The 54,795-nt window shown below is 69.5% G+C and carries 54 protein-coding genes (1 of these 54 only partly in view); 27 read left to right on the forward strand and 27 right to left on the reverse strand.

Annotated elements, in window-relative coordinates:
- Positions 1-336 precede the first annotated feature (336 nt).
- The 4 genes from DTQ71_RS18110 to DTQ71_RS18125 all read left to right on the forward strand — a co-directional run bounded on the left by DTQ71_RS18110 (position 337) and on the right by DTQ71_RS18125 (position 4,595).
- Positions 337-1,731: a class I adenylate-forming enzyme family protein gene (locus DTQ71_RS18110; protein ID WP_109565719.1), complete on the forward strand. Its 1,395-nt coding sequence runs from the start codon at positions 337-339 to the stop codon at positions 1,729-1,731.
- Positions 1,732-1,813: 82 nt separating this feature from the next.
- Positions 1,814-2,461: a DsbA family oxidoreductase gene (locus DTQ71_RS18115; RefSeq protein WP_109565720.1), complete on the forward strand. Its 648-nt coding sequence runs from the start codon at positions 1,814-1,816 to the stop codon at positions 2,459-2,461.
- A complete protein-coding gene (locus tag DTQ71_RS18120; protein WP_109565721.1) occupies positions 2,458-3,384 on the forward strand; it encodes a GIY-YIG nuclease family protein in 927 nt (308 codons plus the stop codon). Before DTQ71_RS18115 ends, DTQ71_RS18120 begins: the two co-directional genes overlap by 4 nt.
- Entirely contained in the window at positions 3,381-4,595 is a 1,215-nt protein-coding gene (locus DTQ71_RS18125) for a multidrug effflux MFS transporter (RefSeq protein ID WP_109565722.1), read from the forward strand. Before DTQ71_RS18120 ends, DTQ71_RS18125 begins: the two co-directional genes overlap by 4 nt.
- A gap of 3 nt (positions 4,596-4,598) precedes the next feature.
- Here DTQ71_RS18125 and DTQ71_RS18130 read toward each other — a convergent pair whose 3' ends face one another.
- Complete coding sequence (locus DTQ71_RS18130) at positions 4,599-5,009, reverse strand: low molecular weight protein-tyrosine-phosphatase (protein WP_109565723.1); 411 nt, start codon at positions 5,007-5,009, stop codon at positions 4,599-4,601.
- Between the two features lie 46 nt (positions 5,010-5,055).
- Here DTQ71_RS18130 and DTQ71_RS18135 point away from each other — a divergent pair, with 46 nt between their 5' ends.
- Together DTQ71_RS18135 and DTQ71_RS23610 are read left to right on the forward strand one after the other, a co-directional pair.
- Positions 5,056-5,733 carry an NAD-dependent deacylase gene (locus DTQ71_RS18135; RefSeq protein ID WP_109565821.1) on the forward strand — a complete coding sequence of 226 codons (678 nt, stop codon included), beginning with the start codon at positions 5,056-5,058 and terminating at the stop codon, positions 5,731-5,733.
- A gap of 65 nt (positions 5,734-5,798) precedes the next feature.
- Positions 5,799-5,948, forward strand: a complete 150-nt coding sequence (locus DTQ71_RS23610) for a hypothetical protein (RefSeq protein WP_170125492.1) — start codon at positions 5,799-5,801, stop codon at positions 5,946-5,948.
- Positions 5,949-6,054: 106 nt separating this feature from the next.
- Here the strand turns inward: DTQ71_RS23610 and rpmB are convergent, their stop codons facing one another.
- The 3 genes from rpmB to hemB form a co-directional block, all read right to left on the reverse strand.
- Entirely contained in the window at positions 6,055-6,357 is a 303-nt protein-coding gene (gene rpmB, locus DTQ71_RS18140) for a 50S ribosomal protein L28 (protein ID WP_109565724.1), read from the reverse strand.
- Positions 6,358-6,468: 111 nt separating this feature from the next.
- Positions 6,469-7,449 carry a methylmalonyl Co-A mutase-associated GTPase MeaB gene (gene meaB / locus DTQ71_RS18145; protein WP_109565822.1) on the reverse strand — a complete coding sequence of 327 codons (981 nt, stop codon included), beginning with the start codon at positions 7,447-7,449 and terminating at the stop codon, positions 6,469-6,471.
- A 121-nt stretch (positions 7,450-7,570) separates the two neighbouring features.
- Entirely contained in the window at positions 7,571-8,581 is a 1,011-nt protein-coding gene (hemB, locus tag DTQ71_RS18150; RefSeq protein WP_109565725.1) for a porphobilinogen synthase, read from the reverse strand.
- A 134-nt stretch (positions 8,582-8,715) separates the two neighbouring features.
- Here hemB and DTQ71_RS18155 point away from each other — a divergent pair, with 134 nt between their 5' ends.
- From DTQ71_RS18155 to mfd, 3 genes are all read left to right on the forward strand, one after another.
- Positions 8,716-9,234 carry a component of SufBCD complex gene (locus DTQ71_RS18155; protein ID WP_109565823.1) on the forward strand — a complete coding sequence of 173 codons (519 nt, stop codon included), beginning with the start codon at positions 8,716-8,718 and terminating at the stop codon, positions 9,232-9,234.
- Between the two features lie 91 nt (positions 9,235-9,325).
- Positions 9,326-10,018 (forward strand): VPLPA-CTERM sorting domain-containing protein, encoded by a 693-nt coding sequence (locus tag DTQ71_RS18160; RefSeq protein ID WP_109565726.1) that lies wholly within the window; start codon positions 9,326-9,328, stop codon positions 10,016-10,018.
- A 65-nt stretch (positions 10,019-10,083) separates the two neighbouring features.
- Positions 10,084-13,581, forward strand: a complete 3,498-nt coding sequence (gene mfd, locus DTQ71_RS18165) for a transcription-repair coupling factor (RefSeq protein WP_109565727.1) — start codon at positions 10,084-10,086, stop codon at positions 13,579-13,581.
- 124 nt (positions 13,582-13,705) lie between these two features.
- On the opposite strand, the gene DTQ71_RS18170 is transcribed toward mfd, so the two are convergent.
- Both DTQ71_RS18170 and ribB read right to left on the reverse strand, forming a co-directional pair.
- Positions 13,706-14,209: a 6,7-dimethyl-8-ribityllumazine synthase gene (locus DTQ71_RS18170; RefSeq protein WP_109565728.1), complete on the reverse strand. Its 504-nt coding sequence runs from the start codon at positions 14,207-14,209 to the stop codon at positions 13,706-13,708.
- Between the two features lie 5 nt (positions 14,210-14,214).
- Positions 14,215-15,330, reverse strand: coding sequence for a 3,4-dihydroxy-2-butanone-4-phosphate synthase (ribB, locus tag DTQ71_RS18175; protein ID WP_109565729.1), 1,116 nt, complete (start codon positions 15,328-15,330; stop codon positions 14,215-14,217).
- Positions 15,331-15,402: 72 nt separating this feature from the next.
- On the opposite strand from ribB, the gene DTQ71_RS18180 reads away from it, so the two are divergent.
- On the forward strand, positions 15,403-15,807 hold the full coding sequence (locus DTQ71_RS18180) for an NUDIX hydrolase (RefSeq protein ID WP_109565730.1): 405 nt from the start codon (positions 15,403-15,405) through the stop codon (positions 15,805-15,807).
- 33 nt (positions 15,808-15,840) lie between these two features.
- Here the strand turns inward: DTQ71_RS18180 and DTQ71_RS23615 are convergent, their stop codons facing one another.
- The 4 genes from DTQ71_RS23615 to DTQ71_RS18195 form a co-directional block, all read right to left on the reverse strand.
- Positions 15,841-15,981: a hypothetical protein gene (locus DTQ71_RS23615; protein ID WP_170125493.1), complete on the reverse strand. Its 141-nt coding sequence runs from the start codon at positions 15,979-15,981 to the stop codon at positions 15,841-15,843.
- Entirely contained in the window at positions 15,982-16,431 is a 450-nt protein-coding gene (locus DTQ71_RS18185) for a hypothetical protein (RefSeq protein WP_109565731.1), read from the reverse strand.
- Between the two features lie 83 nt (positions 16,432-16,514).
- Positions 16,515-17,051 (reverse strand): hypothetical protein, encoded by a 537-nt coding sequence (locus DTQ71_RS18190; protein WP_109565732.1) that lies wholly within the window; start codon positions 17,049-17,051, stop codon positions 16,515-16,517.
- A gap of 305 nt (positions 17,052-17,356) precedes the next feature.
- On the reverse strand, positions 17,357-18,295 hold the full coding sequence (locus DTQ71_RS18195; protein WP_109565824.1) for an aspartate carbamoyltransferase catalytic subunit: 939 nt from the start codon (positions 18,293-18,295) through the stop codon (positions 17,357-17,359).
- Between the two features lie 64 nt (positions 18,296-18,359).
- Here DTQ71_RS18195 and DTQ71_RS18200 point away from each other — a divergent pair, with 64 nt between their 5' ends.
- The 6 genes from DTQ71_RS18200 to DTQ71_RS18225 all read left to right on the forward strand — a co-directional run bounded on the left by DTQ71_RS18200 (position 18,360) and on the right by DTQ71_RS18225 (position 26,579).
- Positions 18,360-19,277 carry a polysaccharide deacetylase family protein gene (locus DTQ71_RS18200; RefSeq protein ID WP_281271250.1) on the forward strand — a complete coding sequence of 306 codons (918 nt, stop codon included), beginning with the start codon at positions 18,360-18,362 and terminating at the stop codon, positions 19,275-19,277.
- Positions 19,278-19,309: 32 nt separating this feature from the next.
- Complete coding sequence (locus tag DTQ71_RS18205; protein WP_109565825.1) at positions 19,310-20,092, forward strand: uracil-DNA glycosylase; 783 nt, start codon at positions 19,310-19,312, stop codon at positions 20,090-20,092.
- Positions 20,093-20,230: 138 nt separating this feature from the next.
- The gene (gene yghU, locus DTQ71_RS18210) at positions 20,231-21,049 is read left to right on the forward strand and encodes a glutathione-dependent disulfide-bond oxidoreductase (RefSeq protein ID WP_109565734.1); all 819 of its coding nucleotides are present in this window, start codon (positions 20,231-20,233) and stop codon (positions 21,047-21,049) included.
- 97 nt (positions 21,050-21,146) lie between these two features.
- Positions 21,147-21,677, forward strand: a complete 531-nt coding sequence (moaB, locus tag DTQ71_RS18215) for a molybdenum cofactor biosynthesis protein B (protein WP_407066415.1) — start codon at positions 21,147-21,149, stop codon at positions 21,675-21,677.
- Between the two features lie 73 nt (positions 21,678-21,750).
- Complete coding sequence (locus tag DTQ71_RS18220; RefSeq protein ID WP_109565736.1) at positions 21,751-23,208, forward strand: efflux RND transporter periplasmic adaptor subunit; 1,458 nt, start codon at positions 21,751-21,753, stop codon at positions 23,206-23,208.
- Positions 23,208-26,579 carry an efflux RND transporter permease subunit gene (locus tag DTQ71_RS18225; RefSeq protein WP_109565737.1) on the forward strand — a complete coding sequence of 1,124 codons (3,372 nt, stop codon included), beginning with the start codon at positions 23,208-23,210 and terminating at the stop codon, positions 26,577-26,579. Before DTQ71_RS18220 ends, DTQ71_RS18225 begins: the two co-directional genes overlap by 1 nt.
- Positions 26,580-26,645: 66 nt before the next feature.
- Here the strand turns inward: DTQ71_RS18225 and DTQ71_RS18230 are convergent, their stop codons facing one another.
- On the reverse strand, positions 26,646-27,152 hold the full coding sequence (locus DTQ71_RS18230; RefSeq protein ID WP_407066416.1) for a type III secretion system chaperone family protein: 507 nt from the start codon (positions 27,150-27,152) through the stop codon (positions 26,646-26,648).
- A 206-nt stretch (positions 27,153-27,358) separates the two neighbouring features.
- Here DTQ71_RS18230 and DTQ71_RS18235 point away from each other — a divergent pair, with 206 nt between their 5' ends.
- From DTQ71_RS18235 to DTQ71_RS18245, 3 genes are read left to right on the forward strand one after another with little or no spacing between them, the layout of a single operon-like run.
- On the forward strand, positions 27,359-27,994 hold the full coding sequence (locus tag DTQ71_RS18235; RefSeq protein ID WP_109565738.1) for a DUF3047 domain-containing protein: 636 nt from the start codon (positions 27,359-27,361) through the stop codon (positions 27,992-27,994).
- Between the two features lie 46 nt (positions 27,995-28,040).
- On the forward strand, positions 28,041-28,799 hold the full coding sequence (locus DTQ71_RS18240) for an SDR family NAD(P)-dependent oxidoreductase (RefSeq protein ID WP_109565739.1): 759 nt from the start codon (positions 28,041-28,043) through the stop codon (positions 28,797-28,799).
- On the forward strand, positions 28,796-29,461 hold the full coding sequence (locus DTQ71_RS18245; RefSeq protein ID WP_245947644.1) for a GNAT family N-acetyltransferase: 666 nt from the start codon (positions 28,796-28,798) through the stop codon (positions 29,459-29,461). Before DTQ71_RS18240 ends, DTQ71_RS18245 begins: the two co-directional genes overlap by 4 nt.
- Before the next feature lie 14 nt (positions 29,462-29,475).
- On the opposite strand, the gene DTQ71_RS18250 is transcribed toward DTQ71_RS18245, so the two are convergent.
- Entirely contained in the window at positions 29,476-30,174 is a 699-nt protein-coding gene (locus tag DTQ71_RS18250) for a response regulator (RefSeq protein ID WP_109565740.1), read from the reverse strand.
- Between the two features lie 133 nt (positions 30,175-30,307).
- On the opposite strand from DTQ71_RS18250, the gene mce reads away from it, so the two are divergent.
- A complete protein-coding gene (gene mce / locus DTQ71_RS18255) occupies positions 30,308-30,712 on the forward strand; it encodes a methylmalonyl-CoA epimerase (protein ID WP_109565741.1) in 405 nt (134 codons plus the stop codon).
- The gene (locus DTQ71_RS18260; protein WP_109565742.1) at positions 30,712-30,993 is read left to right on the forward strand and encodes a DUF1467 family protein; all 282 of its coding nucleotides are present in this window, start codon (positions 30,712-30,714) and stop codon (positions 30,991-30,993) included. Before mce ends, DTQ71_RS18260 begins: the two co-directional genes overlap by 1 nt.
- A 10-nt stretch (positions 30,994-31,003) precedes the next feature.
- Here the strand turns inward: DTQ71_RS18260 and DTQ71_RS18265 are convergent, their stop codons facing one another.
- From DTQ71_RS18265 to tldD, 5 genes are all read right to left on the reverse strand, one after another.
- Entirely contained in the window at positions 31,004-31,690 is a 687-nt protein-coding gene (locus DTQ71_RS18265) for an EI24 domain-containing protein (protein ID WP_109565828.1), read from the reverse strand.
- Positions 31,687-32,280, reverse strand: a complete 594-nt coding sequence (locus DTQ71_RS18270; RefSeq protein WP_109565743.1) for a nitroreductase family protein — start codon at positions 32,278-32,280, stop codon at positions 31,687-31,689. Before DTQ71_RS18270 ends, DTQ71_RS18265 begins: the two co-directional genes overlap by 4 nt.
- Before the next feature lie 259 nt (positions 32,281-32,539).
- Positions 32,540-35,278: a type I DNA topoisomerase gene (gene topA / locus DTQ71_RS18275; RefSeq protein WP_109565744.1), complete on the reverse strand. Its 2,739-nt coding sequence runs from the start codon at positions 35,276-35,278 to the stop codon at positions 32,540-32,542.
- A gap of 387 nt (positions 35,279-35,665) precedes the next feature.
- Positions 35,666-36,844, reverse strand: a complete 1,179-nt coding sequence (gene dprA, locus DTQ71_RS18280; protein WP_109565745.1) for a DNA-processing protein DprA — start codon at positions 36,842-36,844, stop codon at positions 35,666-35,668.
- 434 nt (positions 36,845-37,278) lie between these two features.
- The gene (tldD, locus tag DTQ71_RS18285; RefSeq protein WP_109565746.1) at positions 37,279-38,700 is read right to left on the reverse strand and encodes a metalloprotease TldD; all 1,422 of its coding nucleotides are present in this window, start codon (positions 38,698-38,700) and stop codon (positions 37,279-37,281) included.
- A 675-nt stretch (positions 38,701-39,375) separates the two neighbouring features.
- On the opposite strand from tldD, the gene DTQ71_RS18290 reads away from it, so the two are divergent.
- Both DTQ71_RS18290 and DTQ71_RS18295 read left to right on the forward strand, forming a co-directional pair.
- Positions 39,376-40,248 (forward strand): cation:proton antiporter, encoded by an 873-nt coding sequence (locus tag DTQ71_RS18290; protein ID WP_109565747.1) that lies wholly within the window; start codon positions 39,376-39,378, stop codon positions 40,246-40,248.
- Positions 40,187-40,702, forward strand: a complete 516-nt coding sequence (locus tag DTQ71_RS18295) for a hypothetical protein (protein WP_109565748.1) — start codon at positions 40,187-40,189, stop codon at positions 40,700-40,702. The genes DTQ71_RS18290 and DTQ71_RS18295 overlap by 62 nt, the downstream gene beginning before the upstream one ends.
- Before the next feature lie 25 nt (positions 40,703-40,727).
- Here DTQ71_RS18295 and DTQ71_RS18300 read toward each other — a convergent pair whose 3' ends face one another.
- The 3 genes from DTQ71_RS18300 to DTQ71_RS18310 form a co-directional block, all read right to left on the reverse strand.
- Positions 40,728-41,078 (reverse strand): hypothetical protein, encoded by a 351-nt coding sequence (locus tag DTQ71_RS18300; protein WP_245947645.1) that lies wholly within the window; start codon positions 41,076-41,078, stop codon positions 40,728-40,730.
- A gap of 73 nt (positions 41,079-41,151) precedes the next feature.
- Complete coding sequence (locus tag DTQ71_RS18305; RefSeq protein ID WP_109565749.1) at positions 41,152-41,688, reverse strand: hypothetical protein; 537 nt, start codon at positions 41,686-41,688, stop codon at positions 41,152-41,154.
- A 74-nt stretch (positions 41,689-41,762) separates the two neighbouring features.
- Entirely contained in the window at positions 41,763-43,082 is a 1,320-nt protein-coding gene (locus tag DTQ71_RS18310; protein WP_245947646.1) for a DEAD/DEAH box helicase, read from the reverse strand.
- Between the two features lie 268 nt (positions 43,083-43,350).
- On the opposite strand from DTQ71_RS18310, the gene DTQ71_RS18315 reads away from it, so the two are divergent.
- Positions 43,351-44,643: an alpha/beta hydrolase family protein gene (locus tag DTQ71_RS18315; RefSeq protein ID WP_109565750.1), complete on the forward strand. Its 1,293-nt coding sequence runs from the start codon at positions 43,351-43,353 to the stop codon at positions 44,641-44,643.
- 22 nt (positions 44,644-44,665) lie between these two features.
- Here DTQ71_RS18315 and DTQ71_RS24670 read toward each other — a convergent pair whose 3' ends face one another.
- From DTQ71_RS24670 to lgt, 4 genes are all read right to left on the reverse strand, one after another.
- Positions 44,666-44,788 carry a hypothetical protein gene (locus DTQ71_RS24670; protein WP_281271251.1) on the reverse strand — a complete coding sequence of 41 codons (123 nt, stop codon included), beginning with the start codon at positions 44,786-44,788 and terminating at the stop codon, positions 44,666-44,668.
- A 229-nt stretch (positions 44,789-45,017) separates the two neighbouring features.
- Complete coding sequence (pgeF, locus tag DTQ71_RS18320) at positions 45,018-45,764, reverse strand: peptidoglycan editing factor PgeF (RefSeq protein WP_109565751.1); 747 nt, start codon at positions 45,762-45,764, stop codon at positions 45,018-45,020.
- A complete protein-coding gene (locus DTQ71_RS18325) occupies positions 45,761-46,798 on the reverse strand; it encodes a class I SAM-dependent methyltransferase (protein ID WP_109565752.1) in 1,038 nt (345 codons plus the stop codon). The genes pgeF and DTQ71_RS18325 overlap by 4 nt, the downstream gene beginning before the upstream one ends.
- Complete coding sequence (gene lgt / locus DTQ71_RS18330) at positions 46,795-47,691, reverse strand: prolipoprotein diacylglyceryl transferase (RefSeq protein WP_109565753.1); 897 nt, start codon at positions 47,689-47,691, stop codon at positions 46,795-46,797. Before lgt ends, DTQ71_RS18325 begins: the two co-directional genes overlap by 4 nt.
- A 103-nt stretch (positions 47,692-47,794) precedes the next feature.
- Here lgt and DTQ71_RS18335 point away from each other — a divergent pair, with 103 nt between their 5' ends.
- From DTQ71_RS18335 to DTQ71_RS18345, 3 genes are all read left to right on the forward strand, one after another.
- Positions 47,795-48,052: an accessory factor UbiK family protein gene (locus DTQ71_RS18335; protein ID WP_109565831.1), complete on the forward strand. Its 258-nt coding sequence runs from the start codon at positions 47,795-47,797 to the stop codon at positions 48,050-48,052.
- Between the two features lie 191 nt (positions 48,053-48,243).
- Complete coding sequence (locus DTQ71_RS18340; RefSeq protein WP_109565754.1) at positions 48,244-50,685, forward strand: GcvT family protein; 2,442 nt, start codon at positions 48,244-48,246, stop codon at positions 50,683-50,685.
- A complete protein-coding gene (locus tag DTQ71_RS18345; protein WP_109565755.1) occupies positions 50,682-53,126 on the forward strand; it encodes a GcvT family protein in 2,445 nt (814 codons plus the stop codon). The genes DTQ71_RS18340 and DTQ71_RS18345 overlap by 4 nt, the downstream gene beginning before the upstream one ends.
- Positions 53,127-53,260: 134 nt before the next feature.
- Here the strand turns inward: DTQ71_RS18345 and DTQ71_RS18350 are convergent, their stop codons facing one another.
- The 3 genes in view from DTQ71_RS18350 to DTQ71_RS18360 are tightly spaced (at most 1 nt apart) and all read right to left on the reverse strand, a layout consistent with a single transcriptional unit that may run on beyond the window.
- Positions 53,261-54,283 carry a threonine aldolase family protein gene (locus DTQ71_RS18350; RefSeq protein ID WP_342768140.1) on the reverse strand — a complete coding sequence of 341 codons (1,023 nt, stop codon included), beginning with the start codon at positions 54,281-54,283 and terminating at the stop codon, positions 53,261-53,263.
- 1 nt (position 54,284) lies between these two features.
- Entirely contained in the window at positions 54,285-54,764 is a 480-nt protein-coding gene (locus DTQ71_RS18355; RefSeq protein ID WP_109565756.1) for a YcgN family cysteine cluster protein, read from the reverse strand.
- Positions 54,757-54,795 carry the 3' end of a bifunctional riboflavin kinase/FAD synthetase gene (locus DTQ71_RS18360; RefSeq protein ID WP_109565757.1) on the reverse strand. It continues 882 nt past the right edge of the window, so the window shows 39 of its 921 coding nt (coding positions 883-921); its start codon lies beyond the right edge, outside the window; the stop codon is at positions 54,757-54,759. Before DTQ71_RS18360 ends, DTQ71_RS18355 begins: the two co-directional genes overlap by 8 nt.

Below are 54,795 nucleotides of genomic sequence, written 5' to 3' on the forward strand. Positions count from 1 at the left end.
GCGGTCTTCGCCCACTTCAACGCCGACTTCGAGACCCAGGACGACATTCGCGGCCAGGTCGGCGCGACGCTGATCTCGGGCACGCCGGCCTACGGCGCCGACATCCACGCCCAGATCCGCGCGGAAGGCCTCGAAGACGAGTGATCCGCTAAACGCCTGCGCGGGCTTGCCCCCCGCCCGCGCGGGACACGCGGCGCGCGCCCGGTTTTTCTCTCTCTCTCTCTCTCTCTCCCCGGCAGCGCCCCGCGCATGCGTCCCCGTCCAGGCCACCGGCCCGGGCGGGGGCGCTCTGCTTGAGGGCTTTGCCCGAGCGGTGCCGGGCGGTAGCCCGTGGCCATGAGCTTCAATCTCGCCGCCTATGTCCTCTCGCCGGGCCGAGACCGACCGGATCATCCGGCCTTGATCGTCCCCGGTCGGGCCCGACTCCGCCATGCGGACCTGCTGCGCGCCGTCGCGGCGCGCGCGGGCGGGCTGCGCAAGCGGGGGCTCGCCCCTGGGGCCCGCATCCTGTTGCGGCTCGGCAATGAGCCAGATTTCCCCATCACTTTCCTTGCGGCCAGCGCCGCGGGGCTCGTTCCCGTGCCGACCTCCGCCCAACTGACCGCGCCGGAAATCGGCGCGTTGGCGGAGCGGATCGACGCCGCTTTGGCCGTCGCGGGCCCGGGCATCGCGCTCCCCGAGGGGGTGCCGGCCGTCGATGCGATGGCGCTCGATGACAGGCCGCTGCCGATGGAGGACTGGGCGGACGGGTCGCCCGATCGCTTGGGCTATATCGTCTTTACCTCCGGTTCGGGCGGTGCGCCCAAGGCGGTGGCTCATGCCCATCGCGCGGTTTCGGCTCGGGTTTCGATGCATGCGGGCTGGTACGGGTTGCGTCCGTCGGACCGGGTGATGCATGCCGGGGCGTTCAACTGGACGTATACGCTGGGCACGGGGCTGCTGGACCCTTGGACGGTTGGCGCCACCGCGGTGATCCCCGCGCCGGGCACCGAGGCTCAGGCGCTGCCGGGGCTGGTCGCGGCCGAGGGCGCGACGATCTTCGCCGCCGCGCCCGGCATCTACCGCCGGATGCTGCGCGCCGACTGGCCCGCGACGCCTGGCCTGCGCCACGGCCTGTCGGCGGGAGAGCGGTTGCCGCCCGCCCTGCGCGATCTCTGGCGGTCGCGCACCGGGACGGATCTGCACGAGGCCTATGGCCTGTCGGAATGTTCGACCTTCGTCAGCGGCTCCCCGGCGCGGCCCGCGCCCGAGGGAACCACCGGCCATATCCAGCCAGGCCGGTCGGTGCGGGTCGAGGGCGACCGGCTGATCGTGGGCGCGGACGATCCGGGCCTGATGCTGGGCTATTGGGAGGACGGCGCGCCGGAGCCGGTCCCGCCCGAGGGATTCGATACCGGCGACCGGGTCACCCAGAGGGCGGACGGAGCCATCGTGCATGAGGGACGGCGCGACGATCTGCTCAACCCCGGCGGGCATCGCGTCTCCCCGCAGGAGGTCGAGGCGGCGCTGGCCGACCTGCCGGTGGAGGAGATCGCGGTGGGCTGCGTCACGTTGGAGAGCGGCGCGACCGTCCTCGCCGCTTACTATGTCGGCGCGCCGCTGGACGAGGCCGTCGCATCCGCCCACGCTGCCGCCCGTCTGGCCCGGTACAAGCAGCCGCGGCTCTGGCTGCGGCGGGCGGCGCTTCCGCGAAATGCCAATGGAAAGCTGATCCGGCGCGACCTCGCCTGACGGAAACGCAGGGGCGGGCCTGCATGGGCGCACCTTTCCCGCGCGCGCCCAGGGGCATAGGGAAGAGGAAAGGAGCCCTTCCATGATCCAGCTCGATATCCTTTCGGACCCGATCTGCCCCTGGTGCCATATCGGCCGCGCCCATCTGTTCCGCGCTCTGGAAAGCCGGCCGGAGCATCCCTTCGCGCTGCAATGGCATCCGTTCCAACTGAACCCCGACATGCCGCCGGAGGGCATGGATCGCACCGCTTATCTGGAGGCCAAGTTCGGCGGGGCCGAGGGGGCCGCGCAGGCCTACGCCCCCGTGCGCGAGGCCGCCGCCGCCGCGGGGCTGGCCATCGACTTCGACGGGATTGCGCGCACGCCCAACACGCTCGACGCCCATCGCCTGATCCATTGGGCCGGGCTGGAGGGACGCCAGACGCCCGTGGTGACCGCGCTGTTCGAGGCCTATTTCGAGAAGGGCCAGGATATCGGGGACAGGGCAGTGCTGACCCGGATCGGGGCCGAGAAGGGGCTCGATGCGGGAATGCTGGAGCGGCTTTTCGCCTCGGACGCCGATGCCGAGGACATCCGCGCCCGCGACGCGCAGGCGCGCGCGCAAGGTGTGACCGGCGTGCCGACCTTCGTGATCGCGGGCCGTCACGTCCTGCCGGGCGCGCAGCCGCCCGAGATCTGGACCCAGGTCATCGACGAGATCGTCGAACAGCTCCGACGAGCGGAGGCATGACTACGGACGAGGCGTTCGGACGCACGATCCAGCTCTTCCTCGTCGATGGGAAGCCGACCGGCCTTCGCAAAGCGACGATCCACGGCTGGACCGGAGTTGTCTTCGTCGCCAGCCAATCGACCTTCGCGAAGCTCACCAGCCGTGACGAGGTGGACCGCACGGGCGTTTATGTCCTGACCGGACCCGACGCCGACAGGCAGGGCGGCACGCGCGTCTATATCGGCTCCGCGAATTCGGTGCGCGAGCGGATCAGGCAAAGCGCCGAGAAGCGCGATTTCTGGGAAAACGCCATCGCCGTGACGACCAGCGATGACGACCTGTCCAAGGGGCATGCCGAGTATCTGGAGGCGCGCCTCATCGAACTGACGGCGCGCGCGGGGCGCGTCGCTCTGGATAACGGCACCCAGCCGGACATCGGTCGGCGCAGGCTGCCCGAGGCCGACATCGCCAACATGGAGCAGTTCCTCTCCAACCTTCGCATCGTGCTTCCCGTGATCGGGCTGGACATGCTCAAGCCGCAGCCCCGCGCCGTCACGCAGACCGTCGCGCCGGCGGAGGAACGGACGACCGGCGATGTCCAGTTCGAAATCCGCCACAAGAGCGGGGTCCAGGCGACCGCCGTGGAACAGGATGGCGAGTTCGTCGTGCTGGAGGGATCCGAGGCGCTGACGGGAACGGGGTTCGTGCAGCAGGGCTACGGTGTGCTGAAAGACAAGCTGATCGCTGACGGCGTTCTGGTCCCGCATGGCGAAGGCAAGCTCCTCTTCGCCAAGCCCTATCCATTCAGCAGCCCGCCGGCCGCGGGGGCGGTGGTTCTCGACCGCAACAGCAACGGGCGGATCGAGTGGAAGGTGAAAGGTCACAAGCAGACCTACCACGACTGGCAGCAGGCGGAGGCCGCCCGGCGGGAGACCTCCGCATGAGCCCACCCACCCGCGCCCTCTCCCAGACGGAGTTCGTGGCCCTGACGGCGATGCTGATCGCCACCATCGCCTTCTCCATCGATTCCATGCTGCCCGCGCTGCCCGAGATCGGTCGGGAGCTTTCTCCCGATGCGCCCAATATCGCGCAGTTGGTCATCGTCAGCTTCGTCTTCGGAATGGGGGTCGGGACGCTCTTTGCCGGGCCGCTTTCGGATGCGTTCGGGCGCAAGCGGCTGATCCTGGCGGGCGCGGGGCTTTATTGCGTGGCGGCCATCGCGGCCGCCTTCGCGCAGTCGCTGGAGGCGCTGCTGGTCGCGCGGGTGGTGCAGGGGATCGGCGCGAGCGGGCCGCGGGTGGCGGCCCAGGCCATGGTCCGAGATCTCTACGAGGGGCGGGCGCAGGCGCGGGTCGCCTCCTTCATCATGATGACCTTCACCCTGGTCCCGGCCATGGCCCCGCTGATCGGGTCGTTCATCATCGCGGGCTTCGGGTGGCGCGGCGTGTTCGTGTCGTTCCTCTTCTTTGCCGGCATCTCCAGTTTGTGGCTGACCATCCGCCAACCAGAGACTTTGCCGCCGGAGCGCCGCCGCCCGCTGGATTTGCCGCGCCTGCGCGCGGCCTGCCGAGAGGTTCTGGGGATCCCGAATGTGCGCCGGGCGATCCTGGTGCAGACCCTGGTCTTCGGAGTGCTCTTCGGCACGATCAGCTCTATCCAGCCGGTCTATGCCGAGGCGTTCGGCCGGGCCGAGAGCTTTCCCTTCTGGTTCGCCCTCATCTCGATCCTTTCGGCGGGGGCCAGCTTTCTCAACGCGCACCTCGTGGGGCGGCTGGGCATGATCTGGCTGATCCGGCGGGCACTGGTGGCCCATCTGGCGGTGTCGGCGCTGCTTCTCGCCGGGTGGCCCGTCTTGTCCGAAGCGCTGCGCTTTCCGGTCTTTCTGCTCTGGCAGGTGGGCGCGTTTTCGCTGGCGGGCCTGACGATCGGGAACGTGCAGGCCATCGCGATGCAGCCGTTGGGCCATGTCGCGGGGATGGCCTCTTCGGTGATCGCGTCGGTCTCGACGATCGGGGCGGTGGCGCTGGCCGCGCCGATCGGGTTGACCTTCGACGGCACGCCCATTCCGTTGGTGGGCGGGGCGGCGTTCTGTGCGGCGACGGCGTTCTGGCTGGCCCTGTGTCTGGAGGAGGACCCGGTCGCCGCCGCGGCCTGAGCGTCAGCCGAGCCGCGCCACACCGGCCTCGACCAAGTCCAGGCAGCCCTGGAAATCCCGCGTGTAATAGGGGTCCGGCACATCCCTCGCGCCTAGGCCCGCCGCCTCCAGAAAGAGCTCGGCGGCATCGCCCCCGGCCATCGCCCGCAGGTCGCGCAGCACGGCGCGGTCCATCGCCAGAACTCTGTCGAAGCGGGTGAAATCCTCCGGCCGGACCTGTCGCGCGCGTTGTGCCGTGAGGTCCAAGCCGCGCGCCCGCGCCGCCGCGATCATCGGCCCATAGGGTGGGTCGCCCACATGCCAGCCGCCAGTGCCCGCGCTATCGATCTCCCAATCGGGAAAGCACGCCCGGGCGGCGCCCTCGGCGGCGGCGGAGCGGCAGATATTGCCAAGGCAGACGAACAGGATCCGCATGGCCGTACCCTAGCCAACCCGCGTCCCGCGCGCCATGCTGCTGCGCATGAACATCGTTATCTTATCGGGCGCCGGGCTCAGCGCGGAGCAGGGGCTGGGAACGTTTCGCGACACGGATGGGCTCTGGACGCGCTATCCGCTGGAGAAGGTCGCCACGCCCGAAGGTTTCGCCGCCGATCCCGCCCTCGTCCACGACTTCTACAACGCGCGCCGCGCCAATATGCGCGCCGCCGCGCCCGGTCCCGCCCATGAGGCGCTGGCCCGGCTCTCGCGCCGCGAGGGCGTGACGCTGGTCACGCAGAATGTGGACGACCTTTTGGAACGGGCGGGCGCGGCGCGTGTCATCCATATGCACGGGGAGCTCTCGCGCGCGCTCTGCCATGCCTGCGGGGCGCGGTGGGATGCGCCCGACGTCATGGCGCCCGACGATCCGTGCCCGGCCTGCGCCCGGTCCGCGACCCGGCCCGATGTGGTGTGGTTCGGCGAGATTCCATACCACATGGAAGAGATCGAGGCGGCGCTGGTCGCGGCGGATCTCTTCGTCAGCATCGGCACGTCGGGGACCGTTTACCCGGCCGCGGGCTTCGTGGAGCTGGCCCGAATGGCGGGGGCCGATTCGTTGGAGCTTAATTTGGAGGCATCCGGCGGCCGGTTCGACGAGGTGCGCGAGGGGCCAGCAAGCCGGATCGTGCCGGCCTGGGTTGCGCAAATCGACGGGGAATGACAGCTTTCCGGCTGAACGGCTGACCCAACCCCAATCCTCGTCTGCCAACAGAAAGGACAAATTCCATGGCCACGCCCCTCATCCTCATTCTGCTTCTCGGTCTGCTGGCCCTGTCTGTCTACATGCTGATGCAGGCGACTGCCGCGGCGGAGAAGCTGGCGCCTGCCCCGAGCGAGGCCGAGGCCAGCCCCTCCGAGGGCGACGCGAGCAGCTGACCCCAAAAGCGGCAGCTGACCCCAAAAGCGAAAGGCCCCCGCGAAAGCGAGGGCCTTTTAGCTTGGTGACGGATGGGGCTGGCGGTGCGCGCGCTGCCCCGACCGATCAGGCCTCCAGGGCGGCGGCGGTGTCCGTCGACTTCTGGATGTCACGCTTGATCTTGAGCGCCTTGGGCGACAGGTCCGAGTCCTTGGCCTTGGCAAGGAAAGCGTCCAGACCGCCACGGTGATCGACGGTGCGCAGCGCGGCCGCGGAGATGCGCAGCTTGAACGCCCGGCCCAGCGCCTCGGATTGCAGCGTCGTGTCGTTCAGGTTCGGCAGAAACCGGCGCTTGGTCTTGTTATTGGCGTGGCTGACATTGTTGCCCGACATCGGGCCTTTTCCGGTGAGCTCGCAGACGCGCGACATGGGGCACCTATGTGGATCAGGGTTCTAGAAAAGGGAGCGGAGCCGTAAACGGCCCCGCGGTCGCGCCCGTCTAAGGGGCCGGGGCCAAGCCGTCAAGCGCATAGGCGGGTCCTAGCCCGCCTTCATCGTTTCGAGCATCTCCGCGGCCGCCGCTTCCGGGGCGCGCTCTCCGGCGGCGACGGCCTCCGCCAGCTCGGTCATCCGCGCGCGGACCTGCGGGTCGCGCTCAAGCCGGGCGAGCAGCCCTTCGCGCACCTGTTCGGCGAACCAATGAGAGGCTTGCGCGGCGCGGTTGGCCTCCCAGTGGCCGCTCTCCCGCCGCCAGGCCGTGAGGGTCTGCATTTCCTCCCAGGCGCGGTCGAGCCCCTCGCCGGTAACCGCCGAGACGGGCAGGGCCTTGGGAAAGCCCTGCGGATCCTGCGGCCGCTTGCGCAACAGGCGCAGCGCACCGGCATAGTCGGCCACGGTCCGGGTGGCGGCGGATTTCAGCTCGCCATCGGCCTTGTTGACCAGAATCAGGTCCGCGATCTCCATGATCCCGCGCTTGACGCCTTGCAACTCGTCCCCTCCGGCCGGCGCCAGGAGCAGCGTGAAGAGATCGCACATCCCCGCGACCATCGTCTCGGACTGGCCCACGCCCACCGTCTCGATCAGCACCACATCGACGCCGGAGGCCTCGCAGAGGCTGACCGCCTCGCGCGTGCGCCGGGCCACGCCGCCCAGATGGGCGGCGGACGGGGAAGGGCGGATGAAGGCGCGCGGATCCCGGCTCAGCCGTTCCATCCGCGTCTTGTCACCCAGGATCGATCCGCCGGTGCGGGTAGAGCTGGGGTCGACGGCCAGCACGGCCACGCGCTTGCCTTCCCCCGTCAGCTTGAGGCCGAAAGCCTCGATGAAGGTCGATTTGCCGACGCCGGGCGTGCCCGACAAGCCGATGCGCAGCGCCTCGCGCCCCGCGCTGCGGAGCGCATCGAGCAGAGCGGCGGCGCGCGCGCGGTGATCGGCGCGCGTGCTCTCGACAAGGGTGATCGCGCGGGACAGGGCGCGGCGGTCGCCAGCCAGCAGCGGCGCGAGGAGCGGATCGTCGGTCATGGGGCGGGGCATGCCGGAGGCGCCAGGGCCAGGCAAGCCGCTGGCAGGGGCGGGGAGATCCCCGCCCTACGGCGCATCGGACGCTGCGTAGGGCGGGGATTCCCCCGCCGCTGCCCTCGCCTCATTCCCAGCCCGCCCGGATCAGCGCCGCCGCTTCGGGCGCGAAATAGGTCAGCACTCCGTCGCACCCGGCTCGGCGGAAGGCCATCAGGCTCTCCATCATCGCCTTCTCGCCGTCGATCCAGCCATTGCCGGCTGCGGCCCGGATCATCGCGTATTCCCCCGAGACCTGATAGGCGTAGGTCGGCACGGCATAGGCGTCTTTCACCCGGCGGCAGATGTCGAGATAGGGCATGCCCGGCTTGACCATCACCATGTCGGCGCCTTCGCGAATGTCCCGGGCCACGGCGCGCAGGGCCTCGTCGGCGTTGAGCGGGTCGAGCTGGTAGGTCTTCTTGTCGCCCTTGAGCGCTCCAGACGCCCCTACCGCGTCCCGGAACGGCCCGTAGAAGGCCGACGCGTATTTCGCTGCGTAGGACATGATCGTGACCTGACCGTGCCCGGCCTCCTCCAAAGCGGCGCGCATCGCGCCGATGCGGCCGTCCATCATGTCCGAGGGGCCCAGGATATCGGCCCCGGCCTCAGCCTGGGCCAGGGCCATCTTCACCAGCGCTTCGACCGATTCGTCGTTCAGGATGATCCCGTCGCGCACGTAGCCGTCATGGCCATCGGGGTTGTAGGGATCGAGCGCGATATCGGTCATCACCGCGATGTCGGGCACCGCGCGCTTGATGCCGCGAATGGCGCGGTTGGTCAGGTTCTCGGGGTTCCAGGCCTCGGCGCAGTCCGGTGTCTTCACGCTGTCGTCGGTATAGGGAAAGAGGCAGATCGCCCGGATCCCGGCCGCATGGGCCTCGGCTGCGGCCTCGACGGTCAGGTCGACCGAGCGGCGGATGACGCCGGGCATCGACGCGACCTCCTGCGTGACGCCCTCGCCGTCGCAGAGAAAGACGGGCCAGATCAGGTCGTCGGTCGAGAGCCGCTCTTCGCGCGCGAGGGCGCGGAGCGCGGGCGTGCGGCGCATCCGGCGCGGGCGGGAGAGGGGAAAGGCGGGAGGGGTCTGGTTCGTCATGATGCACCTGTGCGACACCCCGGATGGGTCGCATGGGCGCGGGCCGCGTTCAAGCGCCCCCGCCCTTGCGCCCGGCGGGGCGGCAGGCGACACCGGAATTCGAAGAAGACACGAGGCGACAGAGCCCCTTGGACATCACCATCCTCGACACCGCGCTGGAGGTCATCGACTTCCGCTCGTTCTCGAACCTTTGGTTCTGGATCGCGCTGGCGGCTCTGTGGTCGACGGCGTCTCACTGGGTGGTGGGCGTCCCGTTCGATCTTGTGCGCCGCGCCGCCCGGGGCAATGCTCAGGCGCTGGAGGACATGGTCGTGTTGGCCAACATCCAGGCGCGGCGCCTTTTGTTCATCGCGGATGCGACAGGGCTGCTGACCACGGCGCTGACCTTTTTCGTGGTCACGACGCTGGCGCTGCTGGCCTTCCTCTATTGGATCGAATTTGCCCAGGCGCTGCTTTTGCTGTTCCTGCCGATGATGATCGTGGGCTGGCTGACGCTGCGGACGGCGCGCAAGATCGAAGGGCTCGATCCGGTCGATCTGGGCAATCTGCTCGCCCATCACCGGCGCATGGTGCAGGCCGTGGGCGTGGTGGCGATCTTCGTGACCTCGATGTTCGGCATGTGGATCAACATGAACCACAGCGCGCTGGGCTGACGGGCAGAGCCGCCCGGGGCAGAATCGCGCTTAACGCGGTGCTGATTTTTCGACGAAGTTCCGCGATCGTGTCTGATCATGGAGGATCACGATGCCCATGCCCGCCCATCTGGGTTCGTTCTTGTTCGTCGCGACCGTTCTGTGCGCCGCCGTGGCCCAGGCCGCGACCGTGACATACTCGGATCGCACGACCTTCCTGGCGCAGCTTTCGGCGTCGGACACGGACACGTTCGACCGCGCCGTCTATGCCTCTGGGGATGTCGGCTCCCTGGTCGATTTTGAAAGATACAGCGACGCGGGCATGAGCGCCGTTCGCGGAGAGACGGATTTCGCTTCGACCGGTTTCTCCGACCTCCACTATGTCGGCCAGGTCGTGGCGGGCTTGGATTCTGCCTACTGCGCGGGATGCAACGGGTCTTTCCGCCTTGGGTTCACGACGACCTCCCTCGGCACGACGCAAGGTGTCGGCGGCGTGGGCGTCACGATAGACCGCAATTCGTCGATTTTGTCCTACGACGCCTTCGTGACCTTCGGCGACAACAGCACCGCGACTTACGACCTTGGAACCGGCGGAAGGTTCTTCGGTATCGCGTCAGACAGTCTGGTTCAGTCGATCCACGTCACCCAAGCTAGCGGGCAGCCGACAACAGACGCGTCCAGTGGCTTCGTCATCGATGACCTGACCATTGGCACCCTCGCACCGGTCCCGCTCGGCCCGGCGCTGCCGCTGATGCTGTCGGGGATCGGCGCGCTGGCTTTGATGCGCCGCCGCCGCGCGGCCTGACCGGGCGCGGCGCGGCGCGGGTCCGCTGCCGTTGACACCGGCGCGGGAGTCGTTACCTGACCGCGATGCCCGACAGCGCCGCTCCCGAGACCGAAGCCGACACCGCCCGCCGCCCCCTCCCCGCCGGTCATATCCGCGCGGGGGGCGCGCCCGAAGGGTTCGATGCCCGCCTCGTCCTGCGCGAGTTGGAGCGCGGCAAGCCGGTCGTCCATGTCGCCCGCGACGACAAGCGGGCCGAGGCGATGGCCGCCGCGCTGCGCTTCCACGCGCCCGGAACCACTCTCCTGCGCTTGCCCGCCTGGGACTGCTTGCCCTACGACCGGGTCTCGCCCGCTGCCGAGATCAGCGCGGCGCGCATGTCCACGCTGACGGCGCTGGCCCATGGGCTTTCGGGTAAGTTCGTTCTGCTGACCACGCTGGCCGCGGCCACGCAGCGGATCCCGTCGCGCAAGACGCTCAAGGGCGCGGGCTTCGCCGCCCATGTCGACCAGCAGATCGACGAGGCCGCGCTGCGCGACTTCCTGGTGCGCATGGGGTTTACCCAGACCCCCACCGTGATGGAGCCGGGCGACTGGTCGCCGCGCGGCGGGATCATCGACATCTGGCCGCCGGGGCAGCCCGCCCCCGTCCGCCTGGACCTCTTCGGCGACGTGCTCGACGGCTTGCGTCGCTTCGACCCCGCGACGCAGCGCACGACCGAGCAGCTCAAGGCGATCGAGCTCGCTCCCGTCTCCGAGGTCATCCTCGACGGCCCCGCCATCACCCGCTTCCGCCAGACCTACCGGATCGAGTTCGGCGCGGCGGGCACCGACGATCCGCTCTATGAGGCGGTCACGGCGGGGCGGAAGGCGCAGGGGATCGAGCACTGGCTCTCCTTCTTCCAGGCGGATCTGGAGACGCTGCCCGACCTTTTGCCCGACGCGAGCTGGGTCATGGACGACGCCACCCCCGCGCATCACGCGGAGCGATGGACCCAGATCACCGACATGTATGACAACCGGCGCGAGGCGATGACCGCCAAGGGCCGGGTCGATTCGGTCTACAAGCCCGCGCCGCCCGACGGGCTCTATCTGTCGCCCGACGCGTTCGACGCGGTGCTGGCGGACAAGCGCGTGCTTCACCTGTCGCCCTTCGCCGCCGCGCCCGGGCCGGGCGTGATCGACGCGGGCGGCCGCGTCGGCCGCTCCTTCGCGCCGGAGCGGCAGCGCGACGACGTGAACCTGTTCGAAGTGCTGGCCGACCACATCGCCGAAAAGCGCGCCGAGGGTGCGGTCGTCATCGCCTCCTATTCCGGCGGCGCGCGGGAGCGGTTGCAGGGCCTCCTGGAAGATCAGGACGTCGCGGGGGCCAAGCCGATCCGCGCCGCCGCCGACGTCGCCAAGGGTGAGCTCGGACTGGCCATCTGGCCGCTCGACCGGGGCTTCGAAGGGCCCGCGGGCGACACCCGCCTCACCGTTATCTCCGAGCAGGACGTGCTGGGCGAGCGGTTGATCCGCGGCAAGAAAAAGAAGCGCCGGGCCGAGAACTTTCTGACCGAGGCGCAGACCCTGTCGGTCGGAGATCTCGTGGTTCATGTCGACCACGGCGTCGGCCGCTTCACCGGGTTCGAGACGGTCACGGCGGCCGGGGCGCCGCATGAATGCCTGGCGCTGGAATATGCCGGCGGCGACCGGCTCTTCCTGCCGGTCGAGAATATCGAACTGCTCAGCCGCTACGGCTCCGAAGAGGGGCTGCTCGACAAGTTGGGCGGTGGGGCGTGGCAAGCCCGCAAGGCCCGCCTGCGGGAGCGTATCCGCCAGATCGCCGAGCGTCTGATGCGGATCGCGGCCGAGCGGGCGCTGCGCAAGGCGCCGATCCTGGAGGCCCCGCACGACATGTGGGAGGGCTTCGCCGCGCGCTTCCCCTACGAGGAGACGGACGACCAGCTGCAAGCCATCGAGGACGTGGCGACCGATCTCGCCTCCGGCACGCCGATGGACCGGCTGATCGTCGGTGACGTGGGCTTCGGCAAGACCGAGGTGGCGATGCGCGCGGCCTTCATTGCGGCCACCTCCGGCAAACAGGTGGCGGTGATCGCGCCGACGACGCTGCTGGCCCGCCAGCATGCGAAGTCGTTCCAGGACCGGTTCCGGGGCCAGCCGATCACGGTGCGGCAGCTCAGCCGCTTCGTCTCCGCCAAGGAGGCGGCCGAGACCCGGCGCGGCATCGCCGAGGGCACCGTCGACATCGCGATCGGCACCCATGCCCTGCTGGCCAAGCAGGTGCGGTTTCACGATCTGGGCCTGCTGGTCATCGACGAGGAGCAGCATTTCGGCGTCACCCACAAGGAGCGCCTCAAGGAGATGCGCTCCGACGTGCATGTTCTGACGCTTTCGGCCACGCCGATCCCGCGCACCTTGCAGATGTCGCTGACCGGCGTGCGCGACCTGTCGGTGATCCAGACCCCGCCCGTCGACCGTCTGGCCATCCGCACCTATGTGTCGGAGTTCGACGCCGTCACCGTCCGCGAGGCGCTGTTGCGGGAGCATTATCGCGGCGGGCAGTCCTTCGTCGTCGTCCCGCGCATTTCGGACCTAAGCGAGATGGAGGCCTTCCTGCGGGAGCAGTTGCCGGAACTCTCCTATGTCATCGCTCACGGGCAGCTGGCGGCGGGCGATCTCGATGAGCGGATGAACGCGTTCTATGACGGGCGCTACGATGTGCTGCTGTCGACCACGATCATCGAGTCGGGCATCGACATCCCCACCGCCAACACGATGGTCATCTGGCGCGCCGACATGTTCGGCCTGGCGCAGCTCTACCAGATCCGGGGTCGGGTCGGGCGCTCCAAGGCCCGCGCCTATGCCTATCTGACGACCAAGCCCAAGGCCAAGCTGACCCCCCAGGCGGAGCGGCGGCTCAAGGCGCTGGGCTCGATCGACGCGCTGGGGGCGGGCTTCAACATCGCCAGCCAGGACCTGGACCTGCGCGGCGGCGGCAACATCGTCGGCGAAGAACAGTCGGGTCATGTGAAAGAGGTCGGGTTCGAACTCTACCAGTCGATGCTGGAGGAGACGATCGCCAAGCTGAAGGCGGGCGATGCGGGGCTGGCCGATGCCCTGTCCGACGACTGGTCGCCGCAGATCGCACTGGGCGTGCCGGTGCTGATCCCCGAGGAGTACGTGGTCGATCTGGATGTGCGCCTGGGCCTCTACCGCCGCCTGTCGGGGCTGGAGAAGAAGGTCGAGTTGGAGGGCTTCGCCGCCGAGCTGATCGACCGGTTCGGACCGTTGCCCCGCGAGGTGAACGTGCTGATGCGGATTGTCCGGATCAAGGCGATGTGCAAGGCGGCCGGGATCGAGAAGCTGACTGTCGGCCAGAAGGGCGCGACGGTGGAGTTCCACCAGGGCAAGTTCGCCAATCCGGCGGGGCTGGTGGAATTCATCCAGGGGTGGAAGGGCGCGGCTCAGATCAAGGGCGACAAGATCGTCATCCGCGCCGAGGCGAAGACGGAGGCGGAGCGGATCAAGGGCGCATTCTCGATCGCCAAGGATCTGGCCGTGGCGGCGCGCGCAAAATCGTAGGCCGGCGCGTGCGGCCGGCCGGGGGAGGGGGGCTCTGCCCCCCGTCCGGCAAGCCGGACTCACGCCCCGAGGTATTTGCGGCAAGGTGAGGGGCGTTAACCTTCGTTGAGGAAGGGTTGACGGATCAGGCGGGCTTGCCGAAGCCGATATCCGTCGGACCTTTCTTGAGCGCGCGTTGCAGGTGGATCAGGTGCAGCGCCGCCTGCGCCGCGCCGCCTGCCGTGTCCAGCCGCTCCGCATCGGCGCGTTCCACGGCCTGTTCCATGTTCTCGACGGTGATAATGCCATTGCCGATGCAGGCGCCGCCGAGGCCCAGGGTCGCGATGGCCCGCGCGCTTTCGTTCACGACCACGTCGTAATGCGAGGTCCGGCCCCGGATCACGCAGCCCAGCGCGACATAGCCGTCATAGTCGGCCTGGCGGTGGGCCATCGCGATGGCCGTCGGCACTTCCAGCGAGCCGGGCACTTCGATCGTCTCATGGGTGGCGCCCGCGCGTTCGATCACGGCGCGGGCGGAGGCGAGCTGTGCCTCGGCGATCGCGGTGTAATAGGGGGCGATCACGATCAGAACCTTGGGCGCCTCCTCGAAGACGGGCAGGGCCATGTCGTTGTCGGAATGTCCGGCCATGGGGCTTACTCCTTGGGGATGGGGCGGGTGCCGACGATGCTGAGCCCATAGGCTTCCAGCCCGACAACGCGCGGGGCGCCGGAATTGGTGATGAGCTCCAACTCGTGCAGGCCCAGCGCGGCGAGGATCTGGGCGCCGAGCCCGTAGCGGCGCAGCTTTTGCGGGGACACGCCGCCGGGGTCGAGCTTCATCTCCGTGTCGCGTAGCAGGACGACGACGCCGCGCCCTTCCTCGGCGATCACCCGCATCGCGCCCGACAGGTCGCTGTCGCCGATGCCCAGCGCATCGGCCAGCGGGTCCATCGCGTGCATGCGCACGGGGACCGGCCCGGTCGAAATGTCGCCCTTGGTCAGCACGATATGCTCTGCCCCCTGGGTCTCGTCGGTGAAGACCCGCATTAGCCACTCGCCGCCGATCCGCGCGGTCACGGGGCGCGAGTCGGTTTGGTTGACGAGGTTGTCGTGGCGACGGCGGTAGGAGATCAGGTCGCTGATGGTGCCGATCTTCAGCCCGTGGCGCTGGGCGAAGGCGATCAGGTCGGGCAGGCGGGCCATGGACCCGTCCTCCTTCATGATCTCGCAGATCACGCCCGAGGGGTTCAGCCCCGCGAGGCGCGAGATGTCGCAGGCGGCCTCGGTATGGCCCGCGCGGACCAGCACGCCGCCGTCCCGGGCGCGCAGCGGGAAGACATGGCCCGGCGTGGCGATGTCCTGCGGGCCCTTGGTCGCGTCGATCGCGACGCTGACGGTGCGGGCGCGGTCATGGGCGGAGATGCCGGTGGAGACGCCCTCCCGCGCTTCGATGGAGACGGTGAAGGCCGTCTCGTGGCGCGAGGAGTTGTTGGAGGCCATCAGCGGCAGGCCGAGCTGATCGATCCGCTCGCCGGGCAGGGTCAGGCAGATCAGGCCGCGCCCCTCGCGGGCCATGAAGTTGATCGCATCGGGCGTGGCCATTTGCGCGGGGATGACGAGGTCGCCCTCGTTCTCGCGATCCTCGTGATCCACGAGGATGAACATGCGCCCGTTGCGCGCATCCTCGATGATCTCCTCGATGGAGGAGATCACTTCGGCGTTCTCCCGCTCGACGGGGCCGGGAGATTCGAATGGGATTGGGTCGGCCATGGGCACCTCCGTGTCCGGGGCATGTAGCGGGCGCGGGCCGTCTGTGCCAGGGCTGCCGAAGGAGGTGACGCGATGGAGCGACCGAAACTGGGCGCGCTGGCGGTTGTGCCGCGCGACGGGTCCGTCCTGCTGGTCAAGCGGGGCAAGGCGCCCAACAAGGGGATGTGGGGATTCCCCGGCGGCCATGTCGAATGGGGCGAGACCGGGCTGGAGGCCGCGGCGCGCGAGCTTTGGGAGGAGACCGGCGTCGAGGCCCGCGCGCGGCGCTATCTGGGCTGCATCGACGTGATCGAGCGGCAGGCGGGGGCGGTGGCCTGGCACTATATGCTGGTCGCGGTGCTCTGCGACTGGGTCGATGGCGAGCCCGTCGCGGCGGATGACGCGGAGGAGGCGCGCTGGGTCGATCCCGGCGGCATGGACGGGCTGTGGCTGTCGGCGAATGTGGACCGGGTGGTTCGCTGGATCCCGAAAACGTGACCCCGGTTCGAGCCGCCGCGCGGGCCGATCCGCCTAAAAGCGCCGCCTGAGCCCCACCGTCAGGGCATTGGAGCCCGCATTCGTCGGAAACGCCCCGAACCCGTCCGACCGGTGATGCAGGCGCAGGACGCCCTCCGTCTCCGTCCCCGGAAGGTCGAAGCCGATCTCGTCCATCTAGTAGAACAGCGTCTGGGTGGTGTCGCCATCGTCGTCGATCTCGACCGGGGGCTTCTCGCTCGCCCAGGACAGGCCGAGGCCGAAGGCCAGCGATCCGATCGCCGGCAGAGGTTGACCGGCCCGGTCATAGCGGACCACCAGCGGGGCGTTGAGTTCGAGTTGGTCTTGCTGGCCGAAATTCTTCACCACCTGCACCTCGTAACCCAGGCTGAGTCGGCCGCGGTGGAACAGGTCCTGTCCGACGGCGAGGCCGACAAGACCGGACTCGATGAACTCCGCATCCCAGACCAGGATCGCCTCTTCCCAGACGTTATCGGTCATCGCGCCGGCGAAGGCCGTCACGATAATGTCGGACTCCGCCTTGGCCGGGCTCGACAGCGCGACGGCCAGAACCGGCAAGACGGCCACGAGGCGAGGCGCCAGTATTCCGATCCCATGTCTCAGCATGTGCAGTCTCCCCATCGCAGACGGGTCCAAGACTAGAGGCGCACGCGCCGAGGGACCAAGCCGCAGTGGCGTCGCGGGCTGGCTTAGCTGCGGCGCCGAGCGCGGAGTAGACCCAGGGCGAGCGCGGAGAGCGCCAGGAGCGGCAATGACGCGGGCAGCGGCACTTCCGCGGAGTCGAAGATGAAATTCACGGTCGCGCCGGTGGTCGTGTAGGTCACATTCGGTCCCACCCCGAGCGTGCCGAAACTCTCCCCCGGAAGGTCGAGCGTGAAGGAGAGCGCCGCGCTGCTCACATATGTGTCTGACACGGCGAGGACTGGCGAACCACCAAGGAAATACAGCCCGAAAATGTCACCGGTCCCGGGAGCCGCTCCGATGGAGCTTGCGGTGCCAAAGGGTGTGAACGGATCGGCCGAGAACAGGTTCGCGCTACCCGATGACCCAGCCCCGATCGCGCCCCCCTGTGGGTTCATCCCATGGATATGAGCAGACGAACCATTCAGCGTCATAAGCGACGTGTCCACGGACCCGGAGCCAATAACGGAAACGCCGGTTCCCGTTTCGGTAAAGACGATATCTACGACACTGGCGTCCGCTGCCGTCATCGACAGCGCCATCATCGCGGCAGAATATACTATGGTTCGCATTCGTTACCCCCGTCACGGCACTCGGTCCAAAACGCCTGCGCCAAGTCTGTCCCATGCGCGTCGTTCCCGAGCGCGCCGTTCCGAGAAAAACGCTGCCGTATCTGGCGCGTATGCGCAACACCTCTCACCGCGAGCCGTTCTATTCCCGCCGCCAGAGTTGCTAAGGACACAGTATCCAAGGCCCGAAGGCATGGACCGATGGCCAAGCGCTTCGGTCAGGGACGCTGTCGACAATGCGCAGGGTGCCCCCGTCTCTCGGGGCAGGCCAAGCCTCTCCCTCAGATCGATGCCGCCTCCCTCCGCGCCGCCGCCAGGAGATCCATGGCCGCCATCCGCACGGCGACGCCCATCTCCACCTGCTCCTGGATCACCGAGCGGTTGATGTCGTCGGCCAGCACCCCGTCGATCTCCACGCCGCGATTCATCGGGCCGGGATGCATCACGATGGCGTCCGGCTTGGCATGGGCCAGCTTGGCGGCGTCCAGGCCGAAGCGGTGATAATATTCGCGCTCCGACGGGATGAAGGCGCCGTCCATCCGCTCGCGCTGAAGCCGCAGCATCATCACCACATCGGCGTCCTTGAGCCCCGCCGCCATGTCGTCGGTCACCTCGACGCCGAGCGCGGCCGCCTCCGGCGGCATCAGAGTGGGCGGGCCGACCAGGCGCACGCGGTTCTCCATCTTGCCCAGCAGGATCAGGTTCGACCGCGCCACGCGGCTATGGGCGATGTCGCCGCAGATCGCGACCGTCAGCCGGTGTAGCCGCCCCTTGGCCCGCCGGATCGTCAGCGCGTCGAGAAGGGCCTGGGTCGGATGCTCATGCCGCCCGTCCCCGGCGTTGAGCACGGCGCATGTCACCTTTTCGGCCAGCAGGTTGACGGCGCCCGCATGGGGATGGCGCACGACCAGCAGATCGGGGCGCATGGCGTTGAGCGTGAGCGCGGTATCGATCAGCGTCTCGCCCTTGGTGAGGCTGGAGGCCTGCATCGCCATGCTCATCACATCCGCGCCCAACCGCTTGCCCGCGATCTCGAAGCTCGCCTGGGTGCGGGTGGAGTTCTCGAAGAACATGTTGACCTGGGTCAGCCCGGCCAGCACCGGCTCGGGCCGTATTCCGGCGCGAGCGCCTTCGGCGTAATGCTGGGCCCGGTCCAGGAGGGCCGTGATCTCCAGCGGGTGAAGCGGCTCGATGCCGAGCAGGTGGGGGCGGGTGAACATGGGAGGCTTGTGGCCCTGCTTCGCGGCGGCGATCAAGCCCCGATCCGTCGCAGCCGCTTGACAGGTGCGGCCCGGGTGCCGCCGATGCTGGCCCAGGGAGGGCCCGGCCATCGACATCGCATTCACCATGGACGATCTTCCGCTCTGGCCGCAATCCGACCCGCCCGAAGGGTTCACCGCGGCCGGCATCGTCGCCGATATCCAACGCGCATTGAAGGCGGCGGGGATCGCGGGCGTCTATTCCTTCTCGAATTCCTGGCCTCTCGAGCGCGACCCCTCGCTCGCCAGGATCCTCGATGCCTGGGTCGCGGACGGGCACCATGTCGGCAATCACACCCATGCGCATCTGCAATTGCCGCAGGTCGATGCCGCCACGTTCATCGCCGATATCGACGCGGCCGAAGAGAGGCTTGCGCCGTGGCTGTCGCAAGCGCCCCGGCGGCTGTTCCGCCATCCGCTGTGCCATTGGGGCGAGACACGAGAAAAGCTCGACGCGGTGAACGCCCATCTCGCGCGGCGCGGGCTGACTGCCGTCGACGTGACCACGTTCAGCTACGAATGGGTGTTCAACCGGGCCTGGCGGGCGGCGCGCGAGGCGGGGGACCGCCGGGCCGAGACCTGGGTCTGCGACGCCTTCCTGGCCTTCGCCCCGGCCCAGATGCGCCATGACCACGCCACCGCCGCCGCGTGGTTCGACACCCCGGTCGCAAGCATCGGCCTCGGCCACAACGTGCCCTTCTTCGCGATCATCGCCGAGGATTATTTCGCGGCGCTCCTCGGGGCAGGGGCCCGGTTTGTGCCGCTCGATGCGGCCTTGTCGGGGCCGGTGCAGGCGGCGACGGGCTCCGTTCCCTCGGCTGCCTTCCTCGTCATCCAGCAGAAACTGGCGCTGGAGGCCGGGGTGCCGCTTCCCAAGATCGCGCCCGATCAGGAGGCGCGCTTCGCCCGTGTCGTCGAGATGGCGGGCGACCGATCCGACTAGCATCGCGGATGCCGTTTCCCTACATCCATCGCATGACAGACCCGTCCCCCTCCGCCCTGCGCGCTGCCCTCGAATGGCAGATCGAGATGGGCGTGGACGCGGCGATCGACCCCCATCCCGTCAATCGTTTCGCCCTGCCGGAGCGGATGCCCGCCCCCGCCCGCGCCGCCGAGCCCCTGCCCGCGCCGCAAGCGGCGCCGGCCGCGACCGCCTCCGATCCCGTCGCCGAGGCCGAGCGGATGGCCGCCGCCGCCGACAGCCTCGCCGCCCTGCGCGATGCCATGGCCGCCTATCCCTGGTGCGATCTGCGGCTCGGCGCGCGCAATCTCGTCTTCTGCGATGGCAACCCCGCCGCCCGCGTCATGATCATCGGCGAGGCCCCGGGGCGGGAGGAGGACCGCCAGGGCAAGCCCTTCGTCGGCCAGGCGGGGCAATTGCTCGACCGGATGCTGGCCGCGATCGAGATGGACCGTGCAAGCGACGATCCGGACCGCGCCGTCTATATCACCAACGTCCTGCCCTGGCGCCCGCCCTCCAACCGCGACCCGGAGCCGGGGGAGGTCGCGATGATGCTGCCCTTCCTCAAACGCCATGTCGCTTTGGCGGCGCCGCAGATCCTGGTCTGCATGGGCAACCATGCCTGCGGGGCGGTTCTCGGCCGCCGTGGGATCACGCGCTTGCGCGGCAAATGGACCGAAGGCTTCGGCCTGCCCGTCCTGCCGATGCTCCACCCCGCCTATATGCTGCGCCAGCCGCTCGCCAAGCGCGACGCCTGGACTGACCTGCTGGCCTTGAAGGCGCGTCTGCGGCACTAACGGCCGGACGCCGGCCGCGGGCAGGGCGCCGATCTCTCCGCCAGAGGGGGTGGCCTGTTCTTCTTCTGGCCATAAATACTCCGGGGGTCCCGGGGGCAGAGCCCCCGGTCCGACAGAACAACGAAGGACCGACCGCATATGACCTACGAGCCGCCGAAAGTCTGGCAGAACACCCAATCCGGCGGGAAGTTCGCGTCGATCAATCGTCCGGTGTCGGGCCCGACCCATGACAAGGATCTGCCAGTCGGCGCGCATCCCTATCAGCTCTACTCGCAGGCCACGCCGAACGGCGTGAAGGTGACGATGCTCTTCGAGGAGCTGATCGAGGCCGGCTACCCGGTGGAATACGACGCCTGGCTGATCGACATCGGCAAGGGCGAACAGTTCTCCTCGGGCTTCGTCGACGTGAACCCCAATTCCAAGATCCCCGCGCTCTTCGACCGCACCGACGGCGCCAATGTTCGCGTCTTCGAGAGCGGCGCGATCCTGCTGCACCTGGCCGAGCGCTATAACGCCTTCCTGGGCGACAGCCGGCCCGAGATGCTGTCCTGGCTGTTCTGGCAGATGGGATCCGCGCCGTTCCTGGGCGGGGGCTTCGGTCATTTCTATGCCTACGCGCCGGAAAAATACGAATACCCGATCAATCGTTACGCGATGGAATCGAAGCGCCAACTCCATGTCCTGGAGGAGCGCTTGCAGGAGGTGCCCTGGGTCGCGGGCGAGAGCTATTCCATCGCCGACATGGCGATCTGGCCCTGGTATGGCCAGCTCTGCCTCGGGCGGCTCTATAACGCGGCGGAGTTCCTTTCCGTCTCGGACTATCCGCATGTGATGGAATGGGCCGAGCGGATCGACGCCCGCCCCGCCGTGCAGCGCGGGCGGGCGGTGAACCGGATCTCCGGGGATGACGATGCGCTGAAGCTGCGGGAGCGGCACTCGCGGGACGACTTTAAATAGGGATCGAACCGGGCTTGCGCCCGGTCCGACCCGCCGGGGGGCTTTGCCCCCCGGACCCCCCAGGATATTTGGACAGGGAAGAAAAATGGGGGTGCGCATGTCCGATCGATCTTTCCTGCCGTGCCGGATCGCAGTCTTGACCGTGTCGGACACCCGCACGCCGGCGGACGACCGCTCCGGCGACACGTTAGTCGCGCGGTTGGAGCAAGCGGGCCATATCTTGGCCGACCGGGCGATCTGTCCCGACGACCGCGCTGCCATTGGCGAGCATCTGACGCGCTGGATCGAGCAGCCGGAGGTCGATGTGGTGATCTCGACCGGGGGCACCGGCCTGACCGGCCGGGACGTGACCGTCGAAGCGCATCGCGATGTCTACGAGAAGGAGATCGATGCCTTCGGCACGGTTTTCACGATCGTCTCCATGAAGAAGATCGGCACCTCGGCCGTGCAGTCCCGCGCCTGCGCGGGTGTCGCGGGCGGAACCTATCTCTTCGCGCTGCCGGGCTCGCCGGGGGCCTGCAAGGACGCCTGGGACGAGATCCTGGTCCATCAGCTCGACTACAGGCACATGCCCTGCAACTTCGTCGAGATCATGCCGCGGCTCGACGAGCATCTGCGACGGAAATGACGCGCACGAATGTGTGACTTTGGATAACCTGAGCCCTGACCCTATCTGACGGGGGCCACCCTCCGGAGTCCTTATGCGTTTCCTCGGCCGAAGCCTGACCGCCCTGTTCCTCGCCGCCCTGACCCTGGCTCTCTTCGCCTGGGCGGGGCAGATCGTCTACACCGCCCGCCAGGCGCAGGAGGAGGACGGCCGTCGCAGCCCCCCGGTGCGCGAGCGGGTGCTGGCCGCCAATGTCGTGACCGCCGAGCCGCAGGAGATCGTTCCCGTCCTGACCGCCTTCGGCGAGGTTCGGGCCCGGCGTGTGCTGGAGCTGCGCGCGCCCGTGGGCGGCCGGGTGGTGGAGCTGGCCGACGGCTTCGAGGAAGGCGGGCGGGTCGAGGCCGGGCAGGTGCTGATGCGGATCGACCCCGCTTCGGCCGAGAGCGCGCTGGCCGTCGCCCGCGCGGACCTCGCCGGGGCGGAGGCCGAGGCGCGGGACGCGGCGCGGTCGCTGGAGCTGGCCCGCGCGGAGCTGGCCGGGGCCGAGGCGCAGCGCGACCTCCAGGCCCGGGCCTTGCAGCGGCAGGTCGATCTGAGCGCGCGAGGCGTGGGCGCCGCCGCGACCCGGGAGCAGGCGGAACTGGCGCTTGCCAGTGCCGAGCAGACGATCCTGACGCGGCGCGGCGCCGTGGCCTCCGCCGAGACCCGCGTGGACAGCGCCGCGCTTGCCATCGACCGCGCACGCATCGCCCTGGCCGAGGCGGAGCGCGACGTGGCCGACCGGGTGCTTGAGGCCGAGTTCGCGGGCACCCTCTCGGAGGTTTCGATCCAGGCCGGGGGGCTCGTCTCGGCCAACGAACAGGTCGCGTCGCTGATCGACCCGACCGATCTGGAAGTGTCCTTCCGTCTCTCGGCGGCGGAGCATGCGCGTCTGTTGGACCGCGACGGCGCACTGGTCGGCGCGCCGGTCGCGGCGGTGCTGGACGTTCTGGGGCTGGACCTGGAAGCCACCGGCCGTATCACCCGCGAGGCGCCCGCCGTGGGCGAGGGGCAGACGGGCCGCGTCGTCTTCGCCAAGCTGGAGGGCGCGCGCGGCTTCCGCCCCGGCGATTTCGTCCGGGTCGCGGTCGAGGAGCCGGCATTGGCCCGGGCGATCCGGCTTCCGGCGACGGCGCTCTCCGCGCAGGGGCACGTCCTCGCCTTGGGGGAAGACGACCGGCTGGAAGAGGTTGAGGTCACGCTGCTGCGCCGGCAGGGCGATGACGTGATCGTGCGGGGGCCGCTTGCAGGGCGGGATGTGGTGGCCACGCGGACGCCGGTCCTGGGGGAAGGCATCAAGGTGCGCCCGCTGCGGCCCGGATCCGCCGAAGAGACGCCCGCCGGGCCCGAGATGGTCGCGCTCGACCCGGAGCGGCGTGCCCGGATCGTCGCCTATATCGAGGGCAACACCCGGATGCCCGGCGACGTCAAACAGCGCCTGCTGACGCAGCTTGAGGCGGACGAGGTGCCCGCCGCGGTGGTCACGCGCATCGAAGGCCGGATGGGCGGCTGATGGGCCTCCTGGGCTACTTCACGCGTCACCGCACCATCGCGAACCTGCTGATGGTGCTGATGGTCGCGGCGGGCATCGCCGCCATCCCCAACATGCGGGCGCAGTTCTTCCCCGATGTGGTGGTCGAGGACGTCACCGTCTCCGTCCGCTGGGAGGGGGCGGGCGCCGAGGACGTGGATCTCGGCATCGTCCAGCTGCTGGAGCCGGCCTTGCTTGCCGTCGACGGCGTCGCCGATAGCGACGCGGAGGCGCGGGAGGGCCGGGCCTCGATCCGGCTGGAATTCGAGCCCGGCCGTGACCTGACGACGGCCGCCGACGATGTGCAGGCCGCGGTCGACGGCGTGACAGGCTTGCCCGAGGGGATCGACGACCCCGAGGTGCGGCAGGCGCGCTGGTTCGACCGGGTCACGGATGTGATCGTCACGGGGCCTGTGGGGCCGGACCAGATCGCCCGTATCACGGACGAGTTCGTCGCGCGCCTTTTTGAGGCGGGCGTCACGCGGACCTCGATCCGGGGCGTGGCCGCGCCGGAGGTGGTGGTCGAGGTGCCGACCGCCAACCTCCTGCGCTACGACATCACCATGGCCGAGATCGCGCAGGCCATCGAGGGTCAGGTCCAGGCCGATCCCGCGGGCGACGTGCAGGGGGCGAACGCTCGGGTGCGCACCGGCTCCGCCCGGCGCGAGGCGGCGGATATCGCGGCGATCGTCATCCGCCGGGACGCCGCGGGCGCTGCCCTGACCGTGGGCGACGTGGGCCGGATCGTCGCCGAGGGCGTCGACCGGGAGCGCGCCTATTTCGTGGGCGCGAACCCCGCCATGTCCGTCCGCGTCGACCGCACCGCCGAGGGCGACGCCATCGCCATCCAGTCCCAGGTCGAGGCGGTGGCCGAGGCGGTCATGGCCGACGCGCCCGAGGGCGTGACCATCGACCTGATCCGCACCCGCTCCGAGGCGATCACGGGCCGGATCGGCATCCTGCTCGACAACGCGCTGCTGGGGCTGGCGCTGGTCGTGGGCCTGCTGTTTCTGTTCCTGAACGCCCGCACGGCCTTCTGGGTCGCCGCGGGCATTCCCGTTGCGCTGACCGCCTCTATCGCGCTGATGTGGGCGGCGGGGCTGACGATCAACATGATCTCGCTCTTCGCGCTGATCATCACGCTGGGCATCGTGGTGGACGACGCCATCGTCGTGGGCGAACACGCGGATTTCCGGGCGCGCAGGCTGGGCGAGGCCCCCTTTGACGCGGCCGAGAACGCGGCGCGGCGGATGTTCACGCCCGTCTTCTCGGCGACGCTGACCACGATCATCGCCTTCTTCGGCCTCGTCGCTATCGGCGGCCGATTTGGCGACCTGATCGCGGACATCCCTTTCACCGTGATCGTGGTGCTGATCGCCTCGCTGGTCGAATGCTTCCTGATCCTGCCGCACCACATGGCCGGGGCGCTCAAGCATCGCGCGCGGGAGGCGTGGTACGATTGGCCCTCGCGGACCGTGAACCGCGGCTTCGACTGGGTGCGCGGGACGCTGTTCCGTCCCTTGATGCGGCTCTGCATCTGGGCGCGCTACCCGGTTCTGGCCGGGGCCTTTGTGCTGCTGGCCAGCCAGGCCGCGCTGTTCCTGAGCGGCGAGGTGCAGTGGCGCTTCTTCAACGCGCCCGAGCGGGGCTCCGTCACCGGAAACTTCGCGATGGCCGACGGCGCCACCCGCGAGGACACGCTGGCCCAGATGCGGGAATTGCAGCGCGCCACGCGCGAGCTGGGCGAGAAATACGAGGCCGAGTATGGCGTCAATCCGGTCGCCTTCATGCTGGCTGAGATCGGCGGCAATTCCGGCCGCTCGCTGCCCTCGGCCGAGGACAAGGACCCGGACCAGCTGGGCGCCATCTCGATCGAGCTGATCGACGCCGATCTGCGGCCCTATTCCTCCTTCCAGTTCGTCGGCGAGCTTCAGGACGCCGCGCGCCAGCTGCCGTTGACGGAGGAAATCAGCTTTCGAGGCTGGCGCTCCGGCCCCGGGGGCGACGCGCTCTCGGTCGAATTCACGGGCGCCGACTCGACCACGCTGAAGGCCGCCGCCGAGGCGCTGAAGCAGGCCGTCGCGCGGATCCCCGAGGTCTCCGGCGTCGAGGACAGCCTGCCCTATGATAAAGACGAGCTGATCCTGGAACTGACCCCGCAGGGCGAGGCGCTGGGCTTCGACATCGACGCGCTGGGCCGCACCCTCCGGGACCGGCTGGCGGGGATCGAGGCGGCGACCTTCCCGGTCGGCCCTCGCACCGGCGCCATCCGGGTCGAGCTGCCCGAAGGCGAGATCCGCGCCGACTTCCTCGAAACCATGCGCCTGACCGCGCCCTCGGGCGGGGATGTCGCCTTGTCGGATATCGTGACTGTGCGGGTCCAGTCCGGCTTCGCCACCATCGCGCGGCAGAACGGGGTGCAGGTCGTCTCCGTCTCCGGCGACATCACCCAGGACGACGCCGCCCGCGCCAACGCGGTGCGGGCCCAGATCGCCGACGAGATCCTTCCCGAAATCGCCGCGGTCCATCAGGTGAACTACACGCTTGGCGGCCTCGCTGAGCAGGAGCGCGACTTCCTGACCGACGCGACCGTGGGCCTCGTGGCCTGCCTCCTGGGCATCTATCTCGTACTGGCCTGGATCTTCTCCAGCTGGACGCGCCCGGCCGTGATCATGGCCGTCATTCCCTTCGGCCTGATCGGCGCGATCTGGGGGCATTACGTCTGGGAGGTGCCGCTCAGCATGTTCTCGGTCGTGGGGCTGATCGGGATGACCGGGATCATCATCAACGATTCGATCGTGCTGGTGACGACCGTGGACGAATATTCCAAGGAGCGCGCCCTGATCCCCGCCATCGTCGACGCGGTTTGCGACCGTCTGCGCCCGATCCTGCTGACGACCCTGACCACGGTGCTGGGCCTCGCCCCACTGCTCTACGAGACATCGTCCCAGGCGCAATTCCTGCGGCCGACCGTCATCACGCTCAGCTACGGGCTGGGCTTCGGCATGGTGCTGGTGCTCGTGCTGGTCCCGGCGATCCTGGCCATGGGCCACGACATCGGGCGGGCGGCGTCGGCGCTGCGCCGTCTGCTGAAGCTGCCCGGGCGGGGCAGGGGACGCGGCGTGGGGCTGGCGGGGCTGGTGCTCGGCGCCGTCATCGTCAATTGGGGCTTCGTGACGCTGGGCCTGACGCTGATCGAGGGGCAGCCCCTCGGCCCGCTGGGCCAGATCATCCCCGCCGGAGTCCCGGCCGCCTTCGCCGCGTTCCTGGCGGGCACGGCGGCGCTGCTGCTGGCGGCCTGGCTGGTCGGCGCGGTTCTGCTCGCGCGCCGCCGCAGGCCTGCCCGCGCATGACGGTCCTTCTTCTGGCCGGAAATACTCCGGGGTCCGGGGCAGAGCCCCGGCCCGCTCCCGGTCGGGTCAGGCGCGCCCGTAGGCTTCCGCGATCGCAATCTGCATCGCATCGGTGGGCGCCCGCCCGCCCCAGCAGACCAGTTGGAAGGCCGGGTAGAACCGCTCGCCGGCCAGGATCCCCTCGGCCACCATGCGGTTGATCTGTTCGACCCCGGCCGAGGCCCCGCCGGCCAGGACCAGCCCGTAGCGATAGACCATCAGCGCCTGATCCGGCCAGAAGGCGAAGGCTCCGGTCCAGCACTGCTCGTTGACGAGGTTCATCAGCTCGAACAGGCGCGGGTGGCTGTCCGTCGGCGGCTCCATCTCGAAGCAGCAGACCATTCGGAGCGTTTCGTCCGCCTCCGACCAGGCCAGCGTCACGGAGTAGCTGCGCCACTGCCCTTCCACCACCATCGCGATCTGATCGTCGCCGACCCGGTCGAACTCCCACTCGTGGGAGAGGGCGACCGTCTCGACCAGGTCGATCGGATGCAGGTCGCCGGTCTCGGCGAATTGCTGGCGTTCGTGCATCATCGGGGGACCTCCGCTGCTCTTGCCCGGCGCGCCCCCAGACCTTGTGACCGGTCCGATCCATATGGGGAGCTGCGCGCCGTCCCTACCAAATATGGTGGGCCGCTCTGGGGAGGCTGTAAAGGCGGCGGGGCATCTTACCCACAACTTATCGCCGCTCACGGCCATTTGAGGGGGCCGAAGGGGCCGCCGCCGCTACATCTCCGCGCATGAAACGTCTGATTCTGGCTTTTGCCGTCTGCTTCGCCCTCCCTGCGCTCGCCTCGCCCCTCGCCTTCGACGGCTCCTGGCGGGAGCAGGGTTTCCTGCGTTTCTCCACGAATGACTACAAGCAGGCCGGCGGCACCCTGCAAGTGACCTCCGATGGGACCGTCTCGCTGCTCTGGCGGGCGGTGCCGGAGGGGCTCCGGGGCGCGAACGCCGCCGCCTGGAGCTGGACCGTGGCCGAATCGGTGCCCGCGACCGATCTGAGCCGCAAGGGCGGGGATGACCGTAACCTCGCCGTGTACTTCGCCTGGACCGATGCCGAGACGGCCGCCAAGGCCAACCCGAACCGCGCCGCCGCTCTGCTGCGCGACCCATCCACCCGGGTTATCGTCTATGTCTGGGGCGACGACGCCCCGCGCGGCACACTGCAAGACAGCCCCTACCTGCCCGGCCTGCGCACCATCGTGCTGCGCCAGGCGGGCACGGGGAAGCATAGCGAGCGCGTGGACCTCGCCGCCGATTATTCCCGCGCCTTCGGCGGCAGGCCCGGCGTGCTGGTCGGGATCGGCATCTCCGCCGATAGCGACGACACCGACACCCGCATCCGCGCTGCCATCTCCGCCCCCGTCTTGCGCTAGGCGCGCGGCTCGCTACGGTCCCGCCCGGAAACAGGGAGGGTGGGATATGGACCTGGCAGGCAGCGTCGCGGCGATCACAGGCGGGGCGGGGGGACTTGGCGCGGCGACGGCGCGGCATCTGGCCGAGGCCGGGGCGCGCGTGGCGATCCTGGACCTGGACGAGGGCGGCGCGGCCCTGGCCGATGACCTGGGCGGCAGCTTCCACAAGCTCGACGTGACCGACGCGGCGGCTTGCGCGGCCGTTCTGGGCGAGGTCGCCGGAGATGGGCGCCTGGACCTGATGGTCAATTGCGCGGGGATCGCGCCCGCGGCCAAGACCGTGGGAAAACACGGAGCCCACGACCCGGCGCTCTTCGCCAAGGTGATTTCGATCAACCTGCTGGGCAGCTTCCACTGCGCTTCGGCCGCCGCTGCGATCATGGCCGCGCAGGAGGGGCGCGGTCCCGACGGGGAGCGGGGGGTGATCGTCAACACCGCCTCCATTGCCGCCTTCGAGGGGCAGATCGGGCAGGCGGCCTATGCGGCCTCCAAGGGCGGTGTGGCCGGAATGACCCTGCCGATGGCGCGGGATCTGGCGCCGCTGGGTATCCGCGTCGTCTCCATCGCGCCGGGCCTGTTCCTGACGCCTATGCTCAAGGGCCTCCCGCAGGAAGTGCAGGACAGCCTCGGCGCGCAGGTGCCTTATCCGCCGCGCTTGGGCGATCCGGCGGAGTTCGCCTCGCTTGTGGGCCACATCGCGACCAATCCGATGCTGAACGGCGCGACACTGCGCCTGGACGGGGCGATTCGTCTCGCCCCGCGATGAGCCTGCGGGACTGGCGGCCGCTCGGGTTCGCGCCGCCGGCCGCGATGGCCGGGCGCTATGCGCGATTGGAGCGGCTGGCACCGGAGCACGCCGAAGCGCTGCACGCCGCCAACCGCGCGGACCCCGAGATGTGGCGCTTTCTTGGGTATGGCCCGTTCGCGACGCTCGCGGCCTATCGGGACTGGGTGGCGGGCGCGTCGGTCGCGGAGGATCCGGTCTTCTACGCGATTCGCGGCGCCGGGGATTGGGCCGGTGTGGCGAGTTGGCTGCGGCTCGACCGGGCCAATGGGGTGATCGAGATCGGCCATATCGCCCTGTCTGCCGGGTTGCAGCGGACGCCTGCGGCGACCGAGGCTATCCATCTGATGATCGACCACGCGATAGGTGCCGGCTTCCGCCGGGTCGAATGGAAGTGCAACGCCGCCAATGCCGCCAGCCGCCGGGCCGCCGCCCGATTCGGGTTTTCCTATGAGGGCACGTTCCGGCAGCACATGGTCGTGAAGGGCGAGAACCGGGACACGGCCTGGTTCTCGATTCTCGATCGGGATTGGCCGGCGCTGCGGCAGGCCCATCGCGCTTGGCTCGCACCCGAGACCTTCGACGCGGAGGGGCGCCAGACGCGCAGCCTGTCCGCCGCGACTGCGCCCCTGTTGGCGCGGTAGCGCGGGCCGGGCGCCTAGATTGCGCGGCGAGTCGTCGCGATCCGCTCCGCGATCAGGGCGTGCAGCCGGGGGCGGATGTCTTCGGCGGTTTGCGCCGCAAGGGATTGCGCCTCGGCCAGGAGGACGGCGTCATGGCCCGTACGGGCCAGCCCCTCCAGGAAGGCCGCGACATAGTCTGTGGGGCGGCCCTCGGCCAGGGCCCGGTCGGCGAAGGCGAAATCCTCTGAGAGCGCGAGACGGTCCGGGCTGATCCGGTCGCCATTGACCGGGCGCGGCCCGGGGGGGCGCAGGTCGATGGGAACATGCGCCAGAATCGCCTGCTGAAATGCGGCGAGGCTGTCGATCGGCTTGGCCAGGAACCCGTCCGCCCCCGCCTCCAGCGCGGCATTCGCAACCATGTCCGTGGTCTGTCCTGAGGTCGCCAGGATGACCGTCGGGCGCGACGGCGCGCCCGAAAGATCCGCGATCAGGTCCGATCCGGGGCCGTCGGGCAGGCCCAGATCCACGACCACCACATCCGGCCGATAGGACGCCAGATGGCGGCGTGCGGCGCGAAGGCTGTCCGCGCGTCGTAGCCTTGCGCCCGACCGCAGCGCAAGCAGGCGGACCGCCTCGCAGGCGAAACGGCTATCCTCGACCACCAAAATCGTCATGCCCAACAGGGGGCGGCGGACGGTGGGAGCGGGGCGGGCCATCAATTCCAAATCGTCCATCGGATTTCTCCTCAAGGTTGTTCTTTATTATGCAAAGCACTGCTTAAGGATGTGTAAACGCGGCGCCCTGCCGCCTTGCGGCCCGCCCAGCCCAGCGCGATAAGACGGCGCCAGACACAGGAGGCGCCCGGCCATGATCGGCAAACTCAATCACGTCGCCATCGCCGTCCCGGACCTAGAAGCCGCTGCGGCACAGTATCGGGACACGCTCGGCGCCCGGGTGAACCCGCCGCAGGACGAGCCGGAGCATGGGGTGACCGTCGTTTTCATCGACCTGCCCAACACCAAGATCGAACTGCTCCATCCATTGGGCGAAGGCAGCCCGATCCAGGGGTTTCTCGACAAGAACCCCTCGGGCGGGATCCATCACATCTGCTACGAGGTGGAGGACATCCTGGCCGCGCGCGATGCGCTCCGGGCGGCGGGCGCCCGGGTGCTCGGCACCGGAGAGCCCAAGATCGGCGCCCATGGCAAGCCGGTGCTGTTCCTCCACCCGAAGGATTTCACCGGAACCCTGGTCGAGCTGGAGCAAGTCTGATGGGTGTTTTCTCCGCCCTCGTCCTCTTTGCCATGATCTGGGCCATGGTGTTCCTGATCGGCCTGCAGATCGGCCAGGACACGCAGGGAGATCGCGGGCAGGTGACCCAGGGCACCCATGCCGGGGCGCCGGCGGCCCCGATCCGGATCTACCGCCGGATGGGCTGGGCCACGGCGATCACGCTTCTGATCTGGGTGCCGCTGATCTGGTTCATCGCGACCGGGCAGATCGGCATCGACGATCTGCGCCGGATCACGGGCCGGGAGGTGCTGGGCGACTGAGCCGCGCAGCCTATGGGCGGTGCAGCCGGTGGAAGAGATGGGTGAAGGCCGCTGCCCCGACCACTGGCACCAGCAGGTTCAGCACCGGCACCGAGAGCGGGATCGCCATCACCACCCCCGTCGCCCAAATCTGGCCGCGATAGCGCGAGCGGAAGGCCCGCGCCTCGGCCGGTGGCAAATGCCGCGCCGCGCTCATCTGCGCGTATTCCCGCCCGAGCAGGAAGCCGTTGACCCCCCAGAAGATGAACAGCGCAAAGGGCGCGAGCAGCAGATAGGCGGCCAGCGCCAGGGCGTTGACGACCAGAACCAGACCGAGAAACCCCGCGGATTCCTTCAACGTCTCCGGAAGCGGCTGCTGCCGCGCCGCAGGCAGCGCGGGGTAGTGCCGATCCTCGACCGCAGCCGCGATTCGGTCCAGGAACAGCCCGGTGAAGGCCGAGGCGACCGGCACCATCAGAAAGACCGAGGCGACGAGCATCACGGGGATCAGCGCGATCCCGGCCGCATCGTCCAGCCAGGTGACCTCGCCGATCCAGGGTAGCGTGACGGCCGGGCCGACGAGCCATTGCGCCAGCCAGATCAACACCACGGAGAACCCGAAGAGCAGCGCGAGCGATAGCCCCACCCCCGTCAGAAGGACCCGGCGAAACCGGGGATCGCCCATCTGTCCGAGCGCCTTGGCGATATCGCCCATCATGCCGAGCGCCACTCCGTCTTGGCCGCGACATCCGGGCGGGGCCGCTCCGGCGGGACGGCGCTCTCGGTTCCGATCACGATCCAGCCCGCGACCCATTCGGTGGGGGCGAGGGCCAGCCCTTCGGTCAGGAAGTCCCGGTCAAGGGCCATCCAGCCCGTCAGCCAATTCGCGCCCCAGCCCGCCGCCTGGGCCGCGTTCACCAGCGACAGGCACAGGGCCCCGGCGCTGAGCGTTTGCTCCACCTCGGGGATCTTGTCCGACGCCTGAGGCGACGAGACGACGGCCACGATCAGGGGCGCGTCAGCGAACATGGCCTGGGATTTCGGGAGCTTTTCGGGGTCGCGCCCCTGTTCGGCACCCAGCCGCCCGGTCAGCGCGGCGAGCCGGGCCAGGGCCGCGCCCTCCAGGACGATGAGGCGCCAGGGCTCCAGCTTGCCGTGATCGGGCACGCGCATCGCTGTGGCGAGCAGGGGCGTCAGAGCGGCGCGGTCGGGCCCCGGCGCCCGGAGCGTCTTGGCCGGGCGGGAGCGGCGGGTGGCGAGGAAGTCCAGGACCTCCGGGCGGGGAGCGAGGGGGGTAATCTCTGTCATGGCGTCGATGTCGTATTCTCGGCGAGCGGGATCAAGTGTCTCGACGGCCAGAGACCGGTCACACCCGATCCGTGGAGCACGCCGGCGAATCGCCGGAGCATCCTGGCAGCGCGCCGTCACGTCCATTTCCCCAGCCCGGACGCGGCGCGGCTGGTCCCTCACAACATGTCGCAACGGCGCTGTACGCCTGTCGCCTTAGCGGGGCCGGGCAATGCCTCCGCCGTCCTGCGCGACCGCGATGGCATCCATGTGGAACTGGTCAGGAGGTCTTGCTGGCGGCGGCCTTCTTCGGTGCCGCCTTCTTCGCCGGCGCCTTCTTGGCGGCGGGCTTTTTCGCGGCGGTCGTCTTGGCGGCGGGCTTCTTCGCCGCGGTCTTGCGCTTCGGCGCTTTCGCGGCCTTCTCGGCGATCCACTGCATCGCCTGCTCCATCGTGACGCTATCCGGGTCGGTGCCCTTCGGAATGGTCGCGTTCACCTTGTCCCACTTCACATAAGGCCCATAGCGGCCCTCCATGACGGCGACGGGCCCGCCGCTCTCGGGATGGTCGCCCAGCTCCTTCAGGGGCTTGGCGGCGGCGCGGCCACGGCCGCGGGGATTGGCGCGCTTGTCGGCGAGCAGTTGCACCGCGTGGTTCATGCCGATCGTGAAGACCTCGTCCTCCGACGGCAGATTGGCATAGACCGGCTTCGCGTCCTCGGGCCGCTTATGCATGACGTAGGGTCCGAAGCGGCCGAGATTGGCCTGGATCGGCTGCCCGTCCTCGGGATGGATCCCGACCTGGCGCGGCAGCGACAGCAGTTGCAGGCCTTTCTCCAGATCCATCGACTCCGGCGTCCAGGACTTGGGCAGGCTGGAGCGCTTGGGCTTCTTGTTCTCCTCGCTGGCTTCACCGAGCTGGACATACGGCCCGAACCGGCCCGATTTCAGCCAGACCTCCAGCCCGCTTTCCGGTTCGACGCCGAGCATCCGCTCCTCGCCCTGTTGCTCGCCTTCCATTCCCGGGGGGCCGAAAGGCCGGGTGTAGCGGCATTCGGGATAGTTGGAGCAGCCGATAAACGCCCCGCCCGAGCGCGCGGTGCGCATGCTTAGCCGCCCAGCCTCGCATTTCGGGCAGAGGCGCCGATCCTTGCCGTCCGCCCGTTCGGGGAAGAGATGCGGCTCCAGCACCTCGTTGATCTTCTCCAGAACGTCGGTGATGCGCAGTTCCGCGGTCTCGTCCACAGCGGCCTTGAAGTCGCGCCAGAAGCGGTCGAGCACGTCCTTGTAGTCCAGCTCCCCCGCCGAGACGTGGTCGAGCTCGTCCTCCAGCCCGGCGGTGAAGTCGTACTGCACGTAGCGGCGGAAGTAGTTGACAAGGAAGGCCGTCACCAGCCGTCCCTGATCCTCGGGGAAGAGGCGGTTGCCCTCCTTGCGGACATAGCCGCGGTCCTGGATCGTGCCGAGGATCGAGGCATAGGTGGAGGGCCGACCGATGCCCAGCTCTTCCATCTTCTTGACCAGCGTCGCCTCGGTGTAGCGGGGCGGGGGCTGGGTGAAGCTCTGCTGGCCCAGCACGGCGCCGGAGGGGGCGAGCACGGCGTTCGCCGGCGCCTTGCCGTTATCCATCACCGCGTCGCCGCCATCGGCGGCCAGCTTGTCGAAATCCGGGCGCAGGCCGTTCGCATGCTTCTTTGCGGACTCGCCCTGGTCGATGACGGGCAGGCGGCGGTCCTCGCCGGTCGCTTCCTCGTCGTCGCGGCCCTCGGTATAGACCTTCATGAAGCCGTCGAAGACGATGACCTGCCCATTGGCGCGCAACTCGACCTGACGGTCCTTGCTTTCGATGGTGACGGTGGTCCGCTCCAGCCGCGCGGCCTCCATCTGCGAGGCCAGCGTCCGCTTCCAGATGAGATCGTAGAGCTTCTTCTGCTCGCCATCGATGCGCAGGTCGTCCGCCGCCTTCGTCATGTCGGTCGGGCGGATGCATTCATGCGCTTCTTGCGCGTTCTTGGCCTTGTTCTTGTACATGCGCGGGCTGCCGGGGACGTATTTGTCCCCGTAGCGTTCCGCGATGGCGTCGCGGGCGGCGTGGACTGCCTCGGGCGCCATGTCGATCCCGTCGGTCCGCATGTAAGTGATCAGACCGGCCTCGTAGAGCCTTTGCGCCGTGGCCATCGTCGCCTTGGCGCCCATCCCGAACTTGCGGCTGGCCTCCTGCTGGAGGGTGGAGGTCATGAAGGGCGGGGCCGGGTTGCGGGTGCCGGGCTTGGCCTCGACCGAGGCGACGGTGAGGTCGCGGCTCTCGACCGCCTGCACGGCGAGCTCGGCGCTGGCCCGGTCCTTGAAGGTGAACCGCTCCACCTTGTCGCCGGCGAGGCCCACCAGCCGCGCCTCGTAGGTCTGGCCGCGCGGCGTCTCCAGCAGCGCGCGGACGGTCCAGTATTCCTGTGGATCGAAGGCCTCGATCTCCATCTCGCGCTCGACGATCAGGCGCAGACAGACGGATTGCACCCGGCCGGCCGATTTGGATCCGGGCAGCTTGCGCCAGAGGACGGGGGACAGCGTGAAGCCCACCAGATAGTCCAGCGCGCGGCGGGCGAGATAGGCGTGGACCAGCGGCGTGTCGATCTCGCGCGGGTGAGCGATGGCGTCCTGCACGGCCTTCTTGGTGATCGCGTTGAACGCCACGCGACTGACGGCCAGATCCTTCTTGATCCCGCGCCGGTTCTTGAGCGCCTCTTGCAGGTGCCAGGAAATCGCCTCGCCTTCGCGGTCGGGGTCGGTGGCGAGGATCAGGTTGGGGTCGTCGGCCAGCGCATCGGCGATGTCCTTGATGCGCTTCTTGCTATCCGCCGGCACCTCCCAGGTCATCGCGAAGCCCTCTTCGGGGTCGACGGAGCCGTCCTTGCCGACGAGGTCGCGAACATGGCCATAGCTGGCGAGCACGGTGTAATCCTTGCCCAGATAGCCGTTGATCGTCTTGGCCTTGGCGGGGGATTCGACGACGACGACGGGCATGGTTACTCCTGAACCGGGTGAGAGCAGTGGCCGCGAGGGGGCGTGCCCTTGGGCCGGGGACCATGTGGCGAGCCCCGCGGGATTGTCAATGGCGGGGCCGGAAGGTTGCGGCCGGGGCGGCTCGCGTCCAAGCAGGCCCCGGGGTCGGCATGGTCACACCGGGACGGCGAACGAAGGACGGCCTCTTTCCCGCGTTCCGGGCCCCGTCCGGGGGCCTGTATCCGTGGCCAGGGCAGCGCCTTTTGGGCGGTGCCGCGAGGGATCCTTGGCGCGGGACGGCCAATGAAAAGGGGTGCTGCGACTCCCTGACCGGGCGGCGGGGAAATCCCCGCCCTACGCCTCGATGGGCTGTGGGTCCCCCGGGGACCGTGCCGCCGGTGATCGCGTTTACGGCGCCCCCCCCGAGAGCCGCACCAGCCCGCCGCCCGGGCGGCGGGCGATCTCGCCCAGCATTTCGAGCTCCGAGAGTTCGGCCGAAAGCATGGCGGGCGGCACCGCTCCGGTCGGGCCCAGGTCGCGCAGCAACTGGTCCTCGGCCACGGGTACGGGCGAGAGTAGCGTGAGGATGCGCGCGCGCATTCCCTCCGGCAGAGGGCCGGGGGGGGCCGCAGGCTCCGACCGCGGCGGCACTGGCGCCGGCGTCGCCTCCAACGCTTCCAGCACGTCCTCAGCCCCGCGCACCAGGAGCGCGCCGTCCCGAAGCAGGATGTTGCAGCCCGAGGCGCGCCCATCCAGCGGATGCCCCGGCACCGCCATCACGTCCCGCCCCTGGTCGGCCGCGTCCCGCGCCGTGATCATCGAGCCCGACCGCGCGGCCGCCTCGACCACGACCACGGCCAGCGCCAAGCCGGACACGATCCTGTTACGGCGGGGGAAGTCGCGGCCCTGGGGCGCGAGGCCGAAGGGGCGTTCGCTGAGCGAGAGACCCTTTTCGGCGATCTCACGGGCGAGCGTCGCGTTCTCGGCCGGGTAGACCTGGTCCAGCCCGCCCGCATGGACGGCGATCGTTCCGCCTCCCAGGGCTGCGGCATGGGCCACCGCATCGACCCCACGGGCGAGGCCCGAGACGATGACGATCCCCGCCTCGGCCAGGTCGCGCGCGAGCTTCCGCGTCATGCGCAGCGCGAGGCTGGAGGCGTTGCGGGTGCCGACGATGGCGACGCAGCGGCGCGCGGCGAGCGCCGTGGCCCCCTGCGCCCAGAGCACCGCGGGCGCCGACGAGACCTCGGCTAGACGGTCCGGGTAGCCCGGCGCGCCCAGGGTGAGCAGCTTCGCCCCTGCCTTCCGCGCCGCCGCGATCTCCCGGCGGACGGCGTCGGGGTCGGCGACGGCATAGCCCGTGTCGCCCGCAGCCTCCGCGATACCGGGTAGGGCGTCGAGCGCGGCCCGAGCGTCGCCATGCTCGGCGATCAGCCGGCGGAAGGTGGCGGGGCCCACGCGGCGGGACCGGGCGAGGCGGAGCCGCGCGAACAGCTCCTCCTGCGGGGGCGGGCCGTCGAAGAGCGGCAGGGACGGCTCGGAGAGGCCGTCGGGGTCGCGGATGAACTCGGGGAGGGCGGTGTCCATGACGCAGACTGCGTCCGGGATGGTTTACATAAGGTTAATCCTGACCGCTCGCCCGGCGCCCGCTTCGTCGCGGTGAAAGCTGGCGAGACTGGGGATAAGCGTCTCCAAGGGGCGGCGTCAGATCCGGGTCGGGACGCTCGGCGCATGGGGAGGGGCCCGGATCCTGTCGAAACCGGCCCCCGCTACGGCTGCGCCCAGCGGCGACAGGCGGCCTTTCCGGGCGGCTCAAAGCGTGGGCGGAGCGCCCGACGGGGCGCCCATCCAGGCCATGAGCGGGCGCCAGAGCGGCTCCGACACGCGCGACGGGCCTGGGGCCGAGACGCCATCGGACGGGGCGGCCCGAACGCGACAGCCTCGCCGCGATCAGGGCGCGCGATACGGCGCGCGGCCCGCTATGTCTTCACGCCGCCCGGCCCGGAGCGACCTTGATGCCCTCAGGCGGCGGAGCCGCCCACCGTCAGTCCTCCGATCAAGAGCGTGGGCTGGCCCACGCCCACGGGCACCCATTGCCCGGCCTTGCCGCAATTCCCCATCCCCGGGTCCAGCGCCATGTCGTTGCCGATGGCCCGGATGTTCGTCAAAGCCGTCGCCCCGTCTCCGATCAGTGTCGCGCCCTTCACGGGTGCGCCGACCTTGCCGTTCTTCACCCGGTAGGCCTCGGTGCAGGAGAACACGAACTTGCCGTTGGTGATGTCGACCTGCCCGCCGCCGAAGCCCACGGCGTAGATGCCGTCCTTCAAGTCGGCCACGATGTCTTTCGGGTCCGCGTCGCCGCCCAGCATGTAGGTGTTGGTCATCCGGGTCATCGGGATATGCGCGTGGCTTTCGCGCCGTCCGTTGCCGGTCGGGGCGACGCCCATCAGGCGGGCCGACTGCCGGTCCTGCATGTAGCCCACCAGGATGCCGTCCTCGATCAGCACGTTCTTGCCCGAGGGCGTGCCTTCGTCATCCACCGTGATCGAGCCGCGCCGGTCCGGGATGGTGCCGTCGTCCAGCACCGTCACCCCCGGCGCCGCCACCCGCTGACCCAGCAGCCCGGCGAAGGCGGATTGGCCCTTGCGGTTGAAGTCGCCCTCCAGCCCGTGGCCCACCGCCTCGTGCAGCAGGATGCCGGGCCAGCCCGCGCCCAGCGCCACGTCCATCGTGCCCGCCGGGGCGGGTTCAGCCGACAGGTTTACCACGGCGATGCGCAGCGCCTCGCGGGCGACGGCTTCCCAATGCGACCGCTCCAGCAGGCCGGCGAGATCGATGCGCCCGCCGCCGCCGGCCGAGCCGCCCTCGCGGCGGCCGTTCTCCTCGACGATGACCGAGACGTTGAGCCGCACCATCGGCCGCACATCCGAGACCGAGCGGCCCTCGGGGCGCAGGATCTCCACCTCTTGCAGCGAGGCCGCCAGAGACGCCGAGACCTGCACCACCCGCTTGTCCAACCCGCGGGCGAAGGCGTCGATCTCGGCGAGCGTGTCGAGCTTGACCGAGAAGGCATGGCCCGCGATCGGGTCGTGCGCGCCATACAGCCGCTCATTGGTGCCCGCGGGCGCGTCCGCCAGGATGCCGCCGCCATCGCCGACGGCGAGGCGGGCGGTTTCGGCGGCCCGCCGGAGGGCGCTTTCGCTGATCTCGGTGGAATGGGCGTAGCCCGCCGTCTCGCCCTTCACGGAACGCAGGCCGAATCCCTCGGAGGCATCGTAGCTCGCCGTCTTCACCCGCCCGTCGTCAAACACCACCACCTCGGAGCGGCGGCGCTCCAGGAACAACTCACCATCATCGGCGCCGTCGGTGGCGCTGCGCAGGATGGCTAGGGCCGCGTCGCGGTCGAGCGCGGTCTCGAAGGGGCGGAAAGGGGCGTCGGTCATGGTCGTCTCCGGATCGTTTGGTCCAAAGATAGGGTGCGGAGGCCGCGGGAAACAGGGAGGCGGAGCCGGTCGCGCCGGACCTCGCGCTGTCCGCTGCGGCACCGCGTCGCCCGCGGCGGGCGGAGCGCGCGGGGAAGCGGGGCGCTGCCTGCGGGCAGGGGGCGGGGCGACCGGAGCGCATCGGGGACTGGCTTGTCGCCGCCGCGGGCGCACATCGGCCCATCCACGCGCCGGTCGTCGCGGCGCTCTTCTCCAGACCGAGGCCGGATGCCGTGCCGAAGGCGTGCGGCAGGCGACGCCGCTGTCATCGTCCGGCGCGATGAGCGCCACGGGAGGGGGCGCCCGTCATTCAGGTCGACCCGCGTGTCGCCGCTCCCAACCAGGATTTCCAAGGCGAAGCGGGTTTCGGTTCGAACGCGCCGCTGCCCCGGAGGATGGCCGCGGTTGCCGGCGCGGCGACACCGGCGAGAAGCGCGGCTGCGGGGGAGGCAGGACATCGCAAAGCTTTCTCTCCTCATGCCCATCGGCGCGCGCGTCGCGGATGGCGCCTGTGCCAATCAACCGGGGCGTGTGAGGACGCGCCGCCCCGGTGCGGTCGGGCGGACCTCGCGCCGCCCTTGGCCTCCGTGGAACTGAAAGACCGGGCGCTCCGTTGCCTCCCGACATGGAGACCGCATGATCGACCTCCTCCCGGCGCTCGACCCGCGCGACCTGATCTATACGGTCGTGGGGCTGGCCTTCTTCGGGCTGACGCTGCAACCGGCCCTGGCGCATGTGCGGCTACTCAACCTGCCGCTGTTCTACGTCCTCTTCGGGGCCTGCTTCGGCGGGATCACGCTGGTCCATATCGATCCGCTGCAAGGCGGCTGGCAGTCCGCGGTGATCGAGCACGCTTCGGAACTGGTCGTCATCATCAGCCTCGCGGGGGCGGGGCTGGCCGTGGACAGGGTGGCCTCCTGGCGGTCCTGGAACGCGACCTGGCGTCGGCTGGGCATCACCATGCCTCTGACGGTCGCGGCGGTCGGGCTGTTGGCCTGGGGCTGGCTGGGCCTGACGATCCCGGGGGCGCTGCTCCTCGCCGCGGCGCTGGCGCCGGCGGGCCTGGTGCTGGCGCGGTCGGTCCAGGTCTCCCCGCCCTGCACGGGGGAGAGCGACATGGAGGTCGCGCCGACCGCCGAGGCGGGTCTGAGCGACGGGCTGCCCTCTCCCTTCGTCTATCTGGCGATCTACGCGGTGACGCTCGGCATGGGAGAGGTCGTCCAGGGCGAGGCGTGGCTCTGGTCCTCGCTGACTCTTGATCTCGCCTACCGGGTCGCCGCGGGGCATGCTGGCCGGCATCGTGACGGGGTTCGCGTTCTCGAAGCTGGTCTTCTCACCGGTGGGCGACGGGGCGCAGGGGGCGTGGAATGCGGTGCTGGTGATCCTGTCGGCGACGCTGATCTCCTCCGGTGTGACGGAGGCGGTGGATGGATACGGCTTTCTCGCGGTGTTCTGCGCGGTGCGGGCCGGGCGGTTCAACACGCGGGGCACCGAGCACGAGGGCTATGAGCGCTATGTCCATCACGGGGCCGAGCAGTTGGAGGCGATCCTCCTGGCGCTGCTGCTGCTCTGGCTGGGGGTCTTCGCCGCCTCCGGCGCGCTTTTGGGGCTACGCTGGCAAGAGGTCGCCTTCGCGCTGCTCCTAATCTTCAGGGTGCGGCCGCTGGCGGGGACGCTGGGTCTGTTGGGCCATCATTGCCGCCTTCTGCCGCGCTGGGCGGTGGCGCTCTTCGGGATCCGCGGCATGGGCTCGATCCTCCGCATCGCCTACGCGCAGAACCATGCGGAATTCGCGGATATCGAGACGATCTGGCGGATCGCGGTGGTCACGATCCTGGGCTCAATCCTCGTGCATGGCCATGCCGCCAACATGCTTCGCCCGAGGGAAGCCGGGATGGAGGTCGGGGATGTGTATCCCCATCGGGGCGGCCCGCATCGCACGGCGGAAAAGGACGCGACCTGACGCGGCCGCGCCGGTGCCGGTCGGCTCAGGCGCAGAGGCGCTCGGCCTGGGCGACGAAGGTCTTGTAGCGCTGCCAGAACGCCTCATCCGACCGCCGGTCGGATTGGCGTGTGACCTGCGCCTGATGTGGATCCTTGAAGAACTGCACCGCGCGGGACTGGTCGCGGCGCGACAGCACGCTGTCGGCCGCCGCTTGCACGCAGCCGCACAGGGTCGTGGAGGCCGCGCGGCGGTCGGCACGCAGGCAGGCCGTCTGCACCGGGCCCGTCGCGTAGGCGCGGGTGACCGTGGGCTGGCCCGCGTCGCGCCCGCCGCCGCAGGCCGACAGGACCAGACAGGCCGCCACGGCCGCCGAAAGCTTGATGGGGGTCTTCACTGCTCTGCCCTCCGCTCGATTTTTTGGCGGATCATGCCAGAGCCCGCGAATCGGAGCAATGCGGTGCGTGCCCTCAGGGCACAGGACAGGCGCGCGCCCGTGGCCCGTCGCAAACAGAGACCTGGGCGAGATAGGCCCCGGCCCGTTCTAGCGCCGCCCCGTCCGGGGCGTCTCCGGACCAGGCCCATTGCACGACATGCAGCGCCTCATGCCCGTCCACGCCCTTGAGCAGCATATAGGCCGGGCGTCCGTCGCGGGGCGAGGCCGGGCAGCCGACGACGGCCACGGCCACCTCGAACCCGTCCTCCTGCATCGAGGCGACGGGCTGGAAGCCGCCCTCGGGGCAGGCCTGCACCGAGGCGGCTCCGAACGCCATCATCCAGGAGCCGACATTGGCGGTCGGCGGAAAGGTTTGAAGCGAGATCCTCTGCGTCCAGTCCGATGCGCTCTCGCCCTCGGGGATCAGCTCCAGCAGGGCCGTTCCGGGGCCGCGGGCGCCCTCGGCCACGGCGAAGCCCTGGGGTATACCGGCCAGCAGGCGCTCCGCCGCTGTGGCGGGGGCCGCAACGGCCAGAGCCAGGACGACGAGGGAAAGGGCAGGGCGCTCCATGTCGGTCCTCCTGTTGCGATCCGCGGGACTATCGCGCCGCAATATGGCGCGAGCGGACCGGGATCGCGGCGGGATCAGGCCGACTTTCGGGGCCTGCGGCGGCGGTTGCCGCCGCCGGGCCGCGCCCCTTGCGGGCGCCCCGCGCCGGCCGGTTTGCCCTGCGGGCGTCCGCCGCCCCCGCCGCGGCGACCGCCGCCGCCGCCTCCGCGCTTGGGCTTGGCCTCCTCTTGGGAGGGGGACCAGCGGCGGCCCGAGGCCACCGGGATCTCGCGCCGCAGCAGCTTTTCGATGTCCTTCAACTCGCCCATCTCGTCGGGCGCGCAAAGCGTGATCGCCGCCCCGTCCCGCCCGGCCCGCGCGGTGCGGCCGATGCGGTGGACATAGGTCTCCGCCACGTTGGGAAGCTCATAGTTGTAGACGTGCTTGACCACGGGGATGTCGAGCCCCCGCGCCGCCACATCCGTCGCCACCATCACCGGCGCATCGCCGCTGGAGAAGGCCTCCAGCGCGCGCATCCGCTGCCCCTGGGAGCGGTTGCCATGGACGGCCACCGCCTCCACGCCCGCTTTCGTCAGCTGCTTGGCCAGCCGGTCCGAGCCGTGCTTGGTGCGCGCGAAGACCAGGGCCGCCTCGCCCGGATGGGCCTGGAGCAGCTCCAGCAGGAGGGCGGGCTTCTCCGCCTTGGCGATGAAGTGGATCGACTGCTCGATCTTGTCGGCGGTCTGGCCCGAGGTCGCCACCTGCACCCGGACGGGCTTGGTCAGGTAGGTCGCCGCGAGGCTCTCCATCTCCTTCGGCATGGTGGCCGAGAACAGCATCGTCTGCCGTTCGGCGGGCAGCTTGGCCGCAATCTTTCGAAGGTCGTGGATGAAGCCCATGTCGAGCATCTGGTCGGCCTCGTCCAGCACCAGGAAGCGGGTCTGAGCCAGCGTCACGGCGCCCCGGTCCATCAAGTCCAGCAGGCGGCCCGGCGTCGCGACCAGCAGGTCGACGCCCCGCTCCAGCCGCTTGATCTGGGGGTTGATGCCGACGCCGCCCACGACCTTGGCCACGCGCAGATGCGACCCGGCGATGAAGCCGTCCAGGCTCTCGCCGATCTGGTTCACCAACTCGCGCGTCGGCGCGAGGATCAGGGCGCGGGCATTGCGCTTGGCCGGGCGCGCATCCTCCTCCAGCAGGTGCTGGGCGAGGGGCAGGCCGAAGGCGGCGGTCTTGCCGGTACCGGTCTGGGCGAGCCCCAGAACGTCGCGGCCTTGCAGGGCGGGCGGGATCGCCTGACGCTGGATCGGAGTGGGATCGGCGATCCCCATCTCGGCCAGCGCGGCGATAAGTCGGGGCTTCAGCCCCAGCATGTCGAAATCCATAATCGTGTCCTCTGGCGCCAGACGCGCCATGATGCGCCATCCTGCGGCGCGTGGGAGGCGCGGCGCTCTGCCGCGCGCCCTCCCGGCGTGATCCAAGGGAAAGCGTCCCGCCCGTCGTCGGGGACGTCCCGCATGGACGTCCGGCTCACGCAACCCGAGGGGCGGGGTCAAGGGGCATGTGGGCCAGCGCGGCGGTCCCGTCAACCCGCCGATCGGCGGCATTCGCGATCTCGGGGCTTGAGCCACAGGCCCGATGGGGCCACGCTGCCGGGCAGCCGCCCCAACCCTCGGAGCTGACATGAAATCTTCGCTCGCCCTGCTCTCGCCCGCAATCCTGGCGGCGGCGTCCTTCGGGGCCGAGGCCCAGAACCGGATCGACCTGATCCGCCCCGACGCGCCGGAACGGGCCGCGCTGGGCGACTATCCGGTGGGGGTTCGCACGGTTCAGTTCACCGATCCGGGCCGGATCGACATCCTCTCGACCCCGGCGGAGGGCGAGATCCCGACCGTGGATCGCAGCCTGACGGTCGAGATCTGGTATCCCGCCGCCGACGGCACCGCGCCGGGCGGGCGCTACACGGCGCTTTTGCGCGACGGGGAGACGGAGGTGACGCTCACCGGCCGGGCCGCGCGGGACGCGGCGCCCGCCTTGGGGGAGTTTCCCCTGGTGATCCTGTCCCATGGCTATCCGGGCAACCGGTTCCTGATGTCCCATCTGGGGGAAAACCTGGCCTCCAAGGGCTTCGTCGTGGCCGCCGCCGACCACCCGGACTCGACCTATGACGATCAGGGGCCGTTTCCCTCGACGCTCTATAACCGGCCGCTGGATCAGGCTTTTCTGCTCGACGCGATGGCGGGGCTCGATGACGAGGTCGGGGCGATCACCGATACCGACCGGACCGGCATCGTCGGCTATTCCATGGGCGGATATGGCGCGCTGATCTTCGGGGGCGGGGGCCTGTCGCAGACGGCGGTGACCCGGACGGAGCCCGCCTTCTTCGCCGCGCCCCAGGGCCTGCTGTCACGCCACGCCGCAGGGTCCGAGACGCTTGCCGCGCTGGCCGACGACGGGGTGCGGGCCATCGTCGCGATCGGCCCTTGGGGCCGCAATCGGGAGTTTTGGGACGCCGAGGGCCTCGCGGGTGTGGAGAAACCGCTATTCCTGGTGGCCGGGTCTGTCGACGATGTCTCGGACTACCCTGCGATGCGGCAGATCTTCGAGGAGACCACGGGCGTCACGCGCTATCTGCTGACTTTCGAGGGCGCCAATCACAATGCCGCCGCGCCCATCCCCGCGCCGGCCGAGGCCTGGGAGGGGGAGGGCCAGTCGCCCTTCGACCATTATGCCGATGCGGTCTGGGACACTGTGCGGATGAACAACGTGCTCCAGCACTTCGCGACGGTGTTCTTCGAATTGCACCTTCAGGGGTTCAGCGCGGCCGCCGATTACCTGGACGTGGTGGAGCGGGCCGAGGACGGGGTCTGGGATCTCGGCGAGGAGGGCGAGCCGACCGCCGCTCACAGCTATTGGCTCGGCTTCCCCAACCGGACGGCCGTCGGTTTGAGGCTGGAGCAGCGCGTGGCCGAGTAGGGGGTGCGCCGCCGCTGGCGGCTCAGCCCTTGCCGCTGGCCTTGACCTGGACCGGGCGTCCCTTGGTCGAGCGGGACCAGGGCATCGGCGTGCTCTCGGTGCGGGCGGCTTCGATGGTGCGGTCCAACCAGATCTTGCGGGACATGATGCGTTCTCCTTGCGTTAACCTCACCCTGGCGGATGGCTGCGGCGGAGAAAGGGCGCGATCTGGGAGGTCTCGGGGAAGAGTTGCGGCCCCGCCGGAGCGGGACCGTGGCGGAAGCAGGGCAGAGGCGGAAAAGGTGAACTAGGTCAGCGGGTAAGGCCCAGCGTCTTGTGTTTCGCTCTGACGTACGGTCGCACGAAAACGATCGGATCGTTTCGACCCAGGCGACTTAGAGGCGGATGGCCGCGATCAGCCGGCCGTAATCGGCCTCTCCGGCATGGGTGGTCCGGCGGTAGGAATAGAACCGAGCCGGATCCGAATAGGTGCAATGGCCGGTCCATTCCGCCTCCACCCCCGCGCGGCGCAGGCGGTGCAGTCCATATCCGACCAGGTCGAATTGGAACCGGTCGCCCTTGCCGTTGGCGAAGAAGCGCGGCGCGGCGTCGTCCTCGGCCAGGAAAGTGTCGAGGAATTCCGGCCCGACCTCATAGGCGCGCTGGCTGATCGAGGGGCCGATGGCCGCGCGGATGCGGTCGCGCGCGGCGCCCAGCGCTTCCATCCCGTCGACGGTCGCCTCCAGCACGCCCGCCAAAGCGCCTTTCCAGCCGGCATGAGCGGCGCCGATCACGCCCGCCTCCGGGTCGTGGAACAGCACGGGCTGGCAGTCGGCGGTCAGGATCGTCAGCACCTCGCCGGGCGTCGCCGTCACCAGCGCGTCGGCGCGGGCAGGCGGATCCTCCTCGGTCCCGTCGATGGTCACGACCGCCGCCGAATGCACCTGATGCACGCCGCGCAACCGCCCGCCCATCTCGCGGGCGACCCGTGCGCGATTGGTCGCCACCGCATCCGACTGGTCAGAGGAACCGGTGCCGCAGTTGAGCCCTGCGAACACCCCCGACGAGGCGCCGCCCTTGCGCGTGAAGAAACCGTGGGCGACGTCGCCCAACAGGTCGGAGCGCAGGATCTCCAGCGTCATGCGGGGGCCTCCAATCCAGGCGGCAGGGCTGCGCCGGGAGCGGCCAGACCCATCACCTTGAACAGGTCGCCCATCTCGGCGGGGTGGGTCAAGCGGCGATGGGCGCGGACGATCTCCTCCGTCTTTGGCCCTTGGGCCAGGGCATTGGCGCGGGCGGTGATGCCGAGCCGCTCCAACCAGACGCCTTGCCGCGTCATCGCGCTGACATGGGGCGCGGCGGCGGCCAAGGCGGCGAAGTCGACATGGGCGGTCAGGTCCGCAGTGCCGGGCGCGTCCAGCGGATCGACCGGCGCCCCGGCCCTGAGCGCCTGAAGCGTGTCGCCCTGGCTCTGCCAATGGCCGTAATCGACGAAGAGGGCGACGCCGCCATGGGTGAGCCGGTCGGCCACGGTCTGGACGATGCCGGGCAGGGCGGGGCAGCGTTCGACCAGCGTGCCGTCGGGGACGTTGCGATCCACCAGTTCGGGCACGGGGACGGGCGGCCCCAGGGCGAAGGCCAGGGCGTCGTCCTGGACCGTCACCAGCCGCTCGCGCCAGGCGGCGCCGTCGCGGACATGCTGCCTGATGGGCAGTGCGTCGAGAAACTCGTTGGCGACGAGGAAGGTCGGCATCGCTGGCAGACCCTCGACCGTGTCGTGCCATGTGGGGCGATGGGCGGCGAGCGTCTCGGCCTGGACGGCGCGCATGGCGGCCGACGCCTCCACCAGATGGAGCCGGGCGGCGTCGTGAAAGCCGGGCACGCCGCGCGTCGCCCGCAGCGCGTCCGCCATCAGCGTCCCGCGGCCCGGCCCCAGCTCGGCCAGGGCGAAGGGCGCCGGGCGTCCCTGGTCCAGCCAGGCCTGCGCCAGGGCGAGGCCGACCATCTCGCCGAACATCTGGCTGATCTCTGGGGCGGTGGTGAAATCCGTACCGAGCGGGTCGCGGGTGGCGTAATAACCCGCCTCGGGGTCGAGCAGCGCGTCGGCCATGTAATCCGCCACCGTCAGCGGACCTGTGGCGCGGATGCGCGCGATCAGGCGGTCGGCGAGGGTCACGTTCGGGTGCGGGTCGTCGCGAGGACCACGGCGACGACCAGCAGACCTGCGGCGATCATCGGCAGCGACAGCACCTGGCCCATTGTCAGGCCCCAGCTCTCGGTGAATCGGACGACATGGCCGAGCGGGTTGTCGACGGTGATGTATTGCGCGTCGGCCTGCCGGAAGGCTTCCACCACGGTGCGCGCCGCGCCATAGCCCGTCAGGAACAGCCCGAGGATCAGGCCCCGCCGCTTGAGCCCCCCGCGCAGACCCACCCACCAGAGCGCGACCAGCAGCACCGCCCCCTCCAGGGTCGCCTGATAGATCTGCGACGGATGGCGCGCGCAGAACTCGCCGACATTGGTGCAGGCCTGCGCCGCGTCGCCGGGAAAGATCACGCCCCAGGGCATGTCGGTCGGACGGCCCCAGAGCTCGGCATTGATGAAATTGGCGATCCGGCCGAGGCCCAGGCCCAGCGGTGCCACCATCGCCGCGATGTCGAGGATCGACAGGATCGGGATCTTGTGGCGCCAGGCATAGGCAGTGACCGCGATCGCCGTGCCCAGCGCGCCGCCATGGAACGCCATTCCCCCTTGCCAGACGGCGACGATCTCCAGCGGTTGCGCCAGATAGTAGCCCGGTTGGTAGATCAGCACGTAACCCAGCCGCCCCCCGACCACGATGCCCAGCACGATCCAGGTCATCACGTCCTCGACCTGCGCCTTGGTCATCGGCATCTGGCCCTTCGGCCAGAGCGCGGGCCGCGTCACCAGCCAGCGCGCCATCCACCAGCCGCCGACAATGCCCGCGATATAGGCCAGCGCATACCAGCGCAGGGTGAAGACGAAGAAACCCAGGTCCAGGCTGAACAGGTCCGGCGAGACGTCGGGGAAGGGGAGGGCGAAGACCATGTCTGCCCTCTGCCCCGGCCCGCCTGGAGGGTCAACCGGGCCCGCGCTTGCCCCGGGCGCGCCTGGGGGCCATATGATTAAGGAAAGCAACGGAGTGACCACCATGCAGAGCCGCAACCGTTTGATGGACGATCTCGGTCAATTGATGACCAACGCGATGGGCGTGGCGCAGGGCGCCCGGGAAGAGGCCGAGACGGCGATGAAGTCGATGCTGGACCGCTGGATGGCGGACCGCGACTTCGTCACCCGGGAAGAGTTCGACGCGGTCCGCGCGATGGCGCAAAAGGCGCGTGAGGAAAACGACGCGCTCCGCGCCCGGCTGGACGCGCTCGAAGGCAAGCACGGCGCCGCGACCCACTGAGGACGGCGCCCGGCTGTGCGCGGGGAGGGGGGCTCTGCCCCCCGCCTGCGGCCCCCCCCGGGATATTTTTACAGGGAAGAAAGAGGCGCGGGATTTATTTGATCCCGGACGCGTCGGCTCTGGTCGACGTGGCTGTTGACCTGAACCCGGCGCTTCTGTTTGAGGTTGTGTAACTAGTTACAGGAGGCATCATGGAGCAAGCACGCGTCGTCGTCATCGGAGGAGGGGCGGTGGGTGTCTCGGTCCTCTACCATCTCGCCCGCAAGGGTTGGACCGATTGCGTCTTGCTTGAGAAGAACGAGCTGACGGCCGGGTCGACCTGGCATGCCGCGGGGAACTGCCCGACCTTCGGGGGCGGTTGGGGCGTGATGGCGATGCAGCGCTATTCGATGCGATTGTATCGAGAGCTGAAGGATCACCCCGAGCGGCCGATCACCTACAACGTCACCGGCACGCTGCGCCTCGCCCATTCCAAGGAGCGGATGCAGGAATTCGAGCGCGCCGCGGGCATGGCTCTGGCCCAGGGCGAGCCCTACGAGTTGCTGAGCCCAGCGGAGGCGCAGGACCGCTATCCGTTCCTGGAGACGAATGATCTGGAGGGGGTGCTCTGGGACGCGGTGGACGGCGATATCGACCCGGCCTCGCTGACGCAGGCGCTGGCCGGACATGCGCGCGGGATGGGCGCCAAGGTCCATCGCTTCCGCCCCGCCACGGGCGTCAGTCGCGAGAATGGGGAATGGATCGTCCGGACCGAGACCGGGGATATTCGCTGCGAATACGTCGTCAACGCCGCTGGCTACTACGCCCAGCGGGTCGGCGACTGGTTCAAGCCTTATGGCGGGCGCACCGTGCCGATGGCCGTGATGAGCCATCAATATCTGCTGACCGAGGAGATCCCCGAGATCGCCGCCTGGACCGCCGAGACCGGCCGCAAGCTGCCGATGATCCGGGACGTGGACAGCTCCTATTATCTGCGGCAGGAGAAGACGGGCCTCAATCTTGGACCTTATGAGCGCAACTGCCGCGCCCATTGGGTCACGCCCGACGATCCGATGCCGGACGACTTTTCGTTTCAGCTCTGGGCCGACGACCTGGACCGGCTGGAATGGTATATCGAGGACGCGATGGCCCGCGTGCCCCTGCTTGGCACGGCGGGCATCAGCAAGGTGATCAATGGGCCGATCCCCTATACGCCCGACGGACTGCCGCTGATCGGACCCATGCCGGGGGTGCCGAATGCTTTCGAGGCCTGTGTCTTCACCTTCGGAATCGCCCAGGCCGGGGGGGCGGGGAAGCTGCTGGCCGACTGGATCGTCGAGGGGCGGCCGGAATGGGATGCCTGGGTCTTCGATCCGCGCCGGTTCACTGCGCATGCGAGCGACCGGGACTATACGGTGGCCAAGGCCAAGGAGGTCTATGGCCACGAATACGCGATGCACTTCCCGCGCAAGCATTGGCCCGCGGGGCGGGGGCTGAAGCTGTCGCCGGTCCATGATGACCTCGCCGCGCGCGGGGCCGTCTGGGGCTGCTTCAACGGGTGGGAGCGGGCGCTGTGGTTCGCGCGGCCGGGCGACGACACCTCGCTGGCGTCCACCGAGCGTTGGGACCGCGACGGCCCCTGGGAGGCGCGGGTGCGGGAGGAATGCCTGGCGGTCCGCGACGCCGTGGGCGTGCTGGACCTGTGCGGCTTCAGCCGGTTCCGGGTCGCGGGGCCGGGCGTGGCCGCATGGCTGGGGGCGCAGATCACCGGCGCCGTGCCGACGGTGGGGCGCGTCGGGCTGGGTTACTTCGCTGACGACGCGGGGCGGATCGTGGCCGAGATGTCGATCGTGCGGCTGGCGGAGGAGGAATTCTGGCTCATCACCGCCGCCGCCGCCCAATGGCACGACCGGGAGTGGATCGAGCGGACTCTGCCCGAGGCGCTGACACTCACGGATGAGACCGCCGAGTGGAGCACGCACCTCGTCACCGGCCCCGGGAGCCGTGCTCTGTTGGGCGAGATCGCCGAGGGGTTCGACCCGCGCCGCAGCTGGCTCTCCCACCAGGACGTCACCATCGCGGGCAAGGCGGCGACCCTGTTGCGGGTCTCCTTCGCGGGGGAACTCGGCTGGGAGATCCATAGCCGGGTTGCCGATACACCCGCCATCTGGGACGCGCTCTGGGCCGCCGGTCCAGGCTATGGGCTGCGGCCGTTCGGGATGCTCGCGCTGGACAGTCTGCGCATCGAAAAGGGCTACCGCGCCTGGAAGCAGGACCTGTCCACCGATTACTCCGTTCTGGCGGCGGGGCTGGGCCGCTTCGTGCGATGGGACCACGACTTCCTGGGCCGCGCAGCGTTGGAGAGAGAGCGGCAGCAGGGCACGGCCAAGGCCTTCGCCGCGCTGACCGTGCAGGCCGAGGGGATCGACGCGCCTTACATGGCCAATGTCTGGTCCGGCGACACGCTGGTTGGCGAGACCACCAGCGGCGCTTATGGCCATCGCACCGAGCGCTCGATCGCGCTGGCGATGATCCGCAGCGATCTGGCCCTGCCCGGCACGGCGTTGGAGGTCGAGATTTTCGGCACCCGCTATCCGGCCACCGTGCAGAATGGGGCCCATTACGATCCAAGCAATGAAAGGCAGCGCGCATGACCCTCCCGACCGAGTCCCGGGCCGTCGTCATCGGCGGCGGCGTTGCGGGCTGCTCCGTGGCCTATCATCTGGCGGAGCGGGGCTGGGACGTGGTCCTCTTGGAGCGCAAGCAATTGACCTGCGGCACCACCTGGCACGCGGCGGGGCTGATCGGGCAGCTCAGGCCCAATGCCAACATGACCCGGCTGGCCCGCTATTCGGCGGAGCTCTATCGCGGGCTCTCGGACGAGACCGGCATCGGGACCGGCATGAAGACGACCGGCTCGCTCACCGTCGCGCTGACCGCGGACCGCCTGACCGAAATCCGCCGGCAGGCCAGTCTTGCTCGCGCCTTCGGCGTCGCGGCCCAGGAGGTGACGGCCGAGGATGTCCGCCGCCTCTATCCCCATATCGAGACCGCCGACGTCCATGGCGCCGTGCATCTGCCCGATGACGGGCAATGCGACCCGGCCGGTGTCGCGATGGCGCTGGCCAAGGGCGCGCGGGCGCGGGGTGCTCAGATCGTCGAGGGCGTCACTGTGACCGACGTGACCACGGAGGCGGGGCGCGTCACCGGCGTCGCCTGGGCCCGGGGCGAAGAGACCGGGACCATCGCCACCCGGCATGTCGTCAATTGCGGCGGCATGTGGGGGCGGGCGCTAGCCGCCCGCTCCGGCGTGACCCTGCCGCTGCATGCCTGCGAGCATTTCTATCTGGTGACCGAGCCGATCCCAGGTTTCGTCCCCGAGGGACAAAGGACGCTCCCGGTCCTGCGCATCCCCGACGAATACGCCTATTACAAGGAGGATGCGGGTAAGCTGTTGCTCGGCGCCTTCGAGCCGGTGGCCAAGCCCTGGGCTACCGAGCACCCTGGCGGCATCCCGCCGGAGTTCTGCTTCGACGAACTGCCCTACGATTTCGACCATTTCGAGCCCATCCTGGAGCTGGCCGCCGCGCGTATGCCGCTGCTGGCGGAGGCGGGCATCCACACGTTCTTCAACGGACCCGAGAGCTTCACGCCGGATGACCGCTATTACCTGGGCGCCGCGCCGGAGTTGGAGGGCTACTGGGTCGCCGCCGGGTTCAACTCCATCGGCATCGTGTCCTCGGGCGGGGCGGGGATGGCGCTGGCGCGCTGGATGGATGAGGGGCAGCCGCCCTTCGATCTCTGGGACGTGGATATCCGCCGCGCGCAGCCCTTCCAGCGCTCGACCCGGTTCTTGAAGGCGCGCGTGACGGAGACGCTAGGCCTGCTCTATGCCGATCACTGGCCGTTCCGGCAGCCCGAGACGGCGCGCGGCGTGCGCCGGACCGCGTTGCACGCGCACCTGGAGAAACGCGGCGCCGTCTTCGGCGAGACCGCCGGGTGGGAGCGCGCGAACTGGTTCGCCCGCGACGGGCAAGCGCGCGCTTACGACTACGACTGGACCCGGCAGAACTGGTTCGAGAACCGCGCCGCCGAGCACCGCGCCGTGCGCGAGGATGCGGGGCTCTTCGACCTGTCGACTTTCGGCAAGATCCGTATCGAGGGCCGCGACGCCTGCCGCTTCCTGAACCGGGTCTGCGCCGGGCAGATGGACGTGGCCCCGGGCCGCATCGTCTATACGCAGATGCTGAACGAACGCGGCGGCATCGAATGCGACCTCACGGTGACGCGCCTCTCCAAGACGGCCTATCTCGCCGTCGTCCCCGCCTTCACCGTCCGCCGCGACATGGCCTGGCTGCGCCGCCATATCGGCGACGATTTCGTCGTCGTCACCGACGTGACCAGCGGGGAGGCCGTGATCGCCGTCATGGGACCCCGATCCCGCGAGGTGCTGAGAGCGGCGGGTGCCGCGGACCTGTCGAACGAGACCCACCCTTTCGGCACCGCGCGCGAGATCGAGATCGGCCTGACGCTGGCCCGCGCCCATCGCGTCTCCTATGTGGGCGAGCTCGGCTGGGAACTCTATGTGCCGACCGATCATGCCGCCCATGTCCTCGAGGCGATCATGGCGATCGACGCGTCCCCCGCCCTGGTCGGGCTTCATGCGCTGGACAGTCTCAGGCTCGAAAAGGGCTTCCGCCATTTCGGCCACGACATCACCGACGAGGATCACGTGCTGGAAGCGGGGCTGGGCTTTGCCGTGAAGACCGACAAGGGCGACTTCATCGGCCGCGACGCGGTGCTGCGCCGCAAGGAGGAGGGTCTGGGCCGCCGCCTGGTTCAGTTCCTGCTCTCGGACGCGGCGCCGGTCCTGCATCACGACGAGACGATCCTGTGCAATGGCGCGCCGGTCTCGATCCTGACCTCCGGCAGCTATGGCCACACGCTCGGCGCCGCGGTGGGGCTCGGCTACGTTCCCGAAGACGGGGACGTGCTGGCCAATTGCTATGAGATTGAGATCGCGGGCGAACGGGTGCCTGCCACGGCCAGTCTCAAGCCGCTCTACGACCCGACCGGCGCGCGGATGCGCGCCTGACCGGACGCGCGCACGCCGTCCGGGGCGATGCGCAGAAGGCCCCGCATCACGGGTTTCAAAATACTCAGGGCCGGCATCCCCGGCAGGCCCGCGCCCTTGGACCGGCGCGCATCGCCTCCACCGGTCCTCCTGTCTCAGCCGCGGAGCAACTCCAGCAGCCGGTCGACCTCCGCATCCGTCTTGGTGAAGTCGCAGACTAACCGGCAGAGCGGGCGCTCGGCCTCGTCCATCAGGTAATACTGCGCCTCCGCCAGCGCGCGGTCATGGGCGGCGCGGTCCATCCGGCAGAAGATCATGTTCGCCTGCGGCTCCCACACCATCTCCGCCCCCAGGGCGCGGAGCCCCTCGGCCAGTCGCGCGCAGGCCGCGTTGGCGGCGTGGGCGTTCGCAAGCCAAAGGTCGTCTGCCAGATAGGCCTCCATCTGTGCCGAGAGATAGCGGTGCTTGGACCAGAGTTGCGCCGCCCGCTTGCGGCGGAAGGCCATCTCAGCGGCTCTTGTCCCGTCCCGCATCACGATGGCCTCGGCCGCTAGGCAGCCGTTCTTCGTTCCGCCGAAGCTGACCACATCGAAACCGGAGGCCAAGTCCGCCGCGCTGCATCCCAGCGCCGCGCAGGCATTGGCGAAACGCGCGCCGTCCAGGTGGCACGGCATCCCCGCCTCCCGCGCCATGGCGGTCAGCGCGGCCATTTCGTCCAGCGTGTAGACCGTCCCCGCCTCGGTCACGTTGGTCACGCTCAACGCGCCGCGCTGTACGCCATGCACGCCCTTGGTGCCCACGGGCGCCATGGCGGCGGCGAGGGTCTCGGGCGTCATCTTGCCGTCGGCGCCTTCGACCAGAGTCAGCTTGGCGCCGCCGGTATAAAATTCGGGCGCGCCGCACTCGTCTTCCTCGATATGCGCGATGCGGTGGCAGAATACCGTCTCCCACGGCTCCACCAGCCCCGACAGGGCCAGCGCGTTCGCCCCGGTGCCGGTCGCGACCAGCAGCACCTCGGCCTCGGGCCAGGCGAAGGCGGCCCGGAGCGCGTCGCGCACGCGCGTCATCGCGGGCTCCGCGCCATAGGGCATGGCCGCGCCCGCATTGGCCTCGATCACGGCGCGCATGACCGGCTCGGCGGCGGGCCCGGTATTGTCGGATGCGAAGTTCAGGTTCACGTCAGGCGCCTCCGGTGGGTTCCTCGATCACGAAATCCTCCCAATCCGCGTCTCCGATCTCGGTCTCGGACACGGTCTCGTCCATCAGCGATGCCCCCGCGAGGTGCGGCGACATGGGGTCGCCCGTCAGCAGCGGGTGCCAGTGCGGCAGGTCGCGGCCCTCGTGCAGGCGGCGATAGGCGCAGGTCTCGGGAAAGAAATAGACGACCTCGGGCAAGGTCTTGGGGGTCAGTACGACGCACTCGGGCACGTAGGCGAGACGGTTGGCATAGTTGGCGCAGCGGCAGGTCGCGTCGTCGAAGAGCCGGCAGGCGATGCGCGTCAGGGCGACCTCGCCGGTCTCGTCGTCCTCCAGCTTGTTGAGGCAGCACTTGCCGCACCCATCGCAGAGCGCCTCCCATTCCTGCGGGGTCAGCCGGTCCAGGCCCTTCTCCCAGAAGCGGGGGGCCAGGTCGGTGCGGTCGATCGGATCCTCAGCCATCCGCCAGGATCGCGCGGGCGCGCGCGCTGTC

The organism is Jannaschia seohaensis, from assembly GCF_900116765.1.
Classification (GTDB): Bacteria; Pseudomonadota; Alphaproteobacteria; order Rhodobacterales; family Rhodobacteraceae; genus Jannaschia; species Jannaschia seohaensis.

Coding starts and splice junctions, on each gene's coding strand:
- DTQ71_RS18110 (WP_109565719.1), top strand. CDS start 337: ATGAGCTTCAATCTCGCCGCCTATGTCCTCTCGCCGGGCCGAGACCGA.
- DTQ71_RS18115 (WP_109565720.1), top strand. CDS start 1,814: ATGATCCAGCTCGATATCCTTTCGGACCCGATCTGCCCCTGGTGCCAT.
- DTQ71_RS18120 (WP_109565721.1), top strand. CDS start 2,458: ATGACTACGGACGAGGCGTTCGGACGCACGATCCAGCTCTTCCTCGTC.
- DTQ71_RS18125 (WP_109565722.1), top strand. CDS start 3,381: ATGAGCCCACCCACCCGCGCCCTCTCCCAGACGGAGTTCGTGGCCCTG.
- DTQ71_RS18130 (WP_109565723.1), bottom strand. CDS start 5,009: ATGCGGATCCTGTTCGTCTGCCTTGGCAATATCTGCCGCTCCGCCGCC.
- DTQ71_RS18135 (WP_109565821.1), top strand. CDS start 5,056: ATGAACATCGTTATCTTATCGGGCGCCGGGCTCAGCGCGGAGCAGGGG.
- DTQ71_RS23610 (WP_170125492.1), top strand. CDS start 5,799: ATGGCCACGCCCCTCATCCTCATTCTGCTTCTCGGTCTGCTGGCCCTG.
- rpmB (WP_109565724.1), bottom strand. CDS start 6,357: ATGTCGCGCGTCTGCGAGCTCACCGGAAAAGGCCCGATGTCGGGCAAC.
- meaB (WP_109565822.1), bottom strand. CDS start 7,449: ATGACCGACGATCCGCTCCTCGCGCCGCTGCTGGCTGGCGACCGCCGC.
- hemB (WP_109565725.1), bottom strand. CDS start 8,581: ATGACGAACCAGACCCCTCCCGCCTTTCCCCTCTCCCGCCCGCGCCGG.
- DTQ71_RS18160 (WP_109565726.1), top strand. CDS start 9,326: ATGCCCATGCCCGCCCATCTGGGTTCGTTCTTGTTCGTCGCGACCGTT.
- mfd (WP_109565727.1), top strand. CDS start 10,084: ATGCCCGACAGCGCCGCTCCCGAGACCGAAGCCGACACCGCCCGCCGC.
- DTQ71_RS18170 (WP_109565728.1), bottom strand. CDS start 14,209: ATGGCCGGACATTCCGACAACGACATGGCCCTGCCCGTCTTCGAGGAG.
- ribB (WP_109565729.1), bottom strand. CDS start 15,330: ATGGCCGACCCAATCCCATTCGAATCTCCCGGCCCCGTCGAGCGGGAG.
- DTQ71_RS18180 (WP_109565730.1), top strand. CDS start 15,403: ATGGAGCGACCGAAACTGGGCGCGCTGGCGGTTGTGCCGCGCGACGGG.
- DTQ71_RS23615 (WP_170125493.1), bottom strand. CDS start 15,981: ATGGACGAGATCGGCTTCGACCTTCCGGGGACGGAGACGGAGGGCGTC.
- DTQ71_RS18185 (WP_109565731.1), bottom strand. CDS start 16,431: ATGCTGAGACATGGGATCGGAATACTGGCGCCTCGCCTCGTGGCCGTC.
- DTQ71_RS18190 (WP_109565732.1), bottom strand. CDS start 17,051: ATGATGGCGCTGTCGATGACGGCAGCGGACGCCAGTGTCGTAGATATC.
- DTQ71_RS18195 (WP_109565824.1), bottom strand. CDS start 18,295: ATGTTCACCCGCCCCCACCTGCTCGGCATCGAGCCGCTTCACCCGCTG.
- DTQ71_RS18205 (WP_109565825.1), top strand. CDS start 19,310: ATGACAGACCCGTCCCCCTCCGCCCTGCGCGCTGCCCTCGAATGGCAG.
- yghU (WP_109565734.1), top strand. CDS start 20,231: ATGACCTACGAGCCGCCGAAAGTCTGGCAGAACACCCAATCCGGCGGG.
- moaB (WP_407066415.1), top strand. CDS start 21,147: ATGTCCGATCGATCTTTCCTGCCGTGCCGGATCGCAGTCTTGACCGTG.
- DTQ71_RS18220 (WP_109565736.1), top strand. CDS start 21,751: ATGCGTTTCCTCGGCCGAAGCCTGACCGCCCTGTTCCTCGCCGCCCTG.
- DTQ71_RS18225 (WP_109565737.1), top strand. CDS start 23,208: ATGGGCCTCCTGGGCTACTTCACGCGTCACCGCACCATCGCGAACCTG.
- DTQ71_RS18230 (WP_407066416.1), bottom strand. CDS start 27,152: ATGATGCACGAACGCCAGCAATTCGCCGAGACCGGCGACCTGCATCCG.
- DTQ71_RS18235 (WP_109565738.1), top strand. CDS start 27,359: ATGAAACGTCTGATTCTGGCTTTTGCCGTCTGCTTCGCCCTCCCTGCG.
- DTQ71_RS18240 (WP_109565739.1), top strand. CDS start 28,041: ATGGACCTGGCAGGCAGCGTCGCGGCGATCACAGGCGGGGCGGGGGGA.
- DTQ71_RS18245 (WP_245947644.1), top strand. CDS start 28,796: ATGAGCCTGCGGGACTGGCGGCCGCTCGGGTTCGCGCCGCCGGCCGCG.
- DTQ71_RS18250 (WP_109565740.1), bottom strand. CDS start 30,174: ATGGACGATTTGGAATTGATGGCCCGCCCCGCTCCCACCGTCCGCCGC.
- mce (WP_109565741.1), top strand. CDS start 30,308: ATGATCGGCAAACTCAATCACGTCGCCATCGCCGTCCCGGACCTAGAA.
- DTQ71_RS18260 (WP_109565742.1), top strand. CDS start 30,712: ATGGGTGTTTTCTCCGCCCTCGTCCTCTTTGCCATGATCTGGGCCATG.
- DTQ71_RS18265 (WP_109565828.1), bottom strand. CDS start 31,690: ATGATGGGCGATATCGCCAAGGCGCTCGGACAGATGGGCGATCCCCGG.
- DTQ71_RS18270 (WP_109565743.1), bottom strand. CDS start 32,280: ATGACAGAGATTACCCCCCTCGCTCCCCGCCCGGAGGTCCTGGACTTC.
- topA (WP_109565744.1), bottom strand. CDS start 35,278: ATGCCCGTCGTCGTCGTCGAATCCCCCGCCAAGGCCAAGACGATCAAC.
- dprA (WP_109565745.1), bottom strand. CDS start 36,844: ATGGACACCGCCCTCCCCGAGTTCATCCGCGACCCCGACGGCCTCTCC.
- tldD (WP_109565746.1), bottom strand. CDS start 38,700: ATGACCGACGCCCCTTTCCGCCCCTTCGAGACCGCGCTCGACCGCGAC.
- DTQ71_RS18290 (WP_109565747.1), top strand. CDS start 39,376: ATGATCGACCTCCTCCCGGCGCTCGACCCGCGCGACCTGATCTATACG.
- DTQ71_RS18305 (WP_109565749.1), bottom strand. CDS start 41,688: ATGGAGCGCCCTGCCCTTTCCCTCGTCGTCCTGGCTCTGGCCGTTGCG.
- DTQ71_RS18310 (WP_245947646.1), bottom strand. CDS start 43,082: ATGGCGCGTCTGGCGCCAGAGGACACGATTATGGATTTCGACATGCTG.
- DTQ71_RS18315 (WP_109565750.1), top strand. CDS start 43,351: ATGAAATCTTCGCTCGCCCTGCTCTCGCCCGCAATCCTGGCGGCGGCG.
- DTQ71_RS24670 (WP_281271251.1), bottom strand. CDS start 44,788: ATGTCCCGCAAGATCTGGTTGGACCGCACCATCGAAGCCGCCCGCACC.
- pgeF (WP_109565751.1), bottom strand. CDS start 45,764: ATGACGCTGGAGATCCTGCGCTCCGACCTGTTGGGCGACGTCGCCCAC.
- lgt (WP_109565753.1), bottom strand. CDS start 47,691: ATGGTCTTCGCCCTCCCCTTCCCCGACGTCTCGCCGGACCTGTTCAGC.
- DTQ71_RS18335 (WP_109565831.1), top strand. CDS start 47,795: ATGCAGAGCCGCAACCGTTTGATGGACGATCTCGGTCAATTGATGACC.
- DTQ71_RS18340 (WP_109565754.1), top strand. CDS start 48,244: ATGGAGCAAGCACGCGTCGTCGTCATCGGAGGAGGGGCGGTGGGTGTC.
- DTQ71_RS18345 (WP_109565755.1), top strand. CDS start 50,682: ATGACCCTCCCGACCGAGTCCCGGGCCGTCGTCATCGGCGGCGGCGTT.
- DTQ71_RS18355 (WP_109565756.1), bottom strand. CDS start 54,764: ATGGCTGAGGATCCGATCGACCGCACCGACCTGGCCCCCCGCTTCTGG.